The organism is Corynebacterium sp. KPL4015 (genome assembly GCF_040225725.1).
Classification (GTDB): domain Bacteria; phylum Actinomycetota; class Actinomycetes; order Mycobacteriales; family Mycobacteriaceae; genus Corynebacterium; species Corynebacterium rhinophilum.
This window is the reverse complement of sequence record NZ_JBEHGF010000024.1, coordinates 1-44,751: the sequence shown is the minus strand read 5'-3', so window position 1 is coordinate 44,751 and position 44,751 is coordinate 1. Positions and strand designations below refer to the sequence as shown.

Sequence of the window (44,751 nt, the reverse complement as noted above, 5' to 3'; positions counted from 1 at the left end):
GATGCAAGGGCCTGACCCCGATGCAATATCGGAATCAGACCCTTGAACCCCTCATCACCTAGAATTAAACCAGTCCAACTTTCGGGGGCCAGTTCAGTTGGCGTGGGTGGCTAATTTTGGCCAGTTTCTTGTCTTCTACTTAACGGTAACGACCATGGCCCTGTATGCCGTCGAAAGCTTCGGGGCCTCCGATACCGTCAGCGGCTTTGCCTCTAGCGCCTTTGTTTTGGGTGCGACGTTCATGCGCATCTTCTCTGGCTGGTTGGTGGACCGCGTGGGGCAAAAGCGCGCCGCCCTGACCTCGCTGGCTTTTGTCAGTATCGTGACGGTGGGCTATTTCGTGGTCCATAACGTGGCCGTCCTCATCCTCGTGCGGCTGCTTCACGGCGCAGGCTATGCGTTGACCTCTACGGCGCTCATGGCCGTTGCGCAGTCCGTCATCCCCCAACAGCGCCGCGCGGAGGGCACCGGCTACTTCGCCCTCGGCACTACACTTGCCACCGCCTTTGGCCCGGCAGTGGGCTTGTTCTTGGCCAATAATATTGGCTACAACACCCTCTTTGGGGTCGCCCTGGGATCCAATATCGTCTCCCTCGTGCTGGCGCTCGTATTGCGCTACCCGGCGGAGCTCGATGAAGAAAAGCCCGCTTTCAAGCTGCGCAATGCCGTGCACCCCAACGTGGTGCCCATTGGTATTTTCATGCTCCTGGTGGGCATCGCCTACTCCGGCGTGGTCACCTATCTCAACGCCTATGCGCGCGAAGAGGACCTGGCCACCGGCGCCGGCCTCTTTTTCATCGGCTACGCCGTAGTCATGCTCATCATGCGCTTCTTCTTGGGCCGCATCCAGGACCACAAAGGCGATAATTCGGTCATGTACCTGGGCCTGGTGTCCTTCGCCATCGCCCTTATCATCATGGGCTTTCCCAGCAATGACGTCATGCTCGTGGTCGCGGGTGCATTTACGGGCATGGGATACGGCACGCTAAGCCCCGCCTGCCAGGCCATCTCGGTGCGCTCTGTATCGGCCGCACAGATAGGCGCGGGCATCTCCACGAGGTTCCTCTTGATGGACTTCGGCATCGGCCTCGCCCCCTTCGGGCTTGGCCCCATCGTGAGTGCCACTGGCTTCGATACGATGTACCTCATCCTCGCCGGCCTCATCGTCGTCGCGGCGGTGTACTACTACATGGTGCACGGCCGCTACCCCAAGGCGAAGGCGCCCGTTATCAGCGCCGCAGAGGGCGCGCAGGCGGCCTAAAGCGGCACAGGTATTTGGCTCCGGGTTTATACCCGGAGCTTTTTTGCGTGCTGGGGCGGCAAGCACTTGGCATCGACCACGCGCCGAGCCAGTGCCCGGTCCCCCATCTTGGCCGCAAAAGCCATGCGCATGGTGATATCGTGCGCGGGAGCGGGGCCGCAGGTGATGGCATCTCCAGCAGAAATGCGCCCGGGCGAAATGACGCGGAAGTACACGCCGCAATCGCCGCGCGCGGTCCACCGCTTGAGCCAGCCCTTTTCCTGGACCCAGCCGGAAAAGGTTGCGCATGGCTGGCGGGGTACGGAGACCTCGAGCGTAGTCGTGCCGATGTGGAGGCGTTGGTTGATAAGCAGCGCGGAGAGATCAATGCCGCGCGTAGTGAGGTTTTCCCCAAAGGCCCCTGAATCCAGCGTGCGGCCCAGCGAATCCTCCCAATAATCTAGCTCCTCGCGGGCATAGGCATAGACCGCCTTGTCACTTCCACCGTGGTGCTCGCTATCGCCGATAGAATCGCCGCGCACGCCAGAGCCATCGCCGTAATTGGGGCCAGGTGCGGAAATATCGATAAAGTCTTGCGGGCGCTTGTCGATGCCCGAAAACTCATGCCTCCCGCTCGGATCCGGCCTGCGTACGGCGACGTTGGTGGAAATAACCTGCATATCAGTCACTGTAGTCGCGGGTAAGGGCCTCCGCAGTGAGAATATCCCGGTAAAACAGCTCAGGAGCCAGCGAGACCGCCTCCGCGAGCTGCGGGAGGGCATTATCTAGCGCGGAGGCCACGGCCGCATCCGTCAGCTTCCCATTGGCCACCCCACGTGCGGCGATGGCAAAGACATAAGAAATAAACGGCATCCAGGCAGAGCCGCCAAGATCAGTGTTTCCATCCCCAAAGGCGTCCAGGGCGAGCAGCGTGTGCAATACCGACTTATCTACGCCCAATTGCTGCAGCGTCACCCGCAATTGCAGCGCGGTAGTGCGCAGGTTGGACATGGTCCCCAGGCGGGTCAGCGCCAAGTCGTTATCGAAGCATTCGCGCAGCGCGGCGATGCGGTGGGCGTCATCGCACAGCTGCGCGCTGTCAGTAGCGGGCGTTGGGGCCTCGCCGGTGGCGCTCATGAGCAGCATAGGGCGGGTGACATCGTCTACTCCCGTGGTGGCCGTCCGCCACAGCGAGGGGGAACCGGAGTGTTCCACGTGGGCCTGGTTGGCATCGGCAAGCGCGGCGAGCACGGAAGAAGGTTCCGCGGCCTCTTTCCCATCGCTACTAAAGGAACGGGTAATCAGGCCCGTGCGCACCAACGCGCGCATGCGCTGGCCGCGCTCGAAGTCCACCTGCATGAGCGCATCAAGGCTGGCGCGCGGATCGGCCTCGATGTTCTTGATAACGCCCTCGAAGGTCTCCTTGGCCTTGGGAGCGAGGCGGCGCAGGGCGGCATAGTTCTCCCACGTGCCGGCGGTATTCTCGCTCTCGCCGTCGTGGAAGATGATAAGCGAGCTTGCCGGTGGGTACTGCGGGGCGGCGAGATCGCTGGCCGGTTCATCCTCGCGGAAGTCCACGATGAGATCGCCAGCCTCGTGCAATTCCTCCGGTAGCTCGAAGCCCTCCTCCACCGGCTCCAAGGGCAGCGGCTCGCTGGCGGGGTTGCCAAGCGGCCACGCCCAGGCCAAAAGCTCCACTTCTTCTTCGTGGGTTTGCTCGGGTATCAAGATGCCATCTTCGATGGTGGCGCGGGCGACCAGCGGCGCCTTGCGCACCGTGGCGATGGCGGCATAGATCAGATCGTTTGCCGCGGTTGCCTCGTATTCCATCACGCGGCGGTCCATGCTGCGCTTGAGGTGCGCCGCGCGCTCCTTATCCGGCAGGCCCTCCAAATACTCCTCATAGGACAGTGTGGACCACAGGAGGTAGAGCTCCAGCGAGGACTTCTTGGTCAGCGCGGCCTTGAGGGCGCGATTCGGCACGGAGAGCGTGGTCGTCGCCTCCGTCGAACCATTGGCGGTCACAAGATCCCGGATCTTCTGGTTCTTATCAATGACCACGAATTTCGCCAGGGGTAGCGGCTCCGGCGAGTGCACCGTAAACAGCGCATCCGCATCCAGCTGATCCGCCAGGATGACCTGCTTATCCATATAATCCACGGGCTCGGCCGCGGTGCGCTTCACGCGCGTGCGGATGGTCGCCGGAATGACCTCAAAGGTCAGCTCGTAGCCGGCCTCGCTGCTGATGGTTTCCTCGCGCACCGATTCGTCTTCGCCAAATACGCGTTGGCCCTTCTCCATGTGAATGGGCTTATCGGGGGACGAGGCCAAGGCATAGCTAAACGGCGAGAGGTTACCCAGGGCGTCGATGAAGCGGAAGTTGGTGCCGCGGGGCCCCTCGTTCTTGGAGCGCATGTGGAGGGTTTCGGCAAAGTTGAGATAGTGGACATCGACAAGCTCCTCGCCCTTGTACAGGCTAAAGCGATACCGGCCCACCCAAGGGTCTTCGAAGACGTCACCGGGTAGGACTTCATGGATTCCCTCCGGCAGCTCATCTTCTAAGATTTCTTCTTCTTCCCCACCGATGGGGACATAGGTCAGTTGCAGGTGAAGTGGGGTATTGACCAAGAGGCGCGGGGATTTCGTGTACACCAGCTCGCCGTCCAGCCCGCGCGCGTTGGGCAGGGACTTGACCGCCATATCCCAGGAAAAATCCGCGCTCTCCGCAACGGTGATGGTGGCCTTGTCTTGGCGCGGCACAGCGATGGAGAAGGAATCTTCTGCCGCTACCTCAAGGATGGACCAGCCTTCCCACGCGCCATGCGGGCGCGGCTGGTTCTCCGGGGCAGGAGTTAACTGCGTACCGGTCGGTGCGATGAAGATATACGCGCCCTGCGGGATGGGCTGCGTGCTATCGACGGGCCGGTGCGCGGAATCGAGCAGCAGGCCGCCATTGGCAATACCCGCAAACTCCAGCGTTTGTTCCGCAAACGTTACGGCAAGGTGGGTAAAGGCCTGCGGCATGGAAACCCACAAGCCAGGTTCCTCACCGGCGACGTAATAAAACTTGCGGGTGACCTCCGTGCCATCCAGCAACTGCGTGGTCACGGTCCATTGGGGGTCTTCCGGTTCATAGGCCGCGCTCACGGCTGGCAGGTAAAGCTCTAAAGTATCGGTATCCGGCGAGAGGCGAAGATGCGGGACCCCTTGAAAAACCGCCGCGTCTAGAAAAGATGATAGCTGGCTACGAAACTTCTCCTGGCTCATTTACACCAGCCTAGATCATTTTTGAAAAGATGTGGATTCTGCAGGCAGAGGGCAAAAAGAAGGCTTTCACCACTGAGAGTGATGAAAGCCTTTGCGCGCGATTGATCGCGTGGACTAGTGGAAGAAGTTCCGCCAAGCATTCGGGTTGATGGTGATGATGCCCAGCTGCTGCGCCAAGAAGACAATGGCCCCGATGGCTAGAGAGGCGATACCGGCACCCGCGATGCCAGCGAGCAGCCCGCTCTTGGAAGAGCCGTCATCGGTACCGGCGTTATTACCGGGCTGATCGGATGCAGAATCGTCTGCTTGGTCGTTGCCGCCCTGGTCATCGTGCTTGATCCACCATTCATTCAGGGTGAGCTTGGCCAAGGTGGTGTTATCGATGTAGTCACCGCGCACGGGGTCGGTGTGGGTGGCCTTCGCGCGAAGGGCCTCAGAGCCAGCACCCTTGAAGAAGAAGGGGACGACCTGGTTGGTGTGCTGCGTGGAGTACCACTGGTGGCCAGAGGGCAGGGTGTTGCCACCGCCACCATTCATGGAGTTGAACTTACCCTCAGAGCGCTCGTTGGCACCGGAGAGGTATCCAGTTTCGTGGTCAGCGGTAACGACCAACAGGGTCTCGTCCCAGGAGGAGTTTTCTTCTACCCAGTCGATGGCGGCATCGACGGACTTATTGAAGTCCTGTACCTCTTCGATATCGCGGGCGGATTCGTTGCCGTGGCCGCTCCAGTCAATGGCACCTCCTTCAATCATGACGTGGAAGCCCTCGTCATTTTGGCCCAGCGCGTTGAGGGCGCCGGTGGTCATGGTGGGAAGATCCACGACATCGTTGAACGGAGTGTCATAAGGCACTGTGGACTCGCCGGTACGCCCCTGCTGCAAGGTAGAGGCCACAGGGGCCAGGCCGAAGTACTTCTCCCCCGCCGCGACATCGCCATTGGCCAAAGCCTCAAATTGCTCCTTGGTTTCGGCGTAGTTCCAGTCGGACTCGCCGGACGATAGCTTGTTGTAGACCTCTTCAGACAGGTACTTGTACTTGGCCTCATCCTTCTTCTTATTGTCATCGTCGTAGAACGGGTGGCCGGCACCCATGATGACATCGAGATCAGAGTTGAACATCTCATCCGCAATCTCCAGGTAGTTATTGCGGGAGATATTGTGCGCGGCCCAGGCAGCTGGAGTGGCGTGGCTAAACGGCACGGAGGAGACCACGCCGGCGGACTTTCCGGCCTTCTTGGCGCGCTCGGAGGTGTTTTCCTGCTCGTGGCCGTAATCATTAACGCCCAGCTTGCCGTTATCGGTCTTCACACCGGTGGACATGGCGGTACCGGCAGCAGAGGAATCGGTGTACCCCTTATCCACGTACTCATGGGTTGCCCATGCCTTTTGTGGGTCGTAGGAAGAGTTATTGGGGTAGGTGGTCATGGACAGGCGGTTGAAGTCTTCGAAGTGCTGCACGGATTCGCCATCGAGTTCTTCTGGTCCTTCGGCGCTAAATGCGCCATCGACCAGGTACTTGGACTGGCCGGTTTCGTAGAGGTTGTTGAAGGCCACGTGGCCGTAGCCCATGCCATCACCAATCATGTAGATGATGTTCTTTGGGCCCTGGGATTCGGTGGCGGTGGCTGGAGCAATTGCGCCAGCGGTAGCTACGGTCGCGGCTACGGCAGCGGCGCCAATGCGGAGAGAAGTGCGCATGAATTGTCCTTTATGGAGGTGAGAAACGAAGAGATGGTGCCCTGCAAACAAGAGAGAAATCACCCAGACATGGCTGGGTGCAAAGCCTTGAGTTGAAGATAAAGGCGCGATTCAACCACGACAGGAACTGCGCGTTAATAGTTCCTAAACACTGCCGGAACATCCCGTAGCGCGCCTTACTCTTTGCCCCACTCCCCCGCACTCACCGCAGGAGTCGTGTCAAGGAATTTCGCCTGGCTACCGGTACGGCGCCGAATTAGTGAAGCAAAACCCACCTCTGCCTACCCCGCGCCGGGTTGGGGCTATTACACTGTGTATTTATGACTAAACCGAGCGATTCCACGTCGTACCGCTACACCCCTGAGCTGGCGAACCAGATCGAAAAGACTTGGCAGCAGTATTGGAAGGACCACGAGACCTTTAACGCGCCGAACCCGGTCGGTTCGCTAGCCACGGGTGCGGGCGAGCTGCCCAAGGAAAAGCTCAACGTGCAGGACATGTTCCCCTACCCTTCCGGTGCGGGCCTGCACGTGGGGCACCCGTTTGGTTATATCGCCACCGATACCTATGCCCGCTATAACCGCATGCTGGGCAAGAACGTGCTGCACACCATGGGCTACGATGCCTTCGGCTTGCCGGCCGAACAATACGCCATCCAGACCGGTACGCACCCGCGGACCACCACGATGGCCAATATCGACAACATGCGCCGCCAGCTGGGCATGCTGGGCTTGGGCCACGATCCGCGCCGCTCGGTGGAATCCACGGATCCTGAGTTCTTTAAGTGGACCCAGTGGATCTTCCTGCAGATTTATAACTCCTGGTTCGATGAAGAGCAGCAAAAGGCTCGCCCCATTGCTGAGCTCATCAAGGAATTGGAGGCCAATAAGCGCACCACCAAGGACGGGCGCTACTACGAGGATTTGTCCCCGCAGGAAAAAGCCCAGGCAGTCGATGAGTTCCGCCTGGTCTACCTGTCCAATTCCACGGTGAATTGGTGCCCGGGCTTGGGTACCGTCTTGGCCAACGAGGAAGTCACCGCGGAGGGCAAGTCTGAGCGCGGCAACTTCCCGGTCTTCCGCAAGAACCTGTCCCAGTGGATGATGCGCATTACCGCGTATTCGGATCGTTTGCTCGATGATCTGGAGCTGCTGGATTGGCCGGAGAAGGTTAAGTCCATGCAGCGCAATTGGATTGGCCGTTCCCGCGGCGCGGAGGTAACTTTCCCTGCGGAAGGCTACGGCATCGACGTGTTTACCACGCGCCCAGATACGCTCTTTGGCGCGGAGTACGTGGTTTTGGCGCCGGAGCATGAGCTTGTCGATGCCCTCTTGTCCCCCATCCCTTACGACGATGACGTGGACGAGCGCTGGACCTACGGCAACGATGACCCGAAGGAAGCCGTCGAGTCCTACCGCGCGGATATCGCGGCGAAGTCGGACCTGGAGCGCCAGGAAAATAAGGAAAAGACCGGTGTATTCCTGGGCACCTATGCCACCAATCCGGTCAATGGCAAGCAGATCCCGATTTTCATCGCGGACTACGTGTTGACCGGCTACGGTACCGGCGCCATTATGGCGGTGCCCGCGCACGATACGCGTGACTATGAGTTTGCCCAGGCCTTTGGGCTGCCGATTACGGAGGTTGTCTCCGGCGGCAATATCGAAGAAGAAGCCTGGACCGAGGACGGCGCATTGGTGAACTCCGCCAACGATAGGGGCCTGGATCTCAATGGCCTGAATAAGGCGGAGGCCATCGCCCAGGCCATCGAATGGCTGGAAAAGGACGGCTCCGGTCGCGGCAAGATTCAGTACAAGCTGCGCGACTGGCTCTTCGCTCGCCAGCGCTACTGGGGCGAGCCCTTCCCCATCGTCTATGACAAGGATGGCATGGCCCACCCGTTGCCAGAGTCGATGCTGCCGGTTGAGCTGCCCGAGGTGGAAGACTACAAGCCGGCCTCCTTCGATCCAGAAGATAAGGACTCGGAGCCACAGCCGCCGTTGGCCAAGGTCCGCGACTGGGTAGAGGTAGAGCTGGACTTGGGCGATGGCCCGCAGACCTACTACCGCGATACCAACGTTATGCCCCAGTGGGCGGGTTCTTCCTGGTACCAGCTGCGCTATATCGATCCCCGCAATAGCGAGGCCTTCTGCGATATCGAAAACGAGCGTTACTGGACCGGCCCGCGCCCAGATGAGCACGGTGCGAACGATCCGGGCGGTGTAGATCTGTACGTCGGCGGCGTCGAGCACGCCGTGTTGCACCTGCTCTACGCCCGCTTCTGGCACAAGGCGCTTTTTGACCTGGGCTTTGTCAGCTCGCAGGAGCCGTATCGCCGCCTGTACAACCAGGGCTATATTCAGGCCTACGCCTACACCGATTCCCGCGGTGTGTATGTCCCTGCCGCAGAGGTAGAGGAAAAGGACGGCAAGTTCTACTACAACGGCGAGGAGGTCAACCAGGAGTACGGCAAGATGGGCAAGTCCCTGAAAAACGCCGTGGCCCCGGATGATATCTGCCGCGACTTCGGTGCCGATACCCTGCGCGTGTACGAAATGTCCATGGGTCCGTTGGATACCTCCCGCCCGTGGGCGACCAAGGATGTTGTCGGTTCGCAGCGCTTCCTGCAGCGCCTGTGGCGCCTGGCCATTAATGAGGACACCGGTGAAGTGGCTACTACCGATGCCGAGCTCACCCAGGATGACCTGAAGCAGTTGCACCGCACCATCGCGGGCGTGCGCGATGATTATGAGAACCTGCGCCTGAACACGGTCGTGGCCAAGCTCATCGAGTACGTCAACTATCTGACCAAGACCTACCGCACCGAGGCTCCGCGCGCGGCGGTGGAGCCCATCGCGCAGCTGGTCTCCCCCATCGCCCCGCACATTGCGGAGGAACTGTGGCAGCGCTTTGGCCACGATGAGACCATCACCTACGAGCCACTCCCCTCTTTTGAGGAGAAATACCTGGTAGATGATGAGATTCAGGTGCCAGTCCAGATCAACGGCAAGGTTAAGTCCCGCATCAACGTCGCGGTCGATGCTGACCAAGACACCGTATTCGAGGCTGCTTTTGCCGATGCCAAGGTGGCTGACCTTACCTCCGGCAAGAACGTGGTGAAGAAGATCTACGTTCCCGGCCGGATGGTGAACCTGGTGGTTAAGTAACCAATGAGCGTGGACGTCTCGGGCCTTTCGCCATCCAATCAGGACTACCTCAAGGCCCTGTTTAAGCTGGGCGAATGGCACGACGACCCCGTGACGGTAAAGATGCTCGCCCAGCACATAGGCGTACGGCTCTCCAGCGCGTCTGATGCGGTGCGGAGGCTCGAGAAAAAGGGCCTCGTCACCCATATGCCGTATGGCGCCATCGGGCTGAGTACCGAGGGGCGTGCCTTTGCCCTCGCCATGGTGCGGCGGCACCGCCTCATCGAAACCTTCCTGGTGGAATCCCTGCACTACCGCTGGGACCAGGTCCACGCGGAAGCCGAGCAATTGGAGCACTGCGTCTCCGATTTCTTCCTAGAGCGCATAGACGCTGAGCTGGGATTTCCGCGCCGCGATCCGCATGGAGACCCTATCCCCAGCGCCGCGGGCGACTACCCCGCGGACTATGCCGCGACCCCGGCATCCGAGCCAGGGGATCTGCGCAAACTCAGCGATCTGGAGCCCGGTGAGGCGGGCATAGTCGATCGCATTAGTGATGTGGACGCCGATCTGCTGCGCTTTTTTAGCGAGAATAACCTGACCATCGGCGCTGCCGTGAGCGTGCAAGACAGCCAGCCGTATTCCGGCGGAATGGCCGTGCGCGTAGAGGGCAACCAGAACGAGTATGCCCAGAATGAAGATGCCGCGGCTTTCTCCCTGAGCTCCCACGCAGCCCGCGCCGTGTGGGTGCGCATATAACTTTCCTGCCCCTTCCCTTCTGAAGGGAGGGGTATTTGCGCATGTCAATAGTGGTTAGTTGCGACGTAGTTAAAAGTACGCTAGATCTGTAGTTGAAGCAGAAAGTGCGCTTCGGCGCAGCCACTAAGGAGCGAGATGACTACAGCCTCGACGCCACCCTGCGGCATTAATACCGCCGCTAATCTTGTGTATTTTTCTTCGGTCAGTGAAAATACCCACCGTTTCGTCCACAAGCTGGGGTTTCCAGCGGCACGCATCCCTCTGCGTCCGAAGCGTGAAGGAATGCTCTATGTCACCGAGCCTTTTGTGCTCATCGTCCCCACCTACGGCGGCGGCAATATCAAGGCGGCAATTCCGGTGCAGGTGCGCCAATTCCTCAACGTTCCGGAAAACCGTGCACTCTTGCGCGGCGTCATTACCTCAGGAAATACCAATTTTGGCGAGGCCTTTTGCTGCGCTGGGCCACAAATCGCCCGAAAGTGCGGGGTGCCAGAGCTCTACCGCTTTGAGCTGCTCGGTACTGACCGCGATGTTGCCCGCGTACGGGAGGGTTTGCAGGACTTCTTTGCACACCACCTCTACCCCACCGCACACGAGTCCACCGCACACGCGTCCATTCCCTGATGTCTAAGGACGCCTAAGAAAAAGAAACGAGAAAACATCGATGAAATATCAAGAGCTCATTGAGCGATCCCAAACCCCGCCGCATTTTCGCCACGATGCTTCCACCCCGTTACGCCCGGTGAATTGGAATCGCATCTGGGATGACAAGGACCTGGAGGTGTGGAACCGCCTGACCTCGAATTTCTGGTTGCCGGAAAAGGTCCCGCTCTCCAATGACCGCAATGACTGGTCGCGCATGGATCCAGCCGAACGCGATCTCACCATTCGCGTTTTTACCGGCCTGACGCTACTGGATACCGTGCAGGCCACCGTGGGAGAAATCAGCCAGATTCAAGATGCCCGGACTGAGCATGAGGAGGCCGTTTATACCAATATCGCCTTCATGCAGGCGGTACACGCGCGGAGCTATTCCTCAATCTTTTCTACCCTGGCCAGCACCGAAGAGATTGAGAAATCCTATGCGTGGGCCGTGGATAACCCAGTGCTGCAACAGCGCGCGACCAGTGTCATGGTGCATTACTATGGCGATGACCCACTAAAGCGCAAGGTTGCCTCGACCCTCTTGTCCTCCTTGCTGCTTTACGCCGGCTTCTATCTTCCGCTGCACTTTAGCGTGCACGGAAAGCTGACCAATACGGCAGACATGATCAGGCTCATCCTGCGGGATAAGGCGGTCCACGGCTACTACTCCGGATATAAGTTCCAGCGGGGATTGGATCACGCCACGGAAGCTCGCCGCGAGGACATGCGGGAATTTACCTTTGACTTGGTGCGCGAGCTCTATGACCTGGAGATGCGCTATTCCGGCGAGCTCTATGAACCGTACGGGCTTATGGATGATGTCGCGACGTTCGTGCGCTACAACGCCAATAAAGCCTTGATGAATTTGGGCTATCCCAACCTCTTCCCGTACGAGGAATGTCAGGTCAACCCAAAAATCCTCGCGGCACTCACGCCAGGTTCGGATGAAAACCACGATTTCTTTTCGGGTTCGGGGTCCTCTTATATCATCGGCAAAGCTGTAGAGACCTCCGATGCCGACTGGGATTTCTAAAACCACTAAGTCTCCACACGAAAGGACACATATCATGAAACTTCTTGTACTCGTCGGCAGCCTGCGGCGGGAAAGCATTGCGAAAAAGATCGCCAACCATGCCATGGAACTGGTCCCCGAGCACGTTGAGTGCCAGCGCTACGACCTGCGTGACCTCCCGCTCTATGATTTCGACTACGACGATCCTGGCGTGGCGGATAAACCCACGCCGGAAGCGTACACCGATTTCCGCAATGCAATTAAGGATGCGGACGCGATTTTGTTCGTCACCAGCGAAAACAACCGGACCATCCCGGCGTGCTTAAAAAATGCCATCGATATCGGATCCAAACCCAATTCCGATGTGTCCTGGAAGAATAAGCCAGCTGGCATCATTAGCCACTCCGTGGGCCGCATGGGTGGGTATTCCTCCCACAAGAACGTGCGCCTAGCACTGTCCTACTTCGACATGCCGATGCCCGGTCAGCCCGAGGTATTCTTGGGCAATTCACCCCAGCTCATTGGTGAAGACGGAAAGATCGAGCCGTCCAGCACCATCGAGTTTGTAAAGGACTACCTCGAGCGCCTTGTAGCCTTGGTACCTGCGGCTCCGCAACAGTAGGAGCTACCTTCTCCAATCAGCGAGGCGGTTAATCCCAGTACTCCGTGGCGCATAGCGCGATGCCGTGCGCCCGGATTCCCTGTCCCGCTTCAACTGGGGCATCAACAATGAGCGGGAGTCCGTCGATTTCGCTTACCCAGAACTCCCCTCCCCCAAATTCATTGGTCTTTTTCTCGACATTATTCACGGTGCCAGCTAGCTCGACCTGCGGGTTGAGCAGGCTGGGCTTGTAGTTTTGATAGAACCGTTCCGTCGCTGGGGATTGCAGCGAGAACTCCGCCGGTTCCGTTAATTCATAGTCCAACGCAACGACTGCGGGTCGCACCCGGCCGCGCAGATTTTCACCGCCCACGGGGTTGCCGGTGGGAAGCGTGAAGGGGGCATCGCTAAGCACCGCCCACCGGAGATCCTCCATTTCCAGGATGCCAATAAATGGCATGGCGCGATATAGCGTTGCCTCCACGTCTTCCCCGCCTCGGAATGACGGCAAGACGGTCCACTCCCCCTCGTACTCCATCGCCGTGACGGCAATCCCGGAGGGGTCCGCATAGTAGAGCACTTGATCAAAAGCCGGTGCGTCCCACAGGGTCCGCTCCGTGGGAAGCTCCGCGATGAGTTCCTCCGTGTCCAGGAAGTCGAATCCGCAGGCGCTAAAAAGTTTATCCATGTCCGCCATCATAGACAGCCGCCTACCCGACGGGGGTCGCAGCCGGCTCGAAATCCGGCCGATAGATACTTATTAAGTCCTAATGATAGATAGTATCCAGCAAACGTCAGGACCAATAAATAGATTATGAAAAGCAAAGTATATGGGTTTAAATTGGCAAAAATATGGCCATTATGAATGATTGGAAGTCCAAATCCCACGCCCTAATAAATGGTGGGGGTTGATGGATCAACCGCTCTACTCAATTCTCGGTTGAGTAATCAACTGCGCAGTATATAATGCTATTTAAGTCAAAGCCAAAGGGGGAAACTGTGCGCCCAGAAGAAAGTGCGGCGTGGGCGGACTTTGTAGCGATGCAGCGCGAGCTGCATAGGGAGTTGGCCAACGCACTGCACGCAGCCGCGAATGTGAGTGAGGCTGACTATGCGGTGCTGGCCGTTCTGCAGCGCCGCCGTGGGCAGAGCACCCGCCCGCATGAGCTGACTGCGGAACTTGGGTGGGAGAAATCGCGGCTACACCGACAGCTTGTCCGGATGGAGCGGCGCGATTTGGTTTCAAGGCGGCACGCGGAGGAGCTAAGACCCCGGGCTATTGAAGTCACAGTGACGAAAATAGGTGAGGAAGCATTCACCGCAGCCTTGGGCAGTCATACCGCTAAAGTAGATGAAAAGGTGGTTTCTGTCCTGACGGAAGAGGAGCTGCGGCTGCTGGGATCCATCTCGAGGAAGATTACGCGGCACTTGGCGGGCGATGCCTAGGATCCAAGAGCCCCGGCGCACAGAAAAGGCACCCCGCCAGGAGTGACGGGGTGCCTTTGTGGCTGTAGGCCCTAAAGGGCTTAGGCCTTAGGAAATCTTCAGCACCGTGCGGCCGTGGTGGCTGCCGTTGATGAGCGATTGTGCTTCCTCCACCGCATCTTCCAGTGGAAGGGTATTGGTCAAGGACTCCAAGATGGACAAGTCCAAGGTGCGGGCGAGGAGCTGCCAAGCATTCTGGCGATAGTGCAGTGGGGCATCGACGGAGTTCACGCCAGCCAGGTGCACGTTGCGCAGGATGAAGGGCATCACGGTGGCGGGCAGGTCAGGGCCGCTTGCCATACCGGTAGCGGCAACGGTGCCGCCCCACTTGGTACGGGCCAAGACGTTTGCCAGCTCCTGGGAGCCGGAGGTATCCACGGCGCCGGCGTAGATGGCCTTTTGCAGGGGCTTGCCCGGTTCGGTGAATTCGGCGCGATCGATGATCTCGTGCGCGCCGAGCTCGTGGAGGTAGTTGGCGTAATCGTCGGGGCGGCCGGTCATGGCGTGGACCTCGTAGCCGGCATTGCGCAGAAGGTTGACGGCGATGGAGCCGACGCCGCCGGTGGCGCCGGTGACGAGGACGGGGCCCTCGGGAAGCCCGCGCAGCGAGTTAACGCACAGCGCCGCGGTGTAACCGGCGGTACCGACGGCAGCGGCCTGTTCCGCGGTGAAATCTGCTGGCAGGGCAACGGTGGCGCGAGAATTGACGCGCTGCTTTGGGGTGTAGCCGCCGTGGCGGAATTCGCCAAGGCCATCGCCGAAGGAGGCAACGAGGGTGCCCACCGGCAGGCGCTGCACGTTGGACTCGGATACAGTGCCGACCACGTCGATACCGGGCACCAGCGGGTTGGTGCGGACGACGCCGGGATCGCCGGTAATCGCCATCGCGTCCTTGTAGTTCAGCGAGGAATAAGAGACGTCAACGGTCAGGTCACCCTCGCCGAGGAATTCCCCTTCCTCAAAAGAGGTGGTGACGGATTTGTCTTCGTTACGGGTAACAAGTAGCGTGCTCATGCTCACCATGATACGTGAATTGTGATGCAACCATTTTTGGGCGGCTAAAGGTCGGGGGAGCAGAGCTTGGCGATGTCCCCCGCGGTCTGCTTGGCAAAGGGGCTCACCCCGGTAATGGTTGCGGAACCGGGGCCGGTCCAGGTTCCGTAGCCGACGAGGAACAGGCCTTCGACGGTGGGGGTGCGGCCATCGAGAAGCGCGCGGAAAGGCCCCAGCGCCGGGCGGAACCCGGTGCACCAGATGAGGTGATCTGCCTTCACCTCATCGAGGTTAGAGAACATGGGGGAGGCCTCGAGCAAGCCCTCATCGCGGGCGCGTTTGACGGGAGGAACGACGACAATATCGCCCAAGTTGGTATCCGCGCCGGGATCGGGCTCGCCCCGCATCATGGCGTTGAGGCGGGCGCGGTTGCGCTGGAAAAGCACGCGGCCGTCAACGTCATCGGGCATCCACCGCGGCGGATTTGCCGTAAACCAAGTGGCCTCTACGCCGGAGAGCACGAGCTCTGCGGCAATCTGCGCCCCGGAATTGCCCGCCCCAACAACGGCGACGGACTCACCGCGGAAGGGATCGGGGCCGGGGTAGACCGCCGAGTGCCATTGCCGCCCGGCAAAGGAACCGGGGTAGTAGGGGATAAACGGCGAGGACCACGTGCCCGTGGCTGCCACCACCGTGCGCGCGGTGAGGTGTTCGTCATCGGTGGTGACATGAAAGTTCTCGCCATCGTGGGTGACTTCCTGGACCCACACCGGCCGGCGTACGGGAAGGTCATAGCGCTGCTCGTAGCGGGCGAAGTAATCGATGACGTGGCTGGCGGGCGGGAAACCCTCGTGGTGGGGCATCGGCCAGCCGGGCAGGTTGGAGGAGGCGCTATTGCTAAATAGCGTGAGCGACGGCCACGCGTGGCGCCAGGCCGCGCCGGGGGAGGGCTCGGCATCGAGGATCTGGAAGTCGAGCCCCTTCTTGCGCAGGTAATAGCTGGTGGCCAGGCCGGCTTGCCCGCCGCCGATAACGATGCAATCGAGCATTAAATGAGCTTTCTTTCGCGGGCTACGGTCACCGCGGCCGTGCGGGTGTCCACGCCCAGCTTCTGATAGATGTGAATGAGGTGCGTCTTCACGGTGGCCTCAGAAATAAAGAGTTGGTTGGCTAGTTCCTTATTGGAAGAGCCGGTCGCGAGGGCGCGGAGGATCTCCAGCTCGCGCGTGGACAGGGACTGCTCGGGCTGGCCCACGCGCTGCGCCAGGAGGTTGACCACCTCTGGGGCGAGGGTGCGCCGGCGCGCGGCGGTATTGAGCACCGCTTCGTGCAGCTCTTCCTCGGGTGAATCCTTGAGCAGGTATCCCATCGCGCCGGCCTCAACTGCGGCCAGGATATCGGCCTGGGTGTCATAGGTGGTGAGGATGAGCACGGGTGGGCCGCCGGCCTCGGTCAGCTTTTTGGTGGCGGTGATGCCATCGACGCCCGGCATCTGGATATCGCAGACCACGACGTCGACCTCGGGGGCGTCATCGGCACAGAGCTTGTCCACGTCCGCGCCATTATCGCCTTCCATGACCACCCGGACATCGGCAAACGTATTGAGTATCGCGCGCAGCCCGGCGCGGACGACGGGGTGGTCATCGATAAGCATGACATTAACCATGGGGCTGCTCCTTGAGGGGGATTCTAATGGCAAGGGCGGTGCCATCGCCGGATTCGAGGCTCAGGGAGCCACCGACGCTCTCCACGCGCTGGGACAATCCTTGCAAGCCAAAGCCGCTATCGCCGCCGTGGCGCGGGGGCTCAACTACACCGTGCCCATTATCCACGACGTCCAGGGTGACTGCATCCTCAAAAAGGCCCAGGGTGACCACCGCGCGGGAGGCGTGCGCGTGCTTGATCACGTTATTAAGGCCCTCCTGCGCGGCGCGCACGACCACTTGCTTGATATCGCTGGGAACGCTGCCGCTACCGGAAACGACGAGGTCGAAGGTGGTGTCCTCGCCCAAAGCCTCCGCGCGTCGGCGCATCTGCGACAGGATGGAATCCAGCTGGGTTTCTAGGCGCTCATCGGGACCGGCGAGCTCGCGGACGAAGCGACGGGCCTCGGCCAAGTTCTCACCAGCGGTGTCCTCGATGACGGCGAGCTGCTCGTCCTTGGTCTCTAGATCATCGGTCGTGCGGGCGGCGCGGGATAGCAACAGGATGGAGCTCAACCCTTGGGCCACGGTGTCATGGATATCCCGGGAGAGGCGCTCGCGCTCTTCTAGGCGCCCGGCCTGGTGCTCGCTGGCTGCAAGCTCCGCCTGGGTTTCCTGCAGCTGCTTGGCGATGTCCCTGTGATGCGCCGCCTCCGCCTGCAAGCGGCGCTGGATATAAAACACGCCCGCTGCAAAGGTCGTGCCGATAAGCGGGCCCATGGCCGCGGCGATGGACCAGCCATCCGGATGCAGCCACGCGGGGATGAAGGCGGCCGCCGCCCACAGCACCGTGATGGAGATAAGGCCTGGCCACTTGGGCAAGGCGCGCAGGAAGACGAAGATGAGCGGGAACTCGAGCCACATGAAATCCTGCGCGTGGACCATCAGCCCCAACCAGAGCAGGCACAGCCCAGTGAGCCAGAGCCAGGTGGGAAGCCAGCGCTCGGCCGCGTACACCGCGGCTAGGCCGATGGCCAAAAGGATGGCGCGGGCGTCCAAGCGGTCATCGATATAGGCGCGGGCCACGCCGAAAAGCAGCAGAAACGCGAACATGGCGTGTAGGCCCCAGAGCCATAATTTCTGTCCAGAAAACACAATTTCCTACAGTATCTGCCGGAGGGTGGATGAGGGATCAACCAGTTGGTTGACTGGAGGTTCAACTAGGCCGTCGATTACTTCTGACCTGCACAAAGGGACTATAGAAGTATGTTCTTAGCTATTCGTGAAATCACCGCTGCGCGCGGCCGCTTCGGGCTCATCGGCGGCACCGTAGCGCTTATTACCCTGCTTTTGGTTATGCTCTCCGGCCTGACGGAGGGCCTGTCCAAGCAAAATACCTCGGCGCTTGAGGCCGTGGCGCAAGATCACCCCTACGTCAGCTTTTCTACCGAAGAGCCCGCCTATAACGAGTCCGAGATCCATGAAAAGGATCTTTCCGGGGATGCGATTGCCTTGGGCACCGCGCAAACCAAGCTGGAGGGCGAGGGCGCGGTAGGCGTGATGGGCCTTCCGGCCGGTACGACCATCCCCAATACTAACGCCACCATTCCGGAAGATGGCGCCGTCCTGTCTGACACGATTGATGCCTCCGGCACCGTGAATATCGGCGGAGTAGACCTTTCCGTAGAGGGCACCGTTGCCGAAACGCAGTTCTCCCACTCGCCTGTGGTGTGGGTATCTACCCAGACCTGGCAAAAGGTAAGCCATGCCCCAGAGGGGGTAGTCGGCACGGTTGCCCTGCACTCCGAAGAGGTACCCGGTTCGGTCGAGATGTCTGATTCCTTCTCCGGCCTGCCCGCTTACCAGTCCGAGCGCGGTTCGCTGCTGACCATGCAGGGCTTCCTCTACGGCATCTCCGCCCTGGTCACCGTCGCCTTCCTGACGGTGTGGACCCTGCAGCGCACCCGCGATCTCTCCATCCTTCGCGCCTTAGGCGCCTCGGTGCGCTACCTGCTGCGCGATGCCCTGGCCCAAGCCGCGCTGATTTTGGCGGCCGGCACCATCCTCGGCGCATTCGTCGGCTGGCTACTGGGCCTGTTGGCCTCTGGCACCGTCCCCTTCGACGTAACCGTGCGCACCATCATCGTTCCCGCGGTCGGCATCTGGATCCTGGGCATGGCCGGTGCCCTAGTCTCCACCCGCCGCGTAGCCAAAGCCAACCCCCTCGATGCATTGGGAGGAAATGCCTAAAATGTCCACCATTCTTGATATTCGCAACGCCACCGTCACCTTCCAGGACGGTACGACGACGACCACGGCGCTTGATAATGCCACCTTTAGCGCCGACTCCGATACCCTCACCGCCATCGTGGGCGAGTCCGGTTCCGGTAAGTCCACGCTGCTCTCCGTCGGCGCCGGGCTCATCACGCCGGACTCCGGCACCGTCGAGGTCGACGGCACGAACTCCATCATCTTCCAGCAGTCCAACCTGCTGTCCTCGCTCAAGGTGCGCGATCAGCTGCTCATCATGGACCACATGGCCGGGCGCAAGCTGCGCAAGGATCGCGCCGATGAGCTGCTAGAATTCGTTGGCCTTAAGGGCATGGGCAATCGCCGCATCGGCCAGCTTTCCGGCGGCCAGGGCCAGCGCGTCAATATCGCGCGCGCCTTGATGGATGAGCCGAACCTGCTGCTTGCCGATGAACCCACCTCCGCCCTCGACTCCCACCTTTCGCAGGAAATCATCCGCCTGCTGCGCGATATTACCCAGGAGCTGCACACCGCCACCGTGCTGGTCACCCACGATCGTTCCTTGCTCACCTTCGCCGACCACGTGGTCGAGGTCAAAGACGGCCGCGTGAGCAAGCAGGACGTTAACGGTGCATAACTAGCAGGCGGGCGATGGACTGGGGCATCGCCGCGGCAATCTGGGAAGCGGAACAAATGCCAAAACCATCGGGGGTATGTGCCGCAATGGCTGCGGCGTGCTGGTGTAGGGCGGCGGCGTGGAGGATCTCCATGATGATGTACTCGGCATCGGCCTTCGCGTGGTTTACCTGCGCAATGGTGGCGCCGAGGATGCCGGATAATACGTCTCCGGAGCCTGCGGTGGCCGCATAAGAGTGACCGGCATTCATCCCATAGATGGCCTGGCCGGGCGCGGTCACCGTGGTGATCCGGCCCTTGTGCAGGATAAAACAGTCCAAGTCCTCGGCCAGCTCGCGCTGGCGCGGGCCCACGCCCTCGCTGAGATCGAGCTCGCGGCCGAGGGCGGCCTCGTACAGGCGGCGGAACTCGCCGGCGTGCGGGGTAAGGATGACCCGCGGGTGGGTGCGGACACGATCGCGCAGCTCAGCGCTCTGGGCGAGCAGCGTCAGGGCATCGGCATCCAGGATGGTGGGCAGCTCGCGATCTAAGACGGTGCGGAGCTCGCGCGCCGCTGCTTCATCGGTGCCGCGGCCAGGGCCTACTACCCACGCCTGGGCATGTACCTTGTCCTCGGCGCTCGGGTGAGGAACCACCTCGGGCAAGTGGGGGACCACGGCATCGTTATCTATCACCCGCACCATGGACGGCGTGGCGCGCCCCGCGCCGGTAGCCGCCAGGATGCCCGCGCCGGGATACGCGCTGCTGCCAGCACAGATAGCGGTGACCCCGCCGGTGTATTTCGTGCTTGAAGCGTGGGGAGTGGGGTCCACGATGGGCCCTGTGCAGCCCACGGGCTTGGGCGCGGTGACGTGGCCCAAGTGGACATCGGCAAGCACGGGCTCCGCGGGCCACTGGAAGGGGAGATCGATGGTGGGCTCGTTGGCGATATAGCCCGCTGGCTCTGCGGTAGCCGTTAGTTCCTCCGCGAAGGACCGCGGCGCGTTGGGCAGGTGCAGATCGCACAGGACCACCGTGCCGCATTCCGGGGCGAAGATATGGCCGGCGCGCGCCCAACCGAAGCTCACGGTAATCGTTGCCTCGACGGCGTTCTCCGCGGCCACGCCCGTATCGGCATTGATGCCAGAGGGGATATCCACCGAAAGCACCGGGATATCGTGCTGCTTGGCCGCGCGGTACGCGGCAAGGCCCGCACCGCTAAGCCCGCGGGTGGAGTTGAGTCCAGCGACGGCATCAATAAGCAGCCCTGTGGCCTCCGCGCGCGGTTGCTCAGTAATGGTTCCTCCGGCGGCCTTAAGGGCCTGAAACGCTGGGTCGTGCGCGGAACCGGCGACGAGGATTACTTCGACGCCATAGCCCTCCTCGGCGAGGAAAGCGCCTGCATAAAGGCCATCGCCGCCATTGCCGCCAGGCCCGGCCAGGATGGTGATGTGGCGAGGCGCTGGGCCTGTCAGCATGGATTTCGCCGTGGCGGCAATGCCCCGCGCGGCCAGGCGCATGAGCTCATCATCGTGGCTCTGCTGCGCGAGGAGCGCGGACTCGGCGGAACGAACGGCGGATACACTATAGGCAGGTCGCATGCCCGCCACTATAGGCCTTAAGCAGCGGATTGGCAGGTGGGGCACCAGAAGAGGTTTCTACCCTCCATTACCTGCTCTGCAATCGGCGTGCCGCAGACGTAGCAGGGCAGGCCCGCGCGCCGGTAGACGTAGACTTCGCCGCCGTGATCATCCTTGCGCGGCTCGCGACCCATGGCCTCCGGGGAGTGCTCGGCGCGCACGGTATCGATGCGGCCGTGCTCCACGCCGTAATTCATGAGCTCTACCAGGTCTTTCCAGATGGCGAAGAATGTTTCACGGGAAACATCCTTGCCAGGAGTGAAAGGGGAGAGGCCGGCGCGAAAGAGGGCTTCCGCGCGGTAGATATTGCCCACACCGGCATACAGGTGCTGGTCCATCATGAGGGAGCCTATGCTGCGGCGGGATTTGTGCACCTTGGCCCACAGGGCTTCGGGGTCGGCATCGGCGCGGAGCGGATCCTGTCCTACCTTGGTCAGCCGGGCCTGGTAGTCCTCCTCCGTAAGCAGCAGACAAAATTGGGGCCCGCGCAGCTGTGCGGCCTGCGTCCCATTGTCTATGCGTATGCGGATCTGACCGCGGGTTTCCTCGCGCGGTTCGAAGCTGAGCTTGCCGATGAGCCCCAGGTGAATATAGAGGATATGCTCCGGGTCCGCGGCGGTGAAGTGCACGAAGAGGTGCTTGCCAAAGGCCTCTGCGTGGTCGATTTCTGTACCGTCCAGAATGGCCGCCTCAGCGGCGAAGCGGCCTTGCGGGCTGGTCAGGTTGAGCGGCATCCCGCGATAGTCCGCGTTGAGAGTGTGGGCTAGGCGGTGGATCACGTGACCTTCAGGCATAACTTCAGTGTAGTGAAATAGTTGGTCGCCCCCAACTAGGGCGCGTGGCGCCGGGGAATGAAAAAGAGTAAACTCAAAGCGCGGATTGATTTTATTTCTATTGAAGGGTCGATAAATCATGACGCATGAAATCGGTTTTGACCGTGAAAAATACATAGAGCTGCAGTCAAAGCACATCCAGGCCCGCCGCGAAGAAATCGGTGGAAAGCTCTATCTGGAAATGGGCGGCAAGCTTTTCGATGATATGCATGCCTCCCGCGTGCTGCCGGGCTTTACCCCGGATAACAAGATCGCCATGCTGGAGCGCATTAAAGAGGACATTGAAATCCTCCCGTGCATCAATGCCAAAGACATTGCCCGCCACAAGGTACGCGCCGATTTAGACATCCTGTATGAAGACGACCTCCTGCGCCTAGTGGACGTATTCCGCAGCCGCGGCTTCTTGGTTGAAAACATCGTCATGACCCAGGTGGAAGACGGAAATACGCAGGCAGAGGCGTTCATCGAAAAGCTTGAGCGCCTCGGCCTCAAGGTCGCCCGTCACCGCGTTATCCCTGGTTATCCCACGAATACTGACCTCATTGTCTCTGAGGATGGTTTTGGTAAGAACGAATTTGCCGAAACCTCCCGGGATTTGGTCGTTGTGACCGCCCCAGGTCCTGGTTCCGGCAAGCTCGCCACCGCACTATCGCAGGTCTACCACGAGCACCAGCGCGGCAATAACGCTGGTTATGCCAAGTTTGAGACCTTCCCCATCTGGAATCTTCCCCTCGAGCACCCGGTCAACCTCGCCTATGAGGCCGCCACCGTGGACTTGAACGATTCCAATATTATTGACCACTTCCACTTGAGCGCCCACGGCGAATCCACGGTGAACTACAACCGCGATGTCGAAGCCTTCCCGCTGTTGCGGACCCTGCTGGAAAAGCTCACTGGTACCACCCCGTATGAATCGCCCACGGACATGGGCGTGAATATGGCCGGCTACTGCATTACCGATGATGCGGTCTGCCGCGCCGCCGCGCAGCAGGAAATCATCCGCCGCTATTTCAAGGCCAAGGTAGAAGAAGCCCGCGCCGGGCTGGGCGATGAGCAGTCCGAGCGCGCCGCCGTCGTCATGGCAAAGGCCGGCATCAAAGTCGATGACCGCCCAGTGGTTGGCCCGGCCCGCAAGCGCGCGGAGGAAACCGATGGCCCCGCCTCCGCGATGCAGCTTCACGATGGCACCATCATCACCGGCCGCACCTCCCCGCTGCTGGGGTGCTCCGCGGCGATGCTACTCAATGCCCTCAAGTATTTAGCCGGCATCGATGACGAAACGCACCTGCTCTCGCCGGAGTCGATAGAGCCAATCCAAACGCTGAAGACGAAGCACCTGGGATCTTCCAACCCCCGCTTGCACACCGATGAGGTGCTCATCGCGCTATCCGTATCCGCCGCGAAGGACGAGGATGCGCGCAAGGCGCTGGAGCAGATCAAGGAACTCGCCGGCTGCGACGTCCACACCACCACCATCCTGGGCTCGGTGGATGAGGGAATCTTCCGCAACCTTGGCGTGCTCGTGACCTCGGATCCGGCCTTCGCCCGCAAGAAAGCGCTCTACCAGAAACGCTAAGGAATTGGGGATCTTTCCGGTAGCGGGCCTAAGATTATGGGCGTGACTATCGGCAAAGTTCTCCTGTATTACTGCTTTACCCCCATCGAGGATCCGACCGCCGTCATGCTGTGGCAGCGCACCCTGTGCGAGTCCTTGGGCTTGAAGGGTCGCATCCTCATTTCGGAGCACGGTATCAATGGCACCGTTGGCGGCGACATGGATGCCTGCAAGCGCTACGTGCGCCAAACCCGTGAATACCCGGGCTTTAAGCGCATGCAGTTCAAGTGGTCCGATGGCGGAGCCGAGGATTTCCCGCGCCTATCGGTCAAGGTGCGCGATGAAATCGTGGCCTTTGGCGCGCCGGGCGAGCTGAAGGTAGATGAAAACGGCGTCGTCGGCGGCGGCACGCACCTCAAGCCGGAAGAGGTCAACAAGCTGGTAGAAGAGCGCGGCGATGAGGTGGTCTTCTTCGATGGCCGCAATGCCATGGAAGCAGAGATTGGTAAGTTCAAAAATGCCGTCGTGCCGGATGTGCGCACCACACATGACTTCATCGAGGAACTGGAATCCGGCAAATATGACTGGATGAAGGACAAGCCTGTCGTCTCCTATTGCACCGGCGGCATCCGGTGCGAGGTCCTTTCCTCTCTAATGAAGAACCGTGGCTTCAACGAGATCTACCAAATCGATGGCGGCATCGTGCGCTATGGCGAAAAGTACGGCAATGATGGGCTGTGGGAAGGCTCCATGTACGTCTTTGACAAGCGCATGCACCAGGAATTTGGCCAAGGACTAGAGGATCCAGGCTTTATCCAATTGGGCCACTGCGTGCACTGTGGCAAGGGAACTAATACCTTTCACAACTGCATTAATGAAGACACGTGCCGCCAGCAGGTGCTCATCTGTGATGACTGCATCCAAAATGTGGAAACCCAGCATTGCGGGAGGCCGGATTGTGAGGAAGTGGCCCTTCGCCTTGCCAGCTAGCTTGGACAGCTAGGTGCGGGGTTAGCGCACCAATAGCAGCTGAATATCGCTAATGGCCCAGATCATGAAGTTGAAGGCCACCACCCAAAAGATCGCCATCCAGCTGCGCCAGCGCAGGTAGCGGCGCAGCTTGCGCACCATAATGATCGCGCAGCCAATCATGCCCAGCAGTGGGATGATCATGGTGGAAATGGCAAAGAAGTTTCTTTGGCCCTCGGTACACAGCCAGCTTGCGGTGCCATCCTCGCACAGTGGGCCGCCGCTAAGGCGCGAAAAGAGCGCGACGCCGAAGCTGTACAGCGCGGAGATGACCAGCACGGACACCATGTACCAGATGGCTTGCCGCGTGGAGCGCCGGTTGGCGGCGGCTACCTCGACGGGATCGGGCTCGTCTGCCAAATCATCGAAGCTTTGCGGCTCAGGCCGACGCAGGTTGGCATAATCGGCGTCGGTCGTCAGATCGTTTTCGGGGTGCTCTGGGCGCGAGCTCATACATTAAAGCCTAGTCGGTCGCGGGGTGAATGAGTACCGGTACGCGAATATGAGGGAGCAACTCGGTTGCGGTAGAGCCCAAAAAGACCCGCGCGATGGGACCTTGTGGGGCAGAGGCCATCAACATTAGATCGCCCTTTTTCCACTTAAGCGAATCAACCGCACCGGACCACCCGGCCCCGGAGCCGATCTCGGAGGAGACCTCGAGCTCGGGGAAGGAATCTTGGATGTGGTCGCGAGCCCGGTCGAGCATGGCCAATGAATCCTCGTGCCACTCCGCGGTGAGCTTGAGCGCAATATCGCTTTTATCCTTCGACGGGGAATTCAGCAGGTCATTCGCTGAGAAAGCCAAGATGCGCAGGGGCAGATCCCAGCGATCCGCCAGCGCGGCTGCGCCCAATAATTCCCTATCAGCACGGTCACCGCGCTCTGTAATGACAAAATTAAAGCGGGTCACACCGTGTTTCGATAATTTGGCCTTGCGCGGGATAAGCCCTAAGGATTGCGGCGAGTAGTGCAGGAGGGTATCCGCAGTTGAGCCGGGGAAAAGCGGCCCTTGGGCGCGGCCTGGTTGGGGCCTAGCAGGATGATATCGGCCTGAAAATCCTGGGCCATCTCAGTAAGGAGCTGGGGGCGAGAGGGGCCATCGACAAGCACGGAGGGCGTATCATCCCAGTACTTTTCCGGGATACCTGCCTCCGTCAGGGCTGCGGCGGTGGCAGAAGCGCACGCCTGCTTCTGCTCTTTAAACCACTTCTTGTATTTCCCGCCCAGCTTGGACAAAGACGTCGTGGTCCAAGGCTGGAAAACCGTGGAAATAACGCGTACCTCTATCACCGCGGTGCGCGATAGCCATGCGGCGAAGTCGAGGGGTTCCGTACCGGAAGAGGAAGGACTCCAAGAAATGAGGATGCGCAACGGCTCTTCGGCCGAGCCCTTGTGCAGGGTCGGCAGCAGCGGTTGTTTAGATTTTTTGCCCATAGAATGAATATGTATGCGAAAGGTTAATGAGTACTAAGGCTCATTATCGTCTGTTGTGGCCGCAAAACTAAAATTGCATGCGGCCGCAAGCCTGCTACTCGCTATCCATGGTGGGGCGGTATACATCCGCAAGCTTGGAAATGACCGCACCCATCTCGCGCGCGGTGGCCAAGTCCTCGGGCTCGAGCCACCGCATAATCTCTGCAAGGGCCGCGGCGCGTTGCCCGGAAACTATGGACAATTCGGACTCGCCCAGCTGGGTGAGCGCGACCAGCACGCCGCGGCGATCTTCCTCATCGCGGTGGCGTTCCACGAACCCACGGCGCTCTAGTTGGTAGAGCGCGTTGGACGCGGTGGGCATGCGGATAAGCTCCGCCTGGGCGATGGTGGATACACGGGACGGCCCACGCAAGCGCAACTGGTTCATGATGGAGACCTGCGAGGTAGTCAACGATGAACCCTCTGCGGTGCGCTGGAAAATAAGGATTAACTTATTGAGCGCCGGTTGGATATCCCGCGCTACCTCTACCGCGTCCTCGTATTCGGACGGGGACTTCGTTGGGGCCGTCTCATCATGATGTTGCGTCATAGAACTAAATTCTATCGTGCACTACCGCCTAGCGGTAGTATCGCGACGAAAAAATTAGCTTCCCTTAATAAAATCTTCCAGCTCGTTGCGCGCGACATCGTCAGCCTTCTGTACTGGAGGGGACTTCATCAGGTAGGAGGAAGCGGAAAGTACTGGACCGGCAACCTTGCGGTCCAAGGCGATCTTGGCGGCGCGGACGGCATCGATAATAATGCCGGCGGAGTTAGGGGAGTCCCAGACCTCGAGCTTGTACTCCAAGTTCAACGGAACCTCGCCGAATGCGGAACCCTCCAAGCGGACATAAGCCCACTTGCGGTCATCCAGCCATTCCACATAGTCCGATGGGCCGATGTGGACATTGCGGTCTGCGCGCTTGCCAGCGATAGGGGAGTTGTGCACGTTGGAGGTCACGGACTGGGTCTTGGAAATCTTCTTAGACTCAAGGCGCTCGCGCTCCAGCATGTTCTTGAAGTCCATGTTGCCGCCCACGTTGAGCTGCATCGTGCGGTCCAGGCGTACGCCGCGGTCTTCAAAAAGCTTCGCCATAACGCGGTGGGTAATGGTTGCGCCAACCTGGGACTTGATGTCATCGCCCACGATGGGCAGACCGGCGTCCTCAAACTTCTTGGCCCACTCTGGGTCAGAAGCAATGAAGACCGGCAGGGCGTTGACGAATGCGCAACCGGCATCGATAGCGGCCTGAGCGTAGAACTTATCCGCCTCTTCGGAACCAACCGGCAGGTAAGAAACAACAACCTCGGCACCCGCTTCGCGGAGGGCAGCTGCGACATCGGCAGGAGCTTCATCCGATTCCGTAATGGATTCCTGGTAGTAACGGCCCAGGCCATCCATGGTGGGGCCACGCTTAACGGTGACCCCGAGGTCTGGGACGTCTGCGATGGTGATGGTGCAGTTGCGGGAGCTGCGGGTAGCCTCCGCAAGATCCTTGCCCACCTTGTCTCCATCGACGTCGAAGGCCGCGACGAACTCAATATCGCCGACGTGGTAGGGCCCGAACTGCGTGTGCATCAGGCCAGGAATATTTTCCTCTGCTGCGGCGTTGCGATAAAACTCCACGCCCTGAATAAGGGACGTGGCGCAGTTGCCGACGCCGACGATGGCGACCTTTACTTTGTCAGACACACTATGCTCCTTTATAAATTCGTTGCTGTGTGGTGCCTGCGCAACGTTAGGCCAGAAATTATGCCTGGTGGTAGCACGACGGCATATGGATCGATCAAGAAGAGGAAATTAAGATAATGCGGGTGAATTCCGTTGCCTTTAAGCACGAGGTTTCTCACGAATGGGAGCGCACCCAACACGTCCGCGAATACCGCGCCGGGCGCTTGGGGCGCGATGAGGTGTGCGATGCGGACTTCCTCCTCCGGGCCGCCGCCGAGCACCACGGCCGCACCATGGATAAACCCTGCCCGGTCTGCGGGGAGAACCTGCGCCTGACCCGGTGGGTGTACGGCGAGAGCCTAGGCCGGCGCGCCGGGAGCGCCCGCAGCGAGCAAGAAATAGCGGAATTTGTTGGTGAAGGCCTGGAATTTACCGTGCATGAGGTGGAGGTCTGCAGACACTGCCGGTGGAATCATTTGTTGCGTTCTGCAACGGCTTTTAACGCGTGTTAGTTTTCGACGCACCGCCTTAGGCAGTAAGCTGCAATTATTTAGTTTGTTACCAGGGATGAATGAGGACACGAATCAGTGACCGAGAAGGAATCTACTGGCGAGTCCACTAAGGTGGACCGCCGTAAAGAAGGCGAAGAACCCAAAAAGCGCCGCATTTGGCCGTGGGTCGTTGTGGCTCTCCTAGTGGTTTTTGTGGCACTGCCTGCAGGCCTTTTTGGCTATGCCTATTCGCAATACACCGTTCCGGAGCCCAAAGAGCTGGCCAATAACCAGGTCTCTACCATCTATGCCTCCGATAACGATACCCAGCTGGCGCGTTTGGTACCGCCGGAAGGCAACCGCACGCACGTGACCTTGGATGAAGTACCCGTCTTTGTCCAGGACTCCGTGCTCGCCGCTGAGGACCGCGATTTCTGGGAAAACTCCGGCTTTTCCTTCACCGGTTTGGGCCGCGCGGTACTGGGTAAGGTGACCGGCAATGACACCGCCGGTGGTGGTTCCACGATTACCCAGCAGTACGTGAAAAATACCCTGGTGGGCAACGAATACTCCTACGTGCGCAAAGCGCGCGAGCTCATCTACTCCATCAAGATGACCAATGAGTGGGAAAAAGAAGACATCCTTAACGCCTACCTGAATACGGTCTACTTCGGCCGCAATGCCTACGGCATTCAGGCTGCATCTAATGCTTATTTTGATAAGGATGCCAAGGACCTCACCCCTGAGGAAGGCGCCATGCTCGCCGGCCTGATCCAGTCGCCTTCTGGCCTGGACCCGCGCGTGAACCAGGAAGGTTCCGAAAACCGGTGGAACTACGTTCTTGACGGCCTCGTGGACATGGGCGATCTCAGCAAGGAAGAGCGCGATGGAATGGTCTTCCCGGAGACCCGCGACCCCGCTGAGTATTCGGCATATACGGAAGCCCCGGGTGCCAATGGCCACATTAAGGACCAGGTCATCCGCGAGCTTGAAGAGGTGGGAATTACGGAAAATCAGGTCTCTACCGGCGGCCTGCGCATTACCACCACCATCGATATGAACGTGCAAAACAATACGGTACAGGCAGTCGATGACCAGCTGGCGCCGCTACAAGAGGATGCCCGCGCAGCTTCTGTGACCATTGACCCGAAGACGGGTGCGGTGCGCGGCTACTTTGGCGGGCATGATTCCAACGGTTGGGATTACGCCAACTCCCCGTTGCAGACCGGTTCAACCTTCAAAATTATGGCGCTTGCCGCTGCACTGCAGCAGGGCATTAGCTTGGATACCAACTACTCCTCGGCGCCGTACCAGCTGCCGGGCTCCGATCTGGTCACCAACGTGGGCGGCGGCTGTGGCGTATGCGACCTGCGCGAGGCCACCAAGCAGTCCCTGAACACCTCTTATTTGCGCCTGCAGAGCGATCTGAAGAACGGCACCCAGGACACCGCGGATATGGCCCACGCTTTGGGCGTTGCCCGCTCGCTGCCGGGCATCGAAAAGACGCTGACTGAAAACGGCAAGCAGCCTTTCGAAGGTGTGGTCTTGGGCCAGTACCAGTCCCGTCCGCTGGACATGGCAACCGCGATGTCTACTCTTGCGAACCAGGGTGTCTGGCACAACCCGCACTTTGTGCAGCGCGTAGAAAATGCCGCAGGGGAAGTTCTGTATGAACACCCAGACGGTGAGGGCGAGCGCCGCGTTTCCGCCAATGTGGCCAATAACGTCCTTGAGGCCATGGGGCCAGTGGCAGCATGGTCCAACGGCTCGCTGGCGGGCGGACGTGCTTCGGCATCTAAGACCGGTACGACCCAGCTCGGTGATTCGGGAACCAATAAGGATGCATGGATGGTCGGTGCCACCCCGCAGCTTGCCACCGCCGTGTGGGTAGGTACGGCCGATAACACCTCTGCCATTTTCGACCAGTATGGCGGCATCATGTACGGCGCTGGCGCACCGACGAAGATCTGGAAGTCCGTGTTGGATAACTCCTTGGCGGACCAGGAATTCCAGCAATTCCCCACTGCTTACCCGGTGCGCTTCGGCACGGTTTCTGCCGGCGGCGGTCCGGCCTACAACCCAGGTGGTAGCGCCGGCGGGCAAAGCCCCCAGAACTACACTGGTCCAGCGCAAAATGGCGCCCCTGAAGAAGAGACCAGCCCAGCACCTGCGGAAAGCCCGGATGCGGGTCGCGATGCCCCGTCGCAGCAGCCGGAGAACCAGGGAGGCAATAATGGAAACGGCGGCAATAGGGGAAATGGCGGCGGCAATAACGAGCCAGCCCCACCCGAAGCTCCGTCTTTAGATGACATCCTTGACCGCGAAGGCGGCCTGGCTGACCTCTTAGGCTAAGCAAGGAGCGGTACGCGTGAGCCAAGACCAGCGCTTGTCCGCCGCAGACGAACCAATGGCGCGAGGCGTCATAGAGTTCTTGGGCGGGCCGAGGGGACGCTTTGCCCGGGATAGCCGCGCGCAGTGGTGGACCCCGCTGCGCGCGCTCATCGCGGTAGCCTGGATTTTCTTGGCCGGTGGGTTCTTATCCAAGGCAAATTGCGCCGCTGGTACTCGCGGCGAAGACGGCACCATCAAGCTGGATTGGTCCGCTAACCGCCAGTACACCTCTTTTTGCTATAACGACATCGTCCCGCTTTATGAAGGCCGCGGATTAGATCAACCGGGCTTTCCCTACGCCTTTTCCTGGCAGGAAGATGGCCTGACCCGCTACATGGAATACCCGGTATTGGCGGGGATGTTCCAGGGCCTGATGGGCTGGATTGCGCGCCATACTTATGGGCTCGTGGAATGGGCTGGGGTGCCCGCCGCTGGCTGGTACTTTGGGCTCACCGCCATGGTCATGGCCTGCATCTGGGTCGGCGTCATCTACATGGTTTACCTCTTGGTGGGAAACCGCACGTGGGACACCATCCTGGTAGCCGCCAGCCCGTTGATTATCATCCATGCCTTTAGCAATTGGGATATACCTGCCATCGCCTTTGCCGTCGGCGCGCTACTGGCCATTAGCCGCCACCGCCCTTGGCTCGCCGGCATCCTCATCGGCCTTGGAACCGCATTCAAATTATGGCCGATATTTCTGCTCGGTGCGTTTTTCGTCCTTGCCTGGCGCAGTCGCCGCTGGGACGCTTTTGCCAAGGTCGCCGTCGCTACGGCTGCCGCTTGGTTCGTGGTCAACCTTCCCGTTGCCTTGAAATACCCGGACGCCTGGGCGGAATTTTTCCGCCTGAACCAGGAACGCGGCGCGGAATGGACCACCCTGTATGCGCTGATTAGCCGGAATCTGGACATTTCTTTCAGCCAGGACTTTTTGAATACTTTCTCGCTCGTGGCATTCATCTTCTTGTGCGCCGGTATTGCCTTGGCCGGCTGGCGCAGCCCGCTTACACCGCGGGTAGCGGAGTTGGTCTTCCTCATCGTCGCGGCCTTCCTGCTGGTCAATAAGGTTTGGTCCCCGCAGTATTCGCTCTGGCTCCTAGTTCCAGCGGCCTTGGCCGTGCCGCGTTGGCGGTTGGTTTTGGGCTGGGCGCTTGCCGATGCCCTCGTATGGCCCCTGCTCATGTGGCACATGCTGGGCATCGATAATAAGGGTATTCCACACGAGCTCTTGGACGTGGCGATCCTTGTGCGCGATGGATTCATCATTGCCATGGCGGTTATTGTGCTGCGGCAAATGTGGAATAAAACGGAAGATAAAGTGCGTGCGGCGCATACGGGCCGCGACCCAGTGGCGGGAGTATTTCAATGATTGTGACCATAATCGGCATGGTGTCGATCTTGTTGGGCTTTATCTGCGTTATGGCGGCCTTTTGGCTGTTTCATAACAGGGAAGATAAGCGCGGGCCCATCATCTTGGGCATCCTTGCCATTGTTTTTCTCACCATCATTCCCGCGACGTGTGCTATCTTTTTTGCCTCCACTACGACGGGATAGATTTCTTTTCGCCGGTCATTTGCGGTACTGTGGTGGGGTTGCTTGACGCAACGCACCCTCCTGCTGCATCCGCAAAGGTGATGCAGCCGAAAACGACTAGACCATAGGAGGTGATGAGGTCCGTGCGTCACTACGAAGTCATGATCATTCTGGATCCTAATCAGGATGAGCGCACCGTAACCCCGTCCCTAGATAAGTACCTCGACATCGTCCGCAAGGACGGCGGCAAGGTTGAGAACCTCGATGTATGGGGCAAGCGTCGCCTTGCATACCCCATCGAGAAGAAGGAAGAGGGCATTTACGCCGTCGTTAACCTGGAGTGCGAGCACCCTTCGGTTTCCGAGCTCGACCGTCGCCTGAACCTGAACGACACCATCCTGCGTACCAAGGTTCTGCGCACCGACAGCAAGTAGCGGATACTGGGATCAAGCACAATCCACGTAACCGATAAGGAGTAAAGACATGGCACAGGGAGATACCAATATTACGGTGGTGGGCAACATAGTTGCTGACCCCGAGCTTCGCTTCACCCCAGCGGGTGCGGCGGTAGCTAACTTCCGCGTCGCCTCCACGCCTCGTCGCTATAATTCGCAGACGAACCAGTGGGAAGACGGCGAAGCTATGTTCCTGACCTGCAACGTATGGCGCCAGGCGGCGGAGAACGTCGCCGAGACCCTGAGCAAGGGCATGCGCATCATCGTTACCGGCCGCTTGAAGCAGCGTTCCTTCCAGACCCGCGAGGGTGAAAACCGCACTGTATTTGAGATCGACGTCGATGAGGTCGGTCCGTCGCTCCGCTACGCCACCGCACAGGTAAACCGCAATCCCCGTGAGGGCGGCGGCAACTTTGGCGGCGGCGGCCAGCAGCAGCGCTCGAATAACAATAATCAGGGCGGCTTTGGAGGCCAGCAACAGCAGCAGTCGCAGCAGCAGAACCAGGCTCCTGCAGAGGATCCGTGGAACTCCGCACCGCCAGCAGGCGGCTTCGGAGGCGCTGATTCTGAACCTCCGTTCTAAGTCTGTCACCCGCAACTATTCAACTAACTCAATTGAAAGGCAGGGATCATGAAGCTGATCCTCACCGCTGCCGTTGAGAACCTCGGCGCCGCTGGCGAAATTGTTGAGGTTAAGGACGGCTACGGACGTAACTACCTGCTTCCCCGCGGCTTGGCCATCGTGGCTTCCCGCGGCGCTGAGAAGCAGATTGAGGGCATCAAGCGCGCCCAGGAAGCTCGCGAAATTCGCGACCTGGACCACGCACGCGAGGTCCGCAACCAGCTTGAGCAGCTGACGAACGTTGAGGTCAAGGTTAAGACCTCCACTTCCGGCAAGCTCTTCGGTTCCGTTAACGCAGAAGACATTGTCAAGGCCGTCTCCAAGGCCGGTGGCCCTAACTTGGATAAGCGTATCGTTGATATGCCCAAGGGCCTGGTCAAGAAGACCGGCAACTACCAGGTCGAGCTGAAGCTGCACGCTGACGTGCTCGGCAAGGTGAACTTCTCGGTCGTCGCTGCTTAAGCAGCGCTCGACGGTCCACAGACCCAAAGACAACAGCACGGCTTAAGGCCCCAAGAATTCTCTATGTGAGGTGGAGAATTCCTGGGGCCTTTTGCCTACCCAACTGGCCTGTGGATAACTGTGAAAATCTGTGGATGAATGTGGAATTCAGGGTACGGGCTCACCAAGATTTTTGCACGACTTTACCGCTGGTCACGGCCTATTTTCCGCCACTGTGTGGGAATTTTCACACTTCGAAATAATCGCCCTGACCAGCGGTTATTATCGTTGCAGGTCACAGTGATGCCAAGTTATCCACAGTCGTGACCTCGGCAAATGAAATGCAACGATCGGCCTACCAGGTAATTCCACAAGCACCTGTGGATAACTGTGGGAGTTATGCCCAGGCAGGTAGTGTCCGGGAGCTCGTCTACACTTGGACAGCGTTACGCACGGTCTCTTTACGGACACCAAGGGGGACACATGACCAACGCGAGCTTCGATGATGAACAGCTTCCGCCGGAACCACCGGCGCCGGATAATGCCGTAGCGCGCCGGCCGCGGTACCAACAGGATCAACCGCAGCGCTACGAGGAGTATCGCCAGCCGCCGTCGGACCGGGAAGCAGAGCAGGGCGTATTGGGCGCTATGCTGCTCAGCCCCAATACGGTCATGGAGGTAATTGAAGAGCTCGAACCCGATGACTTCTATTATCCGGCCCACGCCTTAATTTATGGTGCCATGCTGGACCTCTACGCGGCGGGGCAAGACATCGACCCCCTTATCCTTTCCTCGCGGCTGGATAGGTTTAATAACCTCGAACGCGTTGGTGGTGCGCCCTACTTACACACCCTTTTGGCTACCGTTCCCACCGCGGCCAATGCCCGCTATTACGCGGAAATCGTGGCGGAAAAGGCCGTCCTGCGCCGGCTTGTGGATGCCGGTACGCGCGTGGTCCAACTGGGATTTTCTGGCACAGAGGATGCCGAGATCGAATCGGTGATCGACCGAGCCCAGCAGGAAGTATTTGCCATCGCCCAGCGCAAGACCGCTGAGGACTACCGCGTGCTGGGTGATCTGATTGATCCCACCATTGATGAGTTGGCGGCGCTACAGCAGGCGGGCGGCGTTGAATTGGGCGTGCCCACAGGCTTCATTGACTTGGATAAGCTCACCAATGGCTTGCACGCAGGCCAGATGATCATCGTGGCGGCGCGACCCGGTGTGGGTAAGTCCACGCTAGCGATGGACTTCATTCGCTCGTGCTCTCTGCAGCACGGCAAGTCCTCCGTCATTTTTTCCTTGGAAATGTCAGCCTCGGAGATCGTGATGCGCCTGCTCTCCGCGGAATCTGAGGTCAAGCTCACCGATATGCGCAGTGGTGGCGTCTCCACGGAGGATTGGGCGAAGATCGATGACACGCTTAACCGCATTCAAGATGCGCCGCTGTTCATTGATGATTCCCCGAACCTCACGATGATGGAGATCCGTTCGAAAGCCCGCCGGCTCAAGCAGCAGCATGGCCTCGACCTCATTGTTTTGGACTATCTCCAGCTGATGTCTTCGGGTAAAAAAGTGGAGTCGCGCCAGCAAGAGGTTTCGGAGTTCTCGCGCCAGCTCAAGCTATTGGCTAAGGAACTTGAGGTGCCGGTGATTGCCATTTCGCAGCTGAACCGTGGACCTGAAGCTCGTAATGACAAGAAGCCGCAATTGGCTGACCTGCGTGAGTCCGGTTCCTTGGAGCAGGACGCCGATATGGTGATGCTGCTATACCGCCCAGACTCGCAGGACCGCGATAACGAGCGCGCCGGAGAAGCGGATATTATTTTGGCCAAGCACCGCGGCGGTCCCATTGACACGGTGCAGGTGGCCCACCAGCTGCACTACTCCAAGTTCGTCAACATGGCGCACGGATAAAGGGCTTATAGGTCCACGACCGCGGCGGGGTCCCCTAAGCGGGGGCCCAGAATTACCAGCACGATAAAGACCGCGGCCGCGACCAAGGAAAGCCACCGCCATACCGGGAAGAGGCGCTGCCCGCCCCAGCGGGCGATCGCTGCACCGATGAGCGCGCCGAGGGTATTAAAAGCAGATCATCGATATCCGTGCGGCCTAGCGCGAAGACATACTGGGCCGTCTCCAGGGTTAGACTCAGCGCGAATCCCCAGGCAGTTGATACTTTCACCGAGCGGCATAGCGTGAATATCAAAAGCCCGAAGGGGATGAAGAAGGCGGTATTGCCGGCGTATTCGAAAAGCGGCGCAAACCAACTATTGCCGGAAAATTCATCGAGGGGAACTAAATGGAGCTCGCGGACGCGCTGGTTTTCGGGCTTCCACAGGTAACCAATCTGGAAGAAAGCTTTCAGGGTGGTCAGCGCCACCATGACGCCAATCCACGCGCTAAGGGCTAATTTATCGAGCAAGGGCCTCACCCTTAAGCTCAGGCAAAGTAAATGCAGCTGTGGCGGCGATGGCGAAGGCAGCCGCAAAGAGCACGAAAAGGAATCCAGCGCCGGTCGCCGCGATGAGTGGCGGCACAACGAGCGGTGCGACGATGGAGGCGATGCGACCAAAACCGGCGGCGGCACCTGTACCACGACCGCGCAGCGCGGTGGGGTAGAGCTCCGGACCAATCGCATAAAGAGCACCCCAGGCGCCGAGGTTGAAGAAGGACAACAGGCACCCGGCGATGATGATGAATACTTCGGAGCTTGCGGTGCCATAGAGCCCGGCCGAGACGGCGGAGCCGACCAAGAACACGGCGAGGGTGACTCGCCGGCCCCAGACCTCAATGAGCCAGGCGGCGGTGGCGTAGCCCGGTAGCTGTGCCAAGGTAATGATGAGGGTGAAGCTGAAAGATTTTACGAGCGAGAAACCATCGGCCACCAGCAGGGACGGGATCCAGATGAAGGCACCGTAATACGAGAAATTGACGCAAAACCAAATGGTCCACAGCGCCGCCGTGCGGCGGCGCAGGCCCGGCCCCCAAATGGAGGTCTCGGTGGAGGCGGTGGGTTCCGGGTGGGCATCGTCAAGCGGCTGGCCCGCGGCGGCCTCTTCGAAGGACGCCACAACCTCTTCGGCCTCGCCGTGGCGGCCCTTGGATTCGAGGAAGCGCACCGATTCCGGCAAGCCGAGGCGCACGTAAACCGAATAGGCGGCGGGGATGAGCCCCACGGCAAAGCCCCAGCGCCAGCCGTTTTCGCCGGCGCCCACGATGAAGGTGCCGATGAGCGCGGCGAGGATCCAGCCGAGCGCCCAGAAGGCCTCGAGCAGGACCACCATGCGCCCGCGGATGCGGCGCGGCGAGAATTCGGAGATGAGCGTGGAGGCGACCGGCAGCTCCGCGCCCAAGCCGAGCCCAACGATGAAGCGGAAGATGATAAGCATGGTCAGCCCACCGGCCAAGGCGGAAGCGCCGGTGGCCAGGCCATAGACCAAGAGGGTGAGGGAGAAGATGTGGCGGCGGCCGTACTTATCCGCAAGGAGCCCGCCGAATGTCGCGCCCAGAGCCATGCCGAGGAAGCCAACAGAGGCGAGCCAGGAGGTTTGGGTGCTGCTCAAATCCCAATGCACGGCCAGGGCGGCCATGATGAAGGAAATGAGCCCCACATCCATAGCGTCGAGCGCCCACCCTAGGCCGGAGCCTAGGAGCAGGCGCTTGTGTTTGCTGGTGACCGGGAGCCGGTCTAATCGTTCATTGCGGCTGAGCATGCGCTAATCATAGCGCTGGCTAGAAAATTTCCGGAGACGCAGGGAATTGGAGACGACGAATACGGAGCTCAATGCCATTGCAATGCCGGCAAATAGCGGGTTGAGCAGGCCAAAGGCTGCCACGGGGATGAGAATAATATTGTAGGCAAAGGCCCAGAACAGGTTGCCCTTAATAATCTGCAGCGTGCGGCGGGAAAGGCGAATGGCATCGGCCGCGGACCGCAGGTCCCCATTCATCAACGTGATATCGGAGGCCTCGATGGCAACGTCGGTACCGGCGCCCATCGCCAAGCCAAGGTCCGCCTGGGCCAAGGCCGCGGCATCGTTGACGCCGTCACCAACCATCGCCACATTGTGCCCCTCGGACTGGAGCTTCTTGATGACGTCGACCTTTTCCTCCGGAATGACGCCGGCCGTGACCTCGGTGATGCCAACTTCCTCTGCCACGCGCTTGGCTGCGCCCTCGTTATCGCCGGTCAGCAGGTGCGGGGTTAGGCCCAGCTGCTTCATCTGTTCTACGGCCTCAGCGGAGGTGGGCTTGATGGTGTCCCGGACCTCAATGAGCCCAGCGAGCCCATCGTCGAGGTACACCGCCACCGGGGTAGCACCCGCGGCCTCTGCCTCGCGGAAGGCATCGGCGTACTGGCCTAGTTCTCCACGCGGCTTGCCGACGCCCACGCGGGCCCCATCCACCGTCGCTTCCACGCCAGCGGTGCTGGTGGAAAAGTCGGTGCCGGGCTCCACGTCGCGCTCACGGGCAATGGCCTGGGCGATGGGGTGCTCGGAGTTCCGCTCGACGGCGGCGGCGTACTCGAGGACATCGCCATGCACGGCCGTAACGGACATTTCACCGGCGGTCACCGTGCCGGTCTTATCCATCACGATGGTATCGACCTGCTTGGTGGACTCGAGGATCTCCGGGCCCTTGATGAGCAAGCCCAGCTGGGCACCGCGGCCGGTGCCGACCAAGATGGCGGTCGGGGTGGCAAGGCCCAGCGCGCAAGGGCAGGCGATGATCAGCACGGAGACGGCGGCGATAAACGCCGGCGCCACGCCGCCAAAGATGAGGTGTACCAGCAGCGTGAGGACGGAAATGCCGATCACTATCGGTACAAAGACCTGCGCGATGCGGTCCACCAGGCGCTGCACGGGTGCCTTGGAGGCTTGCGCGTTGGTGACCAAGGTGGCCATTTGGGAAAGGACCGTGTCCTCGCCCACCTGGGTGGCCTTGACCTCCAACTTGCCGGAAGCGTTAATGGTGGCGCCGGTAACGGTATCGCCCACGCCCACCTCTTCCGGGACGGATTCACCGGTGATCATGGAGGCATCCACGGCGGAATTGCCGGAGACGACCTCACCATCGGTGGCAATCTTTTCGCCCGGGCGCACAACGAAGACATCGCCCACCTGCAATTGAGAGATGGGAATGCGTTTTTCCTCGCCGTCCCGCAGCACGGAGGCTTCCTTCGCGCCCATGGATAGCAGGGTGCGCAGCGCCTCAGAAGACTGCCCCTTGGCCTTGACCTCGAACCAGCGGCCGAGGAGCAGGAAAGTAATGACCATTCCCACAGACTCAAAGTAGATATGGTCCATCTCGGCCGAGCTGGAGGACCACGACATGCTCATGGTCATACCGGGCTCGCCGGCGTTGCCAAAGAATAGCGCGTACAGGGACCACAGGTAGGCGGCCGAGGTGCCCATGGAAATCAAGGTGTCCATGGTGAACGAGCCGTGCTTCAGGTTGGTCCACGTAGCGGAGTGGAAGGGGGCGCCACCAAAGATGAAGACGACGGTGGCCAGCATGGCGCAGGCCCACTGCCAGTTCTGGAACTGAAGGGCAGGCACCATAGAGACGACCATGATGGGGGCAGACAATACCGCGGAGATGATGGTGCGCCGCAGCAGGCTCTGTTGTTCGGCAGCGCGGGCATCATCAACCGGCGTGCCCTCTGCGTCCTCGTCCTGGTCGCCGTCATCGCTGCCGGACATATCGAAGGCGCTGTATCCGGCGCCTTCGACGACCTTGATCAGATCCGCAGGCGTAGAAGTCTCCGGATCGAACTCAATAGAGGCGGATTCGGTGGCAAAGTTAACGCTCGCCTCAACGCCGTCTACCTTGTTGAGCTTGCGTTCTACCCGGGAAGAGCAGGACGTGCAGGTCATGCCCGAGACCCCGAGATCAACGTGTGACATGTTATTCGCCTACTTCAGGGTGTATCCGGCTTCGGCTACGGCGGCTGCTACTTGCTCATCGGTGAAATCGCTGCCGGAGACAGACACTGCGCCGGTGGTGTGGTCTGCGGAAACCGCGTCCACACCGGCGATTTCGCCTACCTCTTCGCGGATGGACATTTCGCAGTGTCCGCAGCTCATTCCTTCTACGGTGTAGTTCTTCGTTGCCATGACTATCATCCTTTCTCGATTGCTTATGCTTCCATGCTATACCCCCTAGGGGTATCAGGCAAGGAAGAAATTTAGGTACGGTGGGGAATAAACCACAATGTAAAGGAGTTACAACGAGTATGGCTACTATTGATGTCACTGAAGAGAACTTTGAACAGACCGTAACCGGCGAAGGCATTACGCTTGTCGATGCCTGGGCGGACTGGTGCGGCCCATGTAAGCGCTTTGCCCCTGTCTACGAGAAGGCATCCGAGGAGCACACGGATGCTACCTTTGCCAAGCTGGACACCGAGGCAAACCAGGGCCTTGCTTCCGCGCTGCAGATTCAGTCCATTCCTACCCTGATGATCTTCCGCGATGGCATCCTCGTATTCCGTGAGGCCGGCGCACTGCCGCCCGCAGCACTGGAGGATCTGCTCAAGCAGGTCAAGGACCTGGACATGGCTGAGGTTCGCCGCCAGGTTGAAGAGCAGAACGCACAGCAGGCATAGAATCTGAATTTTCAGAGCTTCCACGGCGTTTTCTGGTGAGTATCGCTAAACTCGCTAGAAAGCGTCTTTTTTATGACCAAAGGAGATTGTGATGGCTAACCCCTTCAGCAAGGGCTGGAAGTACGTGATGAGTTCTCTCGATCAAAAGATTGATGAGAACGCCGATCCAAAGGTCCAAATCCAGCAGGCGGTTAAGGCCGCCAAGGAACAGCACCAAGAAATCTCGGATCATGCGGCAGAGATCATCGGGCACAAGTCTCAGTTGGAAATGCAGATGAACCGCCTGGTGAAGTCCCAGCAGGATTACCAATCCCAAACCGAGCGCGCCTTGGAGCTCGCGGATTCCGCTGAGGACCCCCAGAAGGCGAATGAGTACAACCAAGCCGCTGAGGTAGTGGCTTCCCAGCTCGTCGCGGTGGAGCAGGAACTAGAAGACGTCAAGCAGCAGCACGCGGCGGCGGAGCAGGCGGCTGAACAAGCCAAGAACCAGCAAAAACAATCCGAGGCCCGACTCAAGGAGCAGCTGGCACAGGTGAGCCAGTTGGAAGCGCAGGCGGATCAGGCCGCAATGCAGGAAAAGAATGCGGAAGCACTCGATTCCATGAACGAGCTCAAGCCCGATGATTCCGTGCCGAGCCTGGATTCCGTCCGCTCCAAGATTGAAAAGCGCTATGCCGATGCGCTTGGTGCACAAGAGTTGCAGCAGGCAACCGGTGGCGACCGCATGAGTGAGATTCAAGCGGCCGGCAACGACATGAAGGCCAGCGCGCGGCTAGATGCGCTGCGCGCCGATATGGCCAAGAAGAAGGAAATCGAATCCGGGGATTAATTCTCGCGGCGGATATTAATTAGCACGCCGCGGATTCCTGAGTGGAACCCATCGCGCAAGTTCACGCGCTGGGTTTCCGTCAGGGTGTATTCATGCAGGGTTTCGCAGGCGAACTGCAGCAGCGGGCGGTCGATTTCCGGCGGTAATCCGCCGCCAGACAGTAAGTGGGCTTGGTCGCGCTGCTCTGAGTTGGCGGCATTATCAAACCACCACGATGCGTACTGCTGGCCCACATCGAATGGGGACTGGAACCCGGCAGAGCTCCAGACCTCTTCTGGCAGCGGGACGTACTTCGAGCGCAGCTTGCGCCGCGGTGCCATCATTGACGGCTTCGGCGCAGGCTTTGGTGCTGCTTGATCGGTAGCCTCGGCCTCTTCGGCAGGGCCCTTCTCCGCTTCTGCAGTGGGCTTGTCTTGCTCTTGTGGGGTTGGGGTTGCGGCCTGCTGTGCGCTTTGAGGCGGCGCAGGCTTTGGGGCAGGCGCCGGCGTCGGCTTTTCCGGGGTGCCGAATGCGGTTTCCACCTCGGAGGGCTCCTCGCACTCGTCGCAGTGCTCGGCTCCTGGAAGCTCCTCTTCTGCTTCCTCTGCCTTCTGCGCTGCATCGCGGACCACTGGGGGAAGCGGTCCCTCGAGGACCTGCAGCTCCATGGAATCCGCGAAGTCCTCGCGCGGATCCAAGATGGTGGTGGAATCGCACGTATGGCGCAGCGCTGCGGACATGGAATCCCAGCCAAACCCGTACAGGTGCACGCGGATGCCATTGTCCACGGCGGTCTGCGCGCCGGGAATCATGTCCGCGTCGCCGCTGACCAGCACAAAGTCGGTGAACTGGTTCTTCACGGCGGCCATGACCATATCGGCCACGAGCCGGGTGTCTACGCCCTTTTGGGTGCGTCGCTCGCCCCATTCAATGAGTTGTCCCGTGCGCAATTGCACGCCCTCGCAGGTGCGAAGGGCGCGTTGGTAGCGGTGCGGACCGGTATCCGGGATTCCGTCGTACCAGTATTGGCGTTGAATCGGGTTGCCTAATTGCTCCTCGATCATTCCGCCCATGGTGCTGACCACCTCGGGCAGATCGATTTCTAGCTGCGCGCGGGCCCCCGTTTCCCAGGAGTTATAAAAGCTCGCGAGCAGGTATGAGGCATCGACAAAGACAAGTGTGCGTTCAAGCATGGCTCCTAAGTTCCGTTCTAATTGTTCTAAATAAAATTCTTTGTTACCTCCAGTGTGCCTTATTCACCCCGAAACGTCGATCACAATTCGCTAATTCCCAGCATATTGGCCGCAAATGAAAAGTTTTCGGTGACCATTGCGGCGTCGGCAAGTGTGTTATATGGTTAGTTACACAACTAACTAAGTAACTAACGAGCCGAAGGTGATGATGGATAACTCCACGCAGCCGCTCTTTCGGCAGATTGCGTCCTTGGTGGAAGACACCATTGTGGACGGCACTCTGGCGGAGGGCGATAAGGCACCTTCCACCAATGAGTTGGCGGATTTCCACAACATCAACCCCGCAACCGCGCGGAAGGGGATCACCCTCTTGGTGGACCTAGGGGTGCTGGAAAAGCGGCGGGGCATCGGCATGTTTGTGGCCGAGGGTGCATCGCGTGCCATCCGCGAGCGCAGGCGAGGCGACTTTGCCGCGGAATATATGGCCCCGCTTGTCGATGAAGCAGTTCGCTTGGGCTACAACCGCGCCCAGCTCCATGACCTTTTCGATCGGGTTGCAGAAAGCAGAGGAATGTACTCATGATTACTACCCGCGATTTCACCTTTTCCGCAGGTCTTACCCATGGCTTGGTGGGCCGCAACGGAATTGGCAAGACCACCTTATTGCGAAAAATTGCCGGCCAAATTCAATCCGGTCGCATCACGGTCTTCGACCGCCAGCCCTTTGATAACCAATCCGTACTCAACCGGGTAATCCTCATGGGCATCGACAATCCGCTGCCGGATTCGTGGGGTAGCAAGAAGCTCGGCGCCGTCGGCCAGGCGCGATGGCCCAACTGGAATGCGGAGCAATATGACGACCTCATCGCCGGCTTCGACATCCCAAATAAGGCGTATTCCGCGCTCTCGCGTGGACAGAAATCGGCATTGGGATTTGTTTTCGCCGTTGCCTCTGGCTGCGAAATAATGCTTTTGGACGAGCCTTATCTGGGTCTCGACCTGCCACGGCGCGAACTCTTTTACCAGGTCCTCCGGGAAGAGCACGGTCGCACCATCGTGGTATCCACCCATCACCTCAATGAAATAGAGGGGTTGTTGGACACTATTTCCCTCATGGGGGAGAGCCCTATCAGCGGTCCAGTGGATGAATTTGTTGATTCCTTCCTGGAAATCAGCGGGCCCGAGGAGGCCATCTCCGCGGCCGTTTCCGCCCTTGACCTGCCGGTATTGGAGCGCGCTTCAACCAGCCTGGGAGACCAAGTGCTTGTCGATGCCCGCACTACCTCGCCCGATCCCGTCTTCCGCTATGCCAACGAACATCATCTCCGGGTAGCAGAGGTATCACTTGAAAAGGCTGTCCGAGCATTGGAGGAGCAGTCATGAAACTCTTATGGCACACAACGGAATGGGTCTGGGTAACAGTCCTATTCTTCATTGCGCTTTATCCTGTACTTTTTGGCGAAAAGTGGGGAACTGTCACCTTGCTCTTGCCCCTTGTGCCCATCCTGACGTATCAACCCAGTTTTGATAAGTACCAAGTACTTGGCCTGAGCTCACAGATATGGAATGAACACCGCCGGATTATCGTCTCGGTTTTTGCTGTTGTGGCCATGGCAGGAGCGGCTGCACGGCAGAGCTGGTGGGCGTTGGCTGTTTATGCGGCGGCATTGGCATGGGCGCTGTGGCGGAAACCAACCCCAACCAGGACGGGGTACTCACGACCCCTTTGGGAATTGCATCCAAGCTTGGGCGTTTCCCGCCGACGCTCGACGCGCAGGCTGTATACCGCCGCCAGGTCCGCATGTGGCTGATGGTCGTCGTATTCTTAGCCATCAACGTTGTGCTTTCGCTAATGAGCACGCTGTGGGAACCGATGGAATTCATCGCTTTCATTGCTTGGTCACTCTCCGCCGTTTTCATCAGCCAGCCCATGGGCATATTGCGGGATACGCTCAGGGATTATGTCACCCTCGGCGGCACGCGTCGGCGCTGGGCTTCCATGACCGCAATGACGGGGCTCATCCTCATCCTTGGTTGCGCCGCCGTAGGGTTAGCCCTTTCCTTCTGGGGGAACACAATCGAGGTCGCCGCCGGCATGACCGCCATCGCGGGCGTCACCGTCCCGGGACTTATGTACCTCGAGTTCCTAGAGAAGAGGACCCTTGGAGTTTTAGTCGCGTACCTCCTCGGTATCGCAGCACTGTTATGGCTTTTCGCCCAAGGCTATATCTCGGCCGCGGTGGGGATGTTTATAAGCCTTGGCATCTACGCCGTATGGGCCGTAACTCTGCCGATATATGCACGCCGCATAAGCAGCCTGTGGAGGAAAGGCTTTGCGGGCTGGCTTGGCATGAGATAAATGCGTTCGAAACCAGGAGTGAACAGCGAGTTTGTAAAAGTTTAAAGCGGTGTGTAACTTAATACGAGTCAGCGCGACCGACAGCGCCCCACAGAGACAAGAATTTGTTTCTGGCTGAAGCGGCGATAGGAAAACAGGCCCTGACAAAAAATAACTTTTTACTCGCAACGAGTTCCATGCTTTAGAGCATGTAGCTGTTGTGTGGTGACGATGTCTGAGAACTCAATAGTGTGCCAATGTACTTATTTTTTATTTTTGTGTGCATGGTTGTGTGTTGATTGGTCTGTTGGCC

Annotated in this window: 41 protein-coding genes and 2 pseudogenes; 24 read left to right on the top strand and 19 right to left on the bottom strand. The window is 59.7% G+C overall.

The annotated features are described in order from the left end of the window. Positions 1-106 precede the first annotated feature (106 nt). On the top strand, positions 107-1,261 hold the full coding sequence (locus ABRP64_RS09210) for an MFS transporter (protein ID WP_349866234.1): 1,155 nt from the start codon (positions 107-109) through the stop codon (positions 1,259-1,261). 26 nt (positions 1,262-1,287) lie between these two features. On the opposite strand, the gene ABRP64_RS09205 is transcribed toward ABRP64_RS09210, so the two are convergent. The 3 genes from ABRP64_RS09205 to ABRP64_RS09195 form a co-directional block, all read right to left on the bottom strand. Further along, positions 1,288-1,920 (bottom strand): MOSC domain-containing protein, encoded by a 633-nt coding sequence (locus tag ABRP64_RS09205; protein WP_284783142.1) that lies wholly within the window; start codon positions 1,918-1,920, stop codon positions 1,288-1,290. 1 nt (position 1,921) lies between these two features. After that, positions 1,922-4,507 carry a hypothetical protein gene (locus tag ABRP64_RS09200; RefSeq protein ID WP_284852480.1) on the bottom strand — a complete coding sequence of 862 codons (2,586 nt, stop codon included), beginning with the start codon at positions 4,505-4,507 and terminating at the stop codon, positions 1,922-1,924. A gap of 114 nt (positions 4,508-4,621) precedes the next feature. Beyond that, complete coding sequence (locus ABRP64_RS09195) at positions 4,622-6,205, bottom strand: alkaline phosphatase (protein WP_284852481.1); 1,584 nt, start codon at positions 6,203-6,205, stop codon at positions 4,622-4,624. Between the two features lie 320 nt (positions 6,206-6,525). Here ABRP64_RS09195 and leuS point away from each other — a divergent pair, with 320 nt between their 5' ends. The 5 genes from leuS (at position 6,526) to ABRP64_RS09170 (ending at position 12,389) form a co-directional block, all read left to right on the top strand. Further along, complete coding sequence (gene leuS, locus ABRP64_RS09190) at positions 6,526-9,372, top strand: leucine--tRNA ligase (RefSeq protein WP_349866231.1); 2,847 nt, start codon at positions 6,526-6,528, stop codon at positions 9,370-9,372. A 3-nt stretch (positions 9,373-9,375) separates the two neighbouring features. Continuing rightward, positions 9,376-10,110 (top strand): metal-dependent transcriptional regulator, encoded by a 735-nt coding sequence (locus tag ABRP64_RS09185; RefSeq protein WP_296089157.1) that lies wholly within the window; start codon positions 9,376-9,378, stop codon positions 10,108-10,110. A 135-nt stretch (positions 10,111-10,245) separates the two neighbouring features. Further along, positions 10,246-10,734, top strand: coding sequence for a class Ib ribonucleoside-diphosphate reductase assembly flavoprotein NrdI (gene nrdI, locus ABRP64_RS09180; RefSeq protein WP_349836801.1), 489 nt, complete (start codon positions 10,246-10,248; stop codon positions 10,732-10,734). 40 nt (positions 10,735-10,774) lie between these two features. Next, a complete protein-coding gene (gene nrdF / locus ABRP64_RS09175; RefSeq protein ID WP_284770817.1) occupies positions 10,775-11,788 on the top strand; it encodes a class 1b ribonucleoside-diphosphate reductase subunit beta in 1,014 nt (337 codons plus the stop codon). Positions 11,789-11,822: 34 nt separating this feature from the next. Further along, the gene (locus ABRP64_RS09170; RefSeq protein WP_284770818.1) at positions 11,823-12,389 is read left to right on the top strand and encodes an NADPH-dependent FMN reductase; all 567 of its coding nucleotides are present in this window, start codon (positions 11,823-11,825) and stop codon (positions 12,387-12,389) included. A gap of 28 nt (positions 12,390-12,417) precedes the next feature. Here the strand turns inward: ABRP64_RS09170 and ABRP64_RS09165 are convergent, their stop codons facing one another. Continuing rightward, on the bottom strand, positions 12,418-13,056 hold the full coding sequence (locus tag ABRP64_RS09165) for a hypothetical protein (protein WP_349866229.1): 639 nt from the start codon (positions 13,054-13,056) through the stop codon (positions 12,418-12,420). Between the two features lie 311 nt (positions 13,057-13,367). Between ABRP64_RS09165 and ABRP64_RS09160 the strand changes: the two genes are divergently transcribed. Next, positions 13,368-13,814 carry a MarR family winged helix-turn-helix transcriptional regulator gene (locus tag ABRP64_RS09160; RefSeq protein ID WP_349866227.1) on the top strand — a complete coding sequence of 149 codons (447 nt, stop codon included), beginning with the start codon at positions 13,368-13,370 and terminating at the stop codon, positions 13,812-13,814. Positions 13,815-13,901: 87 nt separating this feature from the next. Here the strand turns inward: ABRP64_RS09160 and ABRP64_RS09155 are convergent, their stop codons facing one another. Genes ABRP64_RS09155 through ABRP64_RS09140 form a run of 4 tightly spaced genes read right to left on the bottom strand, consistent with a single transcriptional unit; the run spans position 13,902 to position 17,602 of the window. Further along, a complete protein-coding gene (locus tag ABRP64_RS09155; RefSeq protein ID WP_284770821.1) occupies positions 13,902-14,876 on the bottom strand; it encodes an MDR family oxidoreductase in 975 nt (324 codons plus the stop codon). A gap of 35 nt (positions 14,877-14,911) precedes the next feature. Next, on the bottom strand, positions 14,912-15,895 hold the full coding sequence (locus ABRP64_RS09150; RefSeq protein WP_284783151.1) for an NAD(P)-binding domain-containing protein: 984 nt from the start codon (positions 15,893-15,895) through the stop codon (positions 14,912-14,914). Beyond that, positions 15,895-16,512, bottom strand: a complete 618-nt coding sequence (locus ABRP64_RS09145; protein ID WP_284770822.1) for a response regulator — start codon at positions 16,510-16,512, stop codon at positions 15,895-15,897. Before ABRP64_RS09145 ends, ABRP64_RS09150 begins: the two co-directional genes overlap by 1 nt. After that, a complete protein-coding gene (locus ABRP64_RS09140; protein ID WP_284770831.1) occupies positions 16,505-17,602 on the bottom strand; it encodes a sensor histidine kinase in 1,098 nt (365 codons plus the stop codon). Before ABRP64_RS09140 ends, ABRP64_RS09145 begins: the two co-directional genes overlap by 8 nt. A gap of 153 nt (positions 17,603-17,755) precedes the next feature. Here ABRP64_RS09140 and ABRP64_RS09135 point away from each other — a divergent pair, with 153 nt between their 5' ends. Then, positions 17,756-18,739 (top strand): ABC transporter permease, encoded by a 984-nt coding sequence (locus ABRP64_RS09135; protein WP_284770823.1) that lies wholly within the window; start codon positions 17,756-17,758, stop codon positions 18,737-18,739. Position 18,740: 1 nt separating this feature from the next. Further along, on the top strand, positions 18,741-19,376 hold the full coding sequence (locus ABRP64_RS09130) for an ABC transporter ATP-binding protein (RefSeq protein WP_284819429.1): 636 nt from the start codon (positions 18,741-18,743) through the stop codon (positions 19,374-19,376). On the opposite strand, the gene ABRP64_RS09125 is transcribed toward ABRP64_RS09130, so the two are convergent. After that, positions 19,363-20,955, bottom strand: coding sequence for a bifunctional ADP-dependent NAD(P)H-hydrate dehydratase/NAD(P)H-hydrate epimerase (locus ABRP64_RS09125; RefSeq protein ID WP_284853892.1), 1,593 nt, complete (start codon positions 20,953-20,955; stop codon positions 19,363-19,365). The genes ABRP64_RS09130 and ABRP64_RS09125 overlap by 14 nt on opposite strands. Before the next feature lie 17 nt (positions 20,956-20,972). Further along, positions 20,973-21,788 carry an Fpg/Nei family DNA glycosylase gene (locus ABRP64_RS09120; RefSeq protein WP_349866225.1) on the bottom strand — a complete coding sequence of 272 codons (816 nt, stop codon included), beginning with the start codon at positions 21,786-21,788 and terminating at the stop codon, positions 20,973-20,975. A gap of 118 nt (positions 21,789-21,906) precedes the next feature. On the opposite strand from ABRP64_RS09120, the gene ABRP64_RS09115 reads away from it, so the two are divergent. Together ABRP64_RS09115 and trhO are read left to right on the top strand one after the other, a co-directional pair. Continuing rightward, positions 21,907-23,403 (top strand): DUF1846 domain-containing protein, encoded by a 1,497-nt coding sequence (locus ABRP64_RS09115; protein ID WP_349866223.1) that lies wholly within the window; start codon positions 21,907-21,909, stop codon positions 23,401-23,403. 42 nt (positions 23,404-23,445) lie between these two features. Then, complete coding sequence (gene trhO / locus ABRP64_RS09110; protein ID WP_349866221.1) at positions 23,446-24,372, top strand: oxygen-dependent tRNA uridine(34) hydroxylase TrhO; 927 nt, start codon at positions 23,446-23,448, stop codon at positions 24,370-24,372. Positions 24,373-24,393: 21 nt separating this feature from the next. On the opposite strand, the gene ABRP64_RS09105 is transcribed toward trhO, so the two are convergent. The 4 genes and pseudogenes from ABRP64_RS09105 to ABRP64_RS09090 form a co-directional block, all read right to left on the bottom strand. Next, a complete protein-coding gene (locus ABRP64_RS09105; protein WP_349866219.1) occupies positions 24,394-24,864 on the bottom strand; it encodes a hypothetical protein in 471 nt (156 codons plus the stop codon). A 10-nt stretch (positions 24,865-24,874) separates the two neighbouring features. Next, positions 24,875-25,845, bottom strand: a pseudogene (locus ABRP64_RS09100) (universal stress protein). 94 nt (positions 25,846-25,939) lie between these two features. Beyond that, on the bottom strand, positions 25,940-26,434 hold the full coding sequence (locus ABRP64_RS09095; RefSeq protein WP_284853886.1) for a MarR family winged helix-turn-helix transcriptional regulator: 495 nt from the start codon (positions 26,432-26,434) through the stop codon (positions 25,940-25,942). Between the two features lie 54 nt (positions 26,435-26,488). Further along, the gene (locus tag ABRP64_RS09090) at positions 26,489-27,577 is read right to left on the bottom strand and encodes an inositol-3-phosphate synthase (RefSeq protein WP_284853885.1); all 1,089 of its coding nucleotides are present in this window, start codon (positions 27,575-27,577) and stop codon (positions 26,489-26,491) included. A 116-nt stretch (positions 27,578-27,693) separates the two neighbouring features. Here ABRP64_RS09090 and ABRP64_RS09085 point away from each other — a divergent pair, with 116 nt between their 5' ends. From ABRP64_RS09085 to dnaB, 8 genes are all read left to right on the top strand, one after another. Beyond that, positions 27,694-28,068 carry a DUF5318 family protein gene (locus ABRP64_RS09085; RefSeq protein ID WP_284853884.1) on the top strand — a complete coding sequence of 125 codons (375 nt, stop codon included), beginning with the start codon at positions 27,694-27,696 and terminating at the stop codon, positions 28,066-28,068. Between the two features lie 75 nt (positions 28,069-28,143). Further along, positions 28,144-30,399: a transglycosylase domain-containing protein gene (locus ABRP64_RS09080; RefSeq protein WP_349866217.1), complete on the top strand. Its 2,256-nt coding sequence runs from the start codon at positions 28,144-28,146 to the stop codon at positions 30,397-30,399. Between the two features lie 16 nt (positions 30,400-30,415). Next, complete coding sequence (locus ABRP64_RS09075) at positions 30,416-31,807, top strand: glycosyltransferase family 87 protein (RefSeq protein WP_349866215.1); 1,392 nt, start codon at positions 30,416-30,418, stop codon at positions 31,805-31,807. Next, positions 31,804-31,992: a hypothetical protein gene (locus ABRP64_RS09070; RefSeq protein WP_284771257.1), complete on the top strand. Its 189-nt coding sequence runs from the start codon at positions 31,804-31,806 to the stop codon at positions 31,990-31,992. Before ABRP64_RS09075 ends, ABRP64_RS09070 begins: the two co-directional genes overlap by 4 nt. A gap of 122 nt (positions 31,993-32,114) precedes the next feature. Then, positions 32,115-32,405 carry a 30S ribosomal protein S6 gene (gene rpsF / locus ABRP64_RS09065; RefSeq protein ID WP_023016353.1) on the top strand — a complete coding sequence of 97 codons (291 nt, stop codon included), beginning with the start codon at positions 32,115-32,117 and terminating at the stop codon, positions 32,403-32,405. A 49-nt stretch (positions 32,406-32,454) separates the two neighbouring features. Beyond that, complete coding sequence (locus ABRP64_RS09060) at positions 32,455-33,009, top strand: single-stranded DNA-binding protein (protein WP_284771256.1); 555 nt, start codon at positions 32,455-32,457, stop codon at positions 33,007-33,009. Between the two features lie 48 nt (positions 33,010-33,057). After that, positions 33,058-33,510 (top strand): 50S ribosomal protein L9, encoded by a 453-nt coding sequence (rplI, locus tag ABRP64_RS09055; protein ID WP_005275797.1) that lies wholly within the window; start codon positions 33,058-33,060, stop codon positions 33,508-33,510. A 462-nt stretch (positions 33,511-33,972) separates the two neighbouring features. After that, positions 33,973-35,406 (top strand): replicative DNA helicase, encoded by a 1,434-nt coding sequence (gene dnaB, locus ABRP64_RS09050; RefSeq protein ID WP_005275794.1) that lies wholly within the window; start codon positions 33,973-33,975, stop codon positions 35,404-35,406. Between the two features lie 5 nt (positions 35,407-35,411). Here dnaB and ABRP64_RS09045 read toward each other — a convergent pair. From ABRP64_RS09045 to ABRP64_RS09030, 4 genes and pseudogenes are all read right to left on the bottom strand, one after another. Next, a pseudogene (locus ABRP64_RS09045) lies at positions 35,412-35,875 on the bottom strand (VanZ family protein). A 28-nt stretch (positions 35,876-35,903) separates the two neighbouring features. Continuing rightward, entirely contained in the window at positions 35,904-37,205 is a 1,302-nt protein-coding gene (locus tag ABRP64_RS09040) for an MFS transporter (RefSeq protein ID WP_349866213.1), read from the bottom strand. Between the two features lie 3 nt (positions 37,206-37,208). Next, positions 37,209-39,398 carry a heavy metal translocating P-type ATPase gene (locus ABRP64_RS09035; protein WP_349866211.1) on the bottom strand — a complete coding sequence of 730 codons (2,190 nt, stop codon included), beginning with the start codon at positions 39,396-39,398 and terminating at the stop codon, positions 37,209-37,211. A gap of 9 nt (positions 39,399-39,407) precedes the next feature. Then, the gene (locus tag ABRP64_RS09030; protein ID WP_023027975.1) at positions 39,408-39,608 is read right to left on the bottom strand and encodes a heavy-metal-associated domain-containing protein; all 201 of its coding nucleotides are present in this window, start codon (positions 39,606-39,608) and stop codon (positions 39,408-39,410) included. Positions 39,609-39,727: 119 nt separating this feature from the next. On the opposite strand from ABRP64_RS09030, the gene trxA reads away from it, so the two are divergent. Next, the gene (trxA, locus tag ABRP64_RS09025) at positions 39,728-40,099 is read left to right on the top strand and encodes a thioredoxin (RefSeq protein WP_005275779.1); all 372 of its coding nucleotides are present in this window, start codon (positions 39,728-39,730) and stop codon (positions 40,097-40,099) included. 91 nt (positions 40,100-40,190) lie between these two features. Beyond that, positions 40,191-40,928, top strand: coding sequence for a PspA/IM30 family protein (locus ABRP64_RS09020; RefSeq protein WP_284771253.1), 738 nt, complete (start codon positions 40,191-40,193; stop codon positions 40,926-40,928). Here ABRP64_RS09020 and ABRP64_RS09015 read toward each other — a convergent pair. Continuing rightward, the gene (locus ABRP64_RS09015) at positions 40,925-42,100 is read right to left on the bottom strand and encodes an NYN domain-containing protein (protein ID WP_284771252.1); all 1,176 of its coding nucleotides are present in this window, start codon (positions 42,098-42,100) and stop codon (positions 40,925-40,927) included. The genes ABRP64_RS09020 and ABRP64_RS09015 overlap by 4 nt on opposite strands. Positions 42,101-42,308: 208 nt before the next feature. On the opposite strand from ABRP64_RS09015, the gene ABRP64_RS09010 reads away from it, so the two are divergent. The 3 genes from ABRP64_RS09010 (at position 42,309) to ABRP64_RS09000 (ending at position 44,459) form a co-directional block, all read left to right on the top strand. Next, on the top strand, positions 42,309-42,683 hold the full coding sequence (locus tag ABRP64_RS09010; RefSeq protein ID WP_035108334.1) for a GntR family transcriptional regulator: 375 nt from the start codon (positions 42,309-42,311) through the stop codon (positions 42,681-42,683). Further along, positions 42,680-43,483 (top strand): AAA family ATPase, encoded by an 804-nt coding sequence (locus ABRP64_RS09005; protein ID WP_284771251.1) that lies wholly within the window; start codon positions 42,680-42,682, stop codon positions 43,481-43,483. Before ABRP64_RS09010 ends, ABRP64_RS09005 begins: the two co-directional genes overlap by 4 nt. A 343-nt stretch (positions 43,484-43,826) precedes the next feature. After that, a complete protein-coding gene (locus ABRP64_RS09000) occupies positions 43,827-44,459 on the top strand; it encodes a hypothetical protein (protein ID WP_284771250.1) in 633 nt (210 codons plus the stop codon). The last annotated feature ends 292 nt before the right edge of the window (positions 44,460-44,751 follow it).

What these genes read in the sequence shown, in the direction of transcription:
- ABRP64_RS09205 (WP_284783142.1), bottom strand. Translation starts at nt 1,920, where the DNA reads ATGCAGGTTATTTCCACCAACGTCGCCGTACGCAGGCCGGATCCGAGC.
- ABRP64_RS09200 (WP_284852480.1), bottom strand. Translation starts at nt 4,507, where the DNA reads ATGAGCCAGGAGAAGTTTCGTAGCCAGCTATCATCTTTTCTAGACGCG.
- ABRP64_RS09195 (WP_284852481.1), bottom strand. Translation starts at nt 6,205, where the DNA reads ATGCGCACTTCTCTCCGCATTGGCGCCGCTGCCGTAGCCGCGACCGTA.
- leuS (WP_349866231.1), top strand. Translation starts at nt 6,526, where the DNA reads ATGACTAAACCGAGCGATTCCACGTCGTACCGCTACACCCCTGAGCTG.
- ABRP64_RS09185 (WP_296089157.1), top strand. Translation starts at nt 9,376, where the DNA reads ATGAGCGTGGACGTCTCGGGCCTTTCGCCATCCAATCAGGACTACCTC.
- nrdI (WP_349836801.1), top strand. Translation starts at nt 10,246, where the DNA reads ATGACTACAGCCTCGACGCCACCCTGCGGCATTAATACCGCCGCTAAT.
- nrdF (WP_284770817.1), top strand. Translation starts at nt 10,775, where the DNA reads ATGAAATATCAAGAGCTCATTGAGCGATCCCAAACCCCGCCGCATTTT.
- ABRP64_RS09170 (WP_284770818.1), top strand. Translation starts at nt 11,823, where the DNA reads ATGAAACTTCTTGTACTCGTCGGCAGCCTGCGGCGGGAAAGCATTGCG.
- ABRP64_RS09165 (WP_349866229.1), bottom strand. Translation starts at nt 13,056, where the DNA reads ATGGATAAACTTTTTAGCGCCTGCGGATTCGACTTCCTGGACACGGAG.
- ABRP64_RS09155 (WP_284770821.1), bottom strand. Translation starts at nt 14,876, where the DNA reads ATGGTGAGCATGAGCACGCTACTTGTTACCCGTAACGAAGACAAATCC.
- ABRP64_RS09150 (WP_284783151.1), bottom strand. Translation starts at nt 15,895, where the DNA reads ATGCTCGATTGCATCGTTATCGGCGGCGGGCAAGCCGGCCTGGCCACC.
- ABRP64_RS09145 (WP_284770822.1), bottom strand. Translation starts at nt 16,512, where the DNA reads ATGGTTAATGTCATGCTTATCGATGACCACCCCGTCGTCCGCGCCGGG.
- ABRP64_RS09140 (WP_284770831.1), bottom strand. Translation starts at nt 17,602, where the DNA reads ATGTTCGCGTTTCTGCTGCTTTTCGGCGTGGCCCGCGCCTATATCGAT.
- ABRP64_RS09135 (WP_284770823.1), top strand. Translation starts at nt 17,756, where the DNA reads ATGTTCTTAGCTATTCGTGAAATCACCGCTGCGCGCGGCCGCTTCGGG.
- ABRP64_RS09130 (WP_284819429.1), top strand. Translation starts at nt 18,741, where the DNA reads ATGTCCACCATTCTTGATATTCGCAACGCCACCGTCACCTTCCAGGAC.
- ABRP64_RS09125 (WP_284853892.1), bottom strand. Translation starts at nt 20,955, where the DNA reads ATGCGACCTGCCTATAGTGTATCCGCCGTTCGTTCCGCCGAGTCCGCG.
- ABRP64_RS09120 (WP_349866225.1), bottom strand. Translation starts at nt 21,788, where the DNA reads ATGCCTGAAGGTCACGTGATCCACCGCCTAGCCCACACTCTCAACGCG.
- ABRP64_RS09115 (WP_349866223.1), top strand. Translation starts at nt 21,907, where the DNA reads ATGACGCATGAAATCGGTTTTGACCGTGAAAAATACATAGAGCTGCAG.
- ABRP64_RS09105 (WP_349866219.1), bottom strand. Translation starts at nt 24,864, where the DNA reads ATGAGCTCGCGCCCAGAGCACCCCGAAAACGATCTGACGACCGACGCC.
- ABRP64_RS09095 (WP_284853886.1), bottom strand. Translation starts at nt 26,434, where the DNA reads ATGACGCAACATCATGATGAGACGGCCCCAACGAAGTCCCCGTCCGAA.
- ABRP64_RS09085 (WP_284853884.1), top strand. Translation starts at nt 27,694, where the DNA reads ATGCGGGTGAATTCCGTTGCCTTTAAGCACGAGGTTTCTCACGAATGG.
- ABRP64_RS09070 (WP_284771257.1), top strand. Translation starts at nt 31,804, where the DNA reads ATGATTGTGACCATAATCGGCATGGTGTCGATCTTGTTGGGCTTTATC.
- ABRP64_RS09060 (WP_284771256.1), top strand. Translation starts at nt 32,455, where the DNA reads ATGGCACAGGGAGATACCAATATTACGGTGGTGGGCAACATAGTTGCT.
- rplI (WP_005275797.1), top strand. Translation starts at nt 33,058, where the DNA reads ATGAAGCTGATCCTCACCGCTGCCGTTGAGAACCTCGGCGCCGCTGGC.
- dnaB (WP_005275794.1), top strand. Translation starts at nt 33,973, where the DNA reads ATGACCAACGCGAGCTTCGATGATGAACAGCTTCCGCCGGAACCACCG.
- ABRP64_RS09040 (WP_349866213.1), bottom strand. Translation starts at nt 37,205, where the DNA reads ATGCTCAGCCGCAATGAACGATTAGACCGGCTCCCGGTCACCAGCAAA.
- ABRP64_RS09035 (WP_349866211.1), bottom strand. Translation starts at nt 39,398, where the DNA reads ATGTCACACGTTGATCTCGGGGTCTCGGGCATGACCTGCACGTCCTGC.
- ABRP64_RS09030 (WP_023027975.1), bottom strand. Translation starts at nt 39,608, where the DNA reads ATGGCAACGAAGAACTACACCGTAGAAGGAATGAGCTGCGGACACTGC.
- trxA (WP_005275779.1), top strand. Translation starts at nt 39,728, where the DNA reads ATGGCTACTATTGATGTCACTGAAGAGAACTTTGAACAGACCGTAACC.
- ABRP64_RS09020 (WP_284771253.1), top strand. Translation starts at nt 40,191, where the DNA reads ATGGCTAACCCCTTCAGCAAGGGCTGGAAGTACGTGATGAGTTCTCTC.
- ABRP64_RS09015 (WP_284771252.1), bottom strand. Translation starts at nt 42,100, where the DNA reads ATGCTTGAACGCACACTTGTCTTTGTCGATGCCTCATACCTGCTCGCG.
- ABRP64_RS09010 (WP_035108334.1), top strand. Translation starts at nt 42,309, where the DNA reads ATGGATAACTCCACGCAGCCGCTCTTTCGGCAGATTGCGTCCTTGGTG.
- ABRP64_RS09005 (WP_284771251.1), top strand. Translation starts at nt 42,680, where the DNA reads ATGATTACTACCCGCGATTTCACCTTTTCCGCAGGTCTTACCCATGGC.